This window comes from Brevibacterium sp. LS14 (assembly GCF_012027885.1).
In the GTDB taxonomy this organism is placed as follows: Bacteria; Actinomycetota; Actinomycetes; order Actinomycetales; family Brevibacteriaceae; genus Brevibacterium; species Brevibacterium casei.
Genome location: NZ_SJXG01000044.1, coordinates 55,908 through 113,578, shown reverse-complemented (window position 1 = coordinate 113,578; position 57,671 = coordinate 55,908). Strand labels below are relative to the sequence as shown.

Below are 57,671 nucleotides of genomic sequence, written 5' to 3'. Positions count from 1 at the left end.
GCTGGACGATCGCGCCGGTGATGCCGCGGTTGATGTACGCGTTGCCGACCTCGACGCGGTCGATCCACTCACGGACCTCCTCGGGGTCGAGGGAGTGGATGCCTCCGGTGAGACCGAAGTCGACGGCGTTCTGGAACTCGATCGCCTCGTCGAGGTCCTTCGCATGCATGAGGCCGAGCACGGGACCGAACACCTCGGTGAGGTGGAAGAACGATCCCGGCTTGACGCCCTCCTTGATGCCCGGGCTCCACAGGCGACCGGTGTCGTCGAGCTGCTTGGGCTCGAGCAGCCAGGACTCGCCGGGCTCGAGCGTCGTCAGCGCACGGCGCAGCTTGTCCGAGGGATCCTCGGTCAGCGGGCCCATCGTCGCCGAGAGGTTGACCGGCCAGTCGACGACCATCGAGGACGCGGCGTCGACGAGCTGCTTGCGGTAGCGCTCCGAGTCATACGTCGACCCGACCATGATTCCCAGAGAAGCGGCCGAGCACTTCTGTCCGGCATGGCCGAACGCCGAGTAGACGAGGTCGGCGACCGCGAGGTCGCGGTCGGCGGCCGGGGTGACGACCAGCGCGTTCTTGCCCGAGGTCTCCGCGTTGACGTGGAGTTCGGGACGGAACGACTTGAACAGCGACGCGGTCTCCGAGGCACCGGTGAGGATGACGCGGTCGACATCCGGGTGCGAGACGAGGTGCTGGCCGAGCTCCCGCTCGATCGGGGCGCACAGCTGGAGGACATCACGGGGGACACCGGCCTCCCACAGGCATTCGACGATGAGCGCCGAGCAGTACGGCGTCGGCTTCGACGGCTTGTGGATGACGGCCGAACCCGCGGCGAGCGCTGCGACGGTGCCGCCGGTCGGGATCGCGATGGGGAAGTTCCACGGCGGGGTGACGACGACCATCTCGTCCGGGTGGAACTGAGCTCCCTCGAGCTTCTCGAGTTCGAGTGCGTGGAGTGCGTAGTAGCGGATGAAGTCGATGGCCTCGGAGATCTCCGGATCCGACTGTGACGGCATCTTGCCGACCTCAGCGGCCTCGACGGCGATGAACTCGCCGCGGCGGGCGGCGAAGACCTCGGCGGCGCGGTGGAGGATCTCCCCGCGGGCTGCAGCGCCCATCTCACGCCAGTCCTTGGCGGCGGCGCGGCCCTTGGCGATCATCGCGTCGAGCTCATCGGTCGAGTCGATGCGCGGCGCCTGCGGGCGGGTCTCGAGGTAGCCGGGAGCGGTCGCCTCGGCGATGATCTCCTTGACCCACTTCTGGTTCGCCGGCAGGGAGGGATCGGTGTCGGGTTCGTTGGCGAAGACGACCTGGGCGGGACCGGGAACGTGCGGGGCCGAACGGTCCTGCGTGCGATTGGGCGCGGGAGCGGCCTCACCGTCGGCGGCGAGCTCGGCCTCGAGCTGGGCGACCGAGGCGCGGAAGCGGTCGGCTTCGCGGTCGAAGATCTCGTTGCCGTTGGCGAGTTCGAAGATGCCGGACATGAAGTTCTCCGTCGCGGAGTTCTCCTCGAGGCGGCGCACGAGGTAGGAGATCGCGACATCGAACTCCTTCGGGTGCACGGCCGGGACGTAGAGGAGGAGGTCGCCGACGTCCTCGGTCACCGCTGCGGCCTGTTCGGTCGCCATGCCCTGGAGCATCTCGAACTCGACGCGGGAGGTGACGTCGCGCTCGACGGAGAGGTGGTGGGCGAAGGCGATGTCGAAGAGGTTGTGCCCGGCCACGCCGATGCGCAGGCCCTCCATCCGCTCCGGGGTGAAGAGCCAGTGGAGGACGCGCTTGTAGTTGGCATCCGTCGACTGCTTCGAGTCGCACGTCGTCGTCGGCCAGCCGGCGACCTCGGCGTGGACGGTCTCCATCGCGAGGTTCGCGCCCTTGACGAGGCGGACCTTGATCCCCGCACCTCCGGCGGCCACCCGCTGGCTGGCGAACTCACTCAGGCGCTGGATCGCTCCGAGCGCGTCGGGCTGGTAGGCCTGGATGACGATGCCGGCCTCGAGGTCCTTGAACTCCGGTTCGGAGAGCAGGCGGGTGAACACGGCGAGCGTGAGCTCGAGGTCGCGGTACTCCTCCATGTCGAGGTTGACGAACTTCGCACCGGTCGGGGCCTTCGCGGCCTGCGCGTAGAGGGGGCGGAGGCGGTTGACGACGTACTCGACGGTGTCGTCGAAGGCCCACATCGACAGCTGCGAGGCGACCGAGGAGACCTTGACGGAGACGTAGTCGACGTCGTCGCGGGCGAGCAGACGGTGCGTCTCCTCGAGGTGGTGGTCGGCTTCCGCGTCGCCGAGGACCGCCTCGCCGAGGAGGTTGATGTTGAGTCGGTGGCCCTCGCCGGTGAGCTTGGCGACGGTCGAGCCGAACTGCTTGTCGCGGGCGTCGACGACCATGTGCCCGACCATCTGGCGCAGGCGGGTGCGGGCGGCGGGCACGACGACCTGCGGCATCACCTTCGCCAGCGCTGCACCGGCCTTGATCTGCGCACGGTCGAGAGCCGACATCGTCGCCGGCGCGAGCTTGCCGACCTCGTTCAGCGCGTCGGCGGCGGCGTGGACGTCATCGGTGCGCACGACGCGGTCGACGAAGCCGACGGTGAAGTCGAGCCCGTTGGGATCGGAGAGGACCGCCGAGAGGCGCTCCGCGGCGGGGTTCTTCGCCGCCGTCTTGTTCGTCGCGACCCGCAGCCATTTGCGGACCGTGTCGACCGAGCGGGTCGTCAGCGCTTCGAGATCGGTGTCAGTGTGCAGCACCTGCTATCCGTCCTTACTTCTAGTGGTTGTCCCCGGTGTTCGGGAGTCCACGTGGTCGTCGTCGACCGCCTGCCCCCGCCGTTGTCCCCTCAGTATGCGCCGGGCCCAACCGGGGGTGAATGGTCGGTGACCGCCCGCCGAAACCTTTGAGTCAGAAGTCGTGAGAGCGAGCGTAGAATGAGGGAATGTTCACCCCGGAGTTCCGTCGCAGTGTGGTCGTCCGTGCGGCTGCGACGTCGATCGCCGAGGCGGCCGCCGAGGCGGGGGTGTCCGAGTCGAGTCTGCGCCGCTGGGTCCGTCGCTCGGACCTGGCCGACCGTCCCCGCAGCGGCCGCCCGCAGATCCAGAGCACGGCGACCCAGGTCGTCGAAGCCCTCGTCGGGACCGCCGGGGCGCGGATCTCGGGCAAGGACTATTCGACCCGGGCGATCGCCGAGGCGACGGGTCTGAGTCAGAGCATCGTCTCCCGCGCGGTGCGGGAGATGACGGTGCCGCTGAGCGACCTCCACACGATCCGCGAGGACGGGGCCGGCGGCGACGAGGTCGTCGTCGCGGCGAGCGGCTTCCCGCTCATCGTCGTCGGATTCCGCCTCGGGGCCGGTGGCGCCGATCCCTCGCCGGTGCCGGCCCGGCGCATCCAGCGGCGCATCGCCGGGGTCGTCGCCGGCCTGCGCTCGGCCGGCGTCACCCGCTGGCCGCAGCGCTTCGGCAGCGAGCACCGGCAGACCGATGAGGCGGCGATGCGCATTCTCCTCGACGGGGTCGCGGGGATCGACCCGGTGCGGCTGCGCCTCGTCGTCTACGATCCCCTCGGCGAGGCCGCCGAACTCGTCGCCGACCCCGATGCGGGTCTTCCCGCCTTCGATGTCCTCTCCCTCCACCACGGGCCCGAGGACTTCATCGCCGCGCTCAAGGCTGGCCTTGCGCACTGCCAGGACATCCCCGGGTCGCTGCTCGACCTCGTCGCCGGTCGCGTCCGCCACGGTCTCGAGGGCGTGAGCTGGCAGGTGGGGCGGCAGGCGGACGTCCCGAAAACTTCCACGAATTCTGACTCAATGGAGATCTCGTCGTGGCTGCCGAGCTCGACCCGGTCGATCACCGAGCATCTCGCGATCGCCCTGCGCGAGGAGATCATCGACTCCGGTTACCAGCCCGGTGACCGGATCAATCCGCGCCTGCTGTCCCGCCGCATGGACGTCCCCCGATCGTCGGTCGATGCGGCGCTGCGCCGGATGGTCGACGACGGACTCCTCGACGGCACCCGGGGCGGGGCGAGGATCCCGCTCATCACGACCCTCGACGTCCTCGACCTCTACGCCGCGCGCATGGCCGTCGGCGAGGTGGTGCTGCGCTCGCTCGCCCTGCGCCCACAGCGATTCCTCGTCCCCGTCCAGCTCGCACTGCGCCAGGTGGAGGCCTCGGCGGCGACCCGCAGCGGCATCGACGTCGAGGACGCCGACCTCCACTACCAGCAGGAGCTCGCCCGCGCCTCGGGTCTGCGGCAGAGCGCGCGGGCCTTCGAATCGCTCACCCTTCGCCTGCGCCTCTTCATCTCCGTCCTCCGCCTCGACTATTCACCGGCGGCCGACCGCATCCTCGGCGACGACCGAGGGATGTACCGGGCGCTGTCCCGCGGGGATGCGGAGACGGCGATCGACGTATGGCGCGGCAAGGTCGACAACGCCGTCCGCCACATGTCCGGTCTGCTCGCCCGCCGCCGCTTCGATCAGGAGCTGTGGGACCAGCTCACCCGCAGCCTGCGGTGAAGTCTGCCCTCACAGCCCCATGATCGAGATCGCGATCGTGAAGTAGACGAGCAGACCGCTGGCATCGCAGAACGTCGAGATGAACGGGGTGGACACGACCGCGGGATCGACCCGGCACGCCTTCGCGACGATGGGGATCGACCCGCCGACGAAGGCGGCGACGGGGCAGTTGACGATGAGGGTGAGTGCGATGATGGCACCGATCTTGAGACCGTAGAGCGGCGAGGCGATCGCGAACGCGGGAATCGCGAGGAGGAGACCGAGGAGGAGTCCGGTGGAGAACTCCTTGCCGGCGACCCGGAACCAGTCGCGCAGCCCCACCTCGTCCATCGCCAGCGCCCGGGTCACCGTCGTCGCCGCCTGCGATCCCGTGTTCCCGCCGATCCCGGTGAGCAGGGGGATGAAGAGGGCGAGGGCGACCACCTCGGCGAGGGTCGACTCGAAGATCTCGAGGACATGGACGGTGAGGACGGCGGAGACCGCGAGGACGAGCAGCCAGACGATGCGGCTGCGGGCGAGGTGGGTGATCGGCGTCGGCAGGTACCGGCGGTAGAGCGGCTGGGTGCCCCCGGAGAGCGCGAAGTCGGCCTCGTCGGCCTCGGCGATGATGCGGGCGGCGTCGTCGATGGGCACGATCCCGACGAGGCGGTCCTCGCTGTCGCACACGGGCAGGACCGTGATGCCGCCGGTCAGGGCCGCGCGGGCCGCGGTCTCCTGGTCGTCGCTCGTGTGGGTGATCTCCTCGATCGGGTCCATCACCTCGGCGATCGGGGCGTCGGGCGGGCAGCGGAGCAGCTCGAGGGGATCGAGCGTGCCGAGCAGGGTCCGGTCGGGGGCGAGGACGGGGATGAGCCGGACGTCGGCGAGATCGACGTCGGTGTCGCGGATGCGGGCGGCCACCTCGGCGACGGTGTCCGTATCCCACGCGACGACCGCGGTGGGGGACATCCGACGGGCGATCGAGTTCCGGTCGTAGCCGGCGATGGCCATGACGGCGTCGAGGTCGGACCGGGAGACCGCGGAGAGCAGCTTCGTCGCGACCCCGGCGGGAAGTTCGTCGACGAGGCGGGACTGGTCCTCGGGGTCGAGGTCGGCGAAGATCGCGGTGAGCTCCTCGGTGCCGAGGGCCGCGATGAGATCGGAGCGGGTGCCGCGGTCGAGGCGGTCGAAGACGTCGACGGACTCGTGCTTGGGCAGGAGGCGGAAGACGACGGCCGCCTCGGTGGCGGGGAGCTCGGCGATGAGGTCGATCGTCGCGGACTCGCCGAGGTCGCGCACGGCGGCGGCCAGCCGCGTGAGGTCACGGTCGTCGGTCAGCGATCGGATGGTGGTGGCGTCCATGATGATTCTCCAGGCAGTCGTCGGGAGGACGCCTGGGCCGTTCGATGTCGGCAGGGCAGGGCGCGGCGGTGCCGGAGCGCAGGCGTCAGTGAATGGGGGAGGCGGTGCACAATCGAGAGTCGGAATCCATCGACGACCACCTCCTTCGACGAGCTGCGGGCATCGCGCACTGAGGTGCGGATGCGGTTTCCTCCACCCTATCCGAGGGCGGGGCGGAGCGGGGAATCGGGTAGATTTGGGGAGATCATTGTGGGCGTGCCCCCACAGCCGTCGGCGGCTGCGGGGGCACCCGTGAGCGAGTGGGAAAGTGCGAACGTGGAGATTCTGACTGTGGGCGTGGCCGGGGGGACCGGCAGCGGGAAGACGACGCTGACGCAGGCACTGCTGGCCAAATGCGCAGGCGTGTCCTCGGTGCTCTACCACGACAACTACTACAAGCGGCAGGACGAGCTCACCTTCGCGGAGCGGGAGAAGGTCAACTACGACGACCTCGACGCCTTCGACAACGACCTCTTCGTCGACCACCTCGAAGCCCTGCGCTCAGGCATCGCCGTCGAGAGCCCGATCTACGACTTCGCCGACCACAACCGCGCGGCGGAGACGACCGTCGTCGAACCCGCGCCGGTGATCATCGTCGAGGGCATCCTCATCTTCGCCGAGCCGCGCATCTGCAGCCTCCTCGACATCAAGCTCTTCGTCGACACCGACGCCGATGTGCGCCTGCTGCGCCGGATCAAACGCGATGTCGTCGATCGGGGGCGCACCCTCGAATCCGTCGAGGAGCAGTACCTCGGCACGGTCAAGCCGATGCACGAGCTCTACGTCGAGCCCTCGAAGCGCAACGCCGACCTCATCATCCCCGAGGGTGGGCACAATATCGTCGCGATGGACATGATCATGCGGAGGATCCAGGCCGGGGCGTAGGGGGGTCGGCTCTCGTGTCAGGGTCGGCGCGATTCTCGTGTCAGTGGCGAGGTCTACGGTGGTCTCATGGACGTCGATCCCGTCCGGGAGCCGATGGAGGTTCCCGATCTCCTCGCCGAGGTGGCCCGGCTGCGCGCAGTCCTGCGCGGTGCCGCGCCGGCTGGGACCGAGGATGAGGCGCTCGCGCGGATCACCGCGCTCGAGGAGCTGACCGGGACGATCGTCGCCGCCCAATCCGCCGAGGCCGTCGCCTTCGCAGAGCTACGCCGCGAGCGGGACAGGCTCAACGGCCTGCCCGTGCATGAGTGGGCGCTGCGTGCCGGCGACGAGGTGGGGCTGGCCAAACGCGTCTCACCCGGGTCGGGGCGGAAGTTCCTCTCCGGCGCCCGTGCGATCGTCACCGAGATGCCCGAGACGTTCAAGGCGCTGAGCTCGGGTGAGATCTCCGCGGAGAAGGCGAAGATCATGGTCGACGAGACGGCGACGCTCGCTTCGCCTGATCGCCGCCGTGTCGATACGCGGATGCGGGAGAGTCTGGGCCAGTCGGGTCCGCGGAGTCTGCGCGCCGAGGTGCGGGCGATGGCGATGCAGGTCGACGGTGAGGATGCCGATCGGAAGGCGCGGGAGGCCGCGAAGCATCGGAGGGTCACGTTGACGACGCTCGCCGACGGCATGGGACGGGTGAGCGTGATCCTTCCGCTGACCGAGGCCGTCGCAGTCTGGACGGGGCTCAAGGAGACCGCCGATTCGCTCATCGCCGCAGGTGACGCGGGCGGGCGTCGGCAGCCGCAGGTCATGGCCGACACGTTCGTCGAAAGGCTCACGGGCCAGGAGTCCGCGGCCGCGGTGCCGACCGAGGTCCATGTCGTCATCGACGCCGAGTCGCTGTTCTCCGATGGGATGGTGCCCGCGTGGATGCCCGGCTTCGGGCCGCTGCCGGCGGCGACCGTGCGCAGCTTTCTCGCCGCGAACGAGGCCGAGGTCTTCATCCGGCGCATGTTCACGACCGTGTCCGAGGGTCAGCTCGTCGGCACCGAGGCGAGGGGTCGGGCCTTCACCGGACGGCTGCGGGAGATGGTGATCTTCCGTGACGACCGGTGCCGGACCCCGTGGTGCGATGCGCCGATCAAGCACGCCGACCATGCTCGGCCCTTCGCCGAGGGAGGGGCGACCTCGTGGGAGAACGGGTCGGGACTGTGTGCGTCGTGCAACTTCGCGAAAGAGCATCCCGGGTGGTCGCATGAGGCGAGTGCCGAGGGACTGACCGTGACGACTCCGGCGGGCCGCTCGTACACCTCGATGACACCACCGTTCGTCAGGCGGATGAAGTACCCGCGCCCGCCTGTTCGGGCCGGCGATGAGGCGGTGCAGGCCGGCGATGAGGCGGCACCGCCGCCGGGACCGGATTGGCGCCGGCAGCTTTCCGGCCTGCTCGAGGTGAGCACCCTGCCCCCGCGGGGGAGTCCGCCGTCGGGTGCCTCGTCGCCCCCTCGCGATCCGATGCTCGGCGATGATCCGATGCTCGGCGATGATCCGGAGTCCGGCGATGAGGGACCGAGAGGGACCGTGGTGAACTCGCCAGGCGCGGAGGAGGCGGCACCGCCCCGGGCGGCGAACCGCCTGAGCACCGCAGTCGAGCGGAGCGACGCTGAGACCGTGCCCATCCCGCCGGGTCTCCGAGTGGTCATCGCCCCGACCGGTGGATTGATTCGTCCGGCACCCGCTCCCGCTGCCGTATCGTCCCCGATCCTGTCCGATGCCGAGGAGCTCCTGCGGACACGGATCCTCGCCGCCGGGTGAGGGCGCCTGACGCGAGCCGGTGACAGTTCTGCAACATCGCTGTCACCGGCCCGGCCGGGCAGCGCCGAAGAATGATGGTCATGAACACCGTGGACCGTCCCGACGCGATCGGCACGCAGCTGCTCCCCCAGGGCAGGCGCGCACGCTGGATCGCCCGGTGGTTGCCGCTGATCACGGTGGCCGCGTGGATCGCGATGATCTGGATCCCGGTGCTCGACAGCGGCAACGACAGAGGTCCACGCCTGCTCATCACCTCACTCGGTGAGCACCCGATCAGCCCCGAGAACTTCGACGTCGCCTTCGTCCTGCCCTGGGCGGCGATCCTCGTCTGCGCGGTCACCGCGTGGCTCTCCCGATCGCTCACTCTCTGGTCCCCGACCGCCGTCATCGTCGGCCTCGTCCTCCTCGTCGCCCTCGTGGCGATGATCATGGACCCGCCGTTCTTCATGTGGGACGGCCAGGACGAGCAGGGGCGCTGGATCGGCGGCATGGAGATCGGCTACCCGGCTCCCGGCGCCGCACTCTGGGCGCTCGGCAGTGCCGCCCTCATCGTCGGGGGCATCTTCGGGCTCGCCGGCAGCCGCCACTGCCGCCACCGCAGGCACGCGGAGCGCTTCTCCGGCTCGCGGTTCTGAGGCGGCGGCGGTCGAACGGCCGCGTCAGCCACCAGCGGCGACCCGCGCGACGTCAGCGATCGGAGACGGCTGCTGCGAGTTTGTTGAGCGACTCGTCGAGCTGCTCCTCGCTGACGACAGGGAAGAGCGGCACAAGCTTCGGGTCGTCGACCTTCGACCAGTCGTAGGTGAGCGTCACCTCGGTGGAGTCGGGTCCGGCCGCGTTGAGCTCGTACAGCCATTCCCAGCCGCCCGGCTCCTTCGGGTCGTCGGCCTGCGCCGGCTGCCAGCCGACCATCTTGTTCTCGTCGTACGCGGTGACATGGTTGTGCATCTGGTAGTCGCCGCCCATCGCCTCGGCGTACATGTTCATGACGAACACGTCGCCGACACCCTGGATGCGCTGGGACTTCTCCGCCGACTGCACCATGCCCGAACCGTCGAACTGCGTGTGGTTGTCGGGCAGGGTGAGGACGTCGAAGATCTCCTTCGTCGGGTGGTCGATGGTCCGTGTGACTGTGATGCTCTTCTCATTCGTAGCCATACGTTCACCCTGCCACAGACAAGCTGACTTTCCGATACCTCGGCGCAGGTCGTCAGTCAGCTCTCAGCTCGCCCGCACTCCACGGGAAGCGGGTGCAGCCGCTCCCAGGAAACCCGCGCCTCACTCCTCGGGGAGGAAGACCCCGGCGAAGAACTTCCCGATCTCCTCGCGCGCATCGAGCGGGAAGACACCGGAGACGTACTGGTCGGGGCGGACGATGACGACGGCGCCGTCCCGGCTGATGCCGCGGGTCTCGAAGATGTCGTCGTCGGGCAGTGCGGCGTAGATCTTCTCGAGGTACTCGAGACCGAACTTCCCGATGTAGGGGCGGAAGACCTGCGGCACGTCGGTGAAGTCGAACTCCGTGTGCGGCTGCTGGTAGATGACGTTGAGTTCGACGAGGGCGTCGATGTCCTCGCCCGTGCGGCGGTATGCGACGAGCGGCGACGCCGGATCGGATTCGAACCACTCCGCCAGTGCGGGCACACCCGTCACCGCCGCCTCGTCGACACCGGCCGCGGCTTCCACGGCCGGTGCAGGTGCCGCCCGATCAGCGAAGACGTAGACCCGCCAGCGTCCGTCGGCCTTGGCCTCATGCCCGAGGTGAAGGGGGTAGGCGTCGCAGACGCGGTTGACCATGGCCGACTTGAACCGCTTGCCCACGGGGAATCCGGTCGCGAGTTCCTGGTTCTCCGTCGTCGCCGTGATCATCGACTCCGTGTACTCGGTCATGAAGCCGGCGGGGAACTCCGCGGTCTTGACGTAGAACTCCTCGAGGTACGCCTTGTCCGGGAGCTCGTCCTGCGGGGTGGCCATGAGCGTCGACCACTCCTTGTCGAAGTCGATGAGGTTCTTCGCCGTCACCTGCCGCTCGGCCGAGTACGTCCGCAGCAGCTCCTCCGAGGAGCGTCCCGAAGCGACCTGCCCGAGCTTCCACGCGATGTTGAACCCGTCCTGCATCGAGACGTTCATGCCCTGTCCGGCCTTCGCTGAATGCGTGTGGCAGGCGTCGCCGGTGATGAACACGCGCGGGCAGGGGGAGCCGGGGGTGATGTCGTCGGTGTCGTCGAAGGCGTCGGTGAGCCGGTGGCCGACCTCGTAGACGCTGTGCCACGCGACGTTCTTCACGTCGAGCGAGTACGGGGTGAGGATCGCATTGGCCTTCGCGATGATCTCCTCGATGCTCGTCTGGCGCACCTTCCTGGCATCGTCGGCAGGCACCTCGCCGAGGTCGACGTACATGCGGAAGAGGTGACCGCCCTCGCGGGGGATGAGGAGGATGTTGCCGTGCTTCGACGAGATCGCGCACTTCGTCCGGATGTCGGGGAAGTCGGTGTTCGCGAGCACGTCCATGACGCCCCACGCATGGTTGGCCTGGTCGCCGGACATCGTCCGCCCGATCGCCGAGCGCACGCCCGAGCGGGCGCCGTCGCTGCCGATGACGAAGCCCGCGCGGATCGTCCGCTGCTGACCGGCGCGCTCGCCCGCGGTGTAGCGCACGATGACGGAGACCGGGTGCTTCGGGTCGGCCGCCGTCGCCGGGTCCTCGACGGTGAGGTCGACGAACTCGATGCCGTAGTCGGGTTCGATCCGTGCCGGGGACTGCCGGGCGAACTGGGCGAAGTAGTCGAGGACGCGGGCCTGGTTGACGATGAGGTGGGGGAATTCGCTCACCCCGGTCTCGTCGTCCTTGGGTCGGCCGGTGCGGATGATGTGCCCGGGATTGTCCGGGTCGGGGTTCCAGAACGCCATCTCGGTGATGTGGTAGCCCTCGCGCATGATCTCCTCGGCGAACCCGAAGGCCTGGAACGTCTCGACCGATCGGGCCTGGATGCCGTCGGCCTGACCGATGACGAGCCGGCCGTCGCGCTTCTCGATGATGCGGGTGTTGACGTCGGGGTACTGCGCGAGCTGGGCGGCGGCGACCATGCCGGCGGGACCGCTGCCGACGATGAGCACGTCGACGACGTCGGGCAGGGACTCAGGTCGATCGATGCCATAGCCCGCTGCGTCCTCGATCCGCGGGTCCGCGGACACGTACCCGTCCTGGTGGAAGTGCATTTCAGCCTCCGGTTCCTCACACGCCTTTGTGCGCCGTGGTGATCGTCTGTGATCCGGCGCGCACCTTGTGATCCAGATCGTATCAGTTCATATACGATCACGCCGAGGCGGGGGTGCGTTCCGACAAAATTCGGTCGAACCCTTGTCGACTGCTTCCGCATCGTATACGATCCAAGAAGTCAAGGACGAGAGAACGAGGTTTCGATGACGAACGCAGCAGTCCCCACCCGGCCCGGCAAGATCATCGCCGTCCACGTGGCCTACGAGTCCCGTGCCGCCCAGCGCGGCCGCCGACCCGCCGCTCCCTCGTACTTCCTCAAGGCGACGAGCTCGCTCGCGGCCAGCGGAGAGACGATCTCCCGTCCCGCCGGCACCGAACTGCTCGCCTTCGAAGGCGAAGTCGCCGTCGTCATCGGCACCCCCGCCCACCGCATCCCCGCCGAGGCCGCATGGGACCACGTCTCAGGCGTCACCGCGGCCAACGACTTCGGCCTCTATGACCTCAAGGCCCCCGACAAGGGCTCGAACGTGAGGTCGAAGAGCCGTGACGGCTACACCCCCCTCGGACCCGAACTCATCCCCGCCGCCGAGGTGGACCCCGAGGCCCTGCGCATCCGCACCTGGGTCAACGGCTCCCTCGTCCAAGACGACGGCACCGGTCCCGAGCAGCTGATCTTCCCGCTCACCCGGATCATCGCCGACCTCAGCCAGCACTTCACCCTCGAACCCGGTGACGTCATCCTCACCGGCACCCCGTCGGGCTCGAGCGTCGTCGTCCCCGGCGACGTCGTCGAGGTCGAGGTGAGCACCGCCTCGGCGAGGACGGGGGAGGAGCTGAGCTCCGGTCGCCTGCGCACCGAGGTCGTCGAGGGACCCGGCGACTTCGACGCCGACCTCGGCAGCACTCCTGCCGTCACCGACGACCTGCGCATCGACGCGTGGGGCTCGGCGGAGGCCGCCGGCCTGCCCGCCGAGGGCGGCACGGACAGCGCCGCCGGCACAGCCCTCCCCGCAGAGCTGCGCGCGAAGCTCGCCGAGGCCCCGACGGCGGGACTCTCGGCCCAGCTGCGGGCCCGTGGGCTCAACAACGTTGTCATCGAGGGCGTCGCCCCGCTGACCCCGGGCAGCCGGATCGTCGGCGTCGCGAAGACCCTGCGCTTCGTGCCCAATCGGGAGGACCTCTTCACATCCCACGGCGGCGGCTACAACGCGCAGAAGCGCGCCTTCGACAGCCTGGGGGAGGGCGAGGTCATCGTCATCGAGGCCCGCGGTGAGTCCGGATCGGGCACCCTCGGCGACGTCCTCGCGCTGCGGGCCAAGGCTCTCGGCGCCGCCGGGGTCGTCACCGACGGAGGGGTTCGCGACTCCGCCGAGGTGGCCGGCATCCTCCCGGTGTTCGCGACCTCCCGCAACCCTGCGGTGCTCGGCCGCAAGCATGTCCCGTGGGAGTCCGATGTGGCCGTGGCCTGCGGGAACGCGACCGTCCTTCCCGGCGATGTCATCGTCGGCGACGACGACGGCGTCATCGTCATCCCCCGGAACCTCGCCGAGGAGGTCGTCGACGCTGCCCTGGCCAAAGAGGTCGAGGACGGCTGGGTCGCCGAGCAGGTCGCCGCCGGCAACCCGATCGAAGAGCTCTTCCCGCCCAAGGGAGAATGGAAGGCGAAGTTCGAGGAATGGAAGTCCGCGCGATGAGTGCGCAGCCGGTGTCGCCGAGCCAGCCTCTGAGCAAGGCCGAGCACGCGTACCAGTGGATCCGTGAGCGCATCGGCGATCACACCTTCGACGCCGGCGACAAGCTTGTGCTCTCCCAGATCGCCGTTGAGCTCGACACCTCGGTCGTCCCCGTCAGGGAGGCGATCCGCCGGCTCGAGGCCGACGGACTCGTCACCTTCGAACGCAACGTCGGGGCCCGGGTGGCGATGGTCGACCACGGATCCTACGTCCAGTCGATGGAGGCCGTCGCCGTGCTCGAAGGCGCGGCGACCGCACAGGCCCTGACCCACATCACCGCGGCCGACCTCGCCGCGGCGGAGGACCTCAACGAGCAGATGCGGGCACTGCTCACCGACTTCGACGCCGTCGAATTCACCCGCCTCAACCACGAGTTCCACGCCGCGCTCTTCGCCCGCTGCCCCAACGACCGGTTGCGCACGCTCGTCGGCCTCGAATGGGATCGGCTCGCGCACCTGCGGAACTCGACGTTCGCGTTCGTGCCCGGACGGGCACGCGACTCCGTCGACGAGCACTCCCGGATCATCGCACTCATCCGGGCGGCCGCCTCGGCGGACGAGGTCGAACGGGTCGTCCGCGCCCACCGCACCGCCACACTGCACAGCTACCAGGAAGCCACCACCGCACCAGAGAGGGACAAGTCATGACCGAGTCCACCACTGCACCTGCGAACCTGCCGGAGAAGATCCGCCACTACATCGGCGGGGAGTTCGTCGACTCCCTCGACGGCGACGAGTTCGACGTCATCAACCCGGTGACCAACGAGCCCTACATCAAGGCCGCCTCCGGCAAGAAGGCCGACATCGACCGGGCCGTGGCGGCAGCGAAGAAGGCCTTCGAGGAGGGGCCGTGGCCGACGATGCTCCCGCGTGAGCGCGCTCGGGTGCTCAACAGGATCGCCGACATCGTCGAGGGCCGCGAGCACGAGCTCGCCGAGATGGAGTCGTACGATTCCGGTCTGCCGATCACCCAGGCCAAGGGCCAGGCGCGTCGGGCGGCGGAGAACTTCCGCTTCTTCGCCGACCTCATCGTCGCCCAGGTCGACGACGCCTACAAGGTTCCCGGCCGGCAGGCCAACTACGTCAACCGCAAGCCGATCGGCGTCGCCGGCCTCATCACCCCGTGGAACACCCCGTTCATGCTCGAGTCGTGGAAGCTCGCCCCGGCGATCGCGACCGGCAACACCGTCGTGCTCAAGCCCGCCGAGTTCACCCCGCTCTCGGCGTCGCTGTGGCCGGGCATCTTCGAAGAGGCGGGCCTGCCCACCGGCGTGTTCAACATGGTCAACGGCTTCGGGGAGGAGGGCTTCGCCGGGGACTCGCTCGTCAAGCACCCCGACGTCCCGCTCATCTCCTTCACCGGTGAGTCGAAGACGGGACAGACGATCTTCGCCAACGCCGCACCCTGGCTCAAGGGCCTCTCGATGGAGCTCGGCGGTAAGTCCCCGGCCGTCGTCTTCGCCGATGCCGACCTCGACGCAGCGATCAACGCGACGATCTTCGGTGTCTTCTCCCTCAACGGGGAGCGCTGCACCGCCGGTTCGCGCATCCTCGTCGAGGAGTCGATCTATGACGAGTTCGTCGAGCGCTACGCCGCGCAGGCCAAGCGCGTCAAGGTCGGCCTGCCCTCGGACCCCGCCACCGAGGTCGCAGCCCTCGTCCACCCCGAGCACTACGAGAAGGTCATGTCGTACGTCGAGATCGGCAAGGGCGAGGCGCGCCTCGTCGCCGGCGGCGGCCGACCCGAGGGATTCGAGACCGGCAACTTCGTCGAACCCACCGTCTTCGCCGACGTCATGCCCGACGCCCGGATCTTCCAGGAGGAGATCTTCGGACCCGTCGTCGCGATCACCCCCTTCTCCACCGACGAGGAGGCGCTCGCGCTGGCCAATGACACGAAGTACGGGCTCGCCGCCTACATCTGGACTTCAGATCTCAAGCGGGCGCACAACTTCTCGCAGGCCGTCGAGTCCGGAATGGTGTGGCTGAACTCGAACAACGTCCGAGACCTGCGCACCCCGTTCGGCGGCGTCAAGGCCTCGGGTCTCGGCCACGAGGGCGGATACCGCTCGATCGACTTCTACACGGACCAGCAGGCCGTGCACATCAACCTCGGCGAGGTCCACAACCCCGTCTTCGGGAAGCAGTGAGAGGAACACCATCATGACCGAATCGATCACCACCCCCACCGTCGCCGCGCCCGATGTCGTGCGCTGCGCGTACATGGAACTCGTCGTCACCGACCTGCAGAAGTCCCGGGACTTCTACGTCGACGTCCTCGACCTCCAGGTCACGTGGGAGGACGAGAACACCGTCTACCTCCGGTCGATGGAGGAGTTCATCCACCACAACCTCGTCCTCCGGAAGGGCCCGGAGGCCGCCGTGGCCGCGTTCTCGTTCCGGGTCCGCACCCCCGAGGACGTCGATGCCGCCGAGGCGTTCTACCGTGAGCTCGGATGTCCCGTTGAGCGGCGGTCCGAGGGCTTCGTCCGCGGCATCGGCGACTCCGTGCGCGTGCAGGATCCGCTCGGCTTCCCGTACGAGTTCTTCTACGACGTCGACCACGTCGAGCGCCTCGCCTGGCGCTACGACCTCTACTCCCCCGGTGCACTCGTCCGCCTCGACCACTTCAACCAGGTCACCCCGGACGTCCCGAAGGCCGTGGGCTACATGGAGGACCTCGGCTTCCGCGTCACCGAGGACATCCAGGACGACGAGGGCACCGTCTACGCGGCGTGGATGCGGCGCAAGCCCACCGTCCACGACACCGCGATGACCGGCGGCGACGGACCGCGCATGCACCACGTCGCATTCGCCACGCATGAGAAGCACAACATCTTGGCGATCTGCGACAAGCTCGGAGCGCTGCGCCTCTCCGACATGATCGAGCGCGGACCCGGCCGCCACGGTGTGTCCAACGCCTTCTACCTCTACCTGCGCGACCCCGATGGCCACCGCATCGAGATCTACACGCAGGACTACTACACCGGCGACCCGGACAATCCGCGGGTGACCTGGGACGTCCACGACAACCAGCGCCGTGACTGGTGGGGAAACCCGGTTGTGCCCTCGTGGTACACCGATGCCTCGACCGTCCTCGACCTCGAGGGCAACCCGGTGCCGCTGACGAAGCGCACCGACGACTCCGAGATGGAGGTGACCATCGGCGCCGACGGATTCTCCTACACCCGCCGCGAGGATGCCGAGAGCGACACCGCCGCCCACTCGGGCGCCGATGACGGGGAAGAGGAATTCAAGCTCGGCCACCAGCTCTGAGCCGACCGAGGGGAAGAGCCCAGAAGGAGGATCACCATGCTCGATGAGACGGTCATCGCCGGCATCGCCGACGATCTCGCCGCCGCCGAGAGGTCACGGGAGAAGATCGGGCTGCTCACCGCCGCCCACCCGGACATGACGGTCGAGGACTCGTACGCGGTGCAGGCGGAATGGCGGCGCCGCGGCGAGGCCGAGGGACGGCGCGTCGTCGGTCACAAGATCGGGCTGACGTCGAAGCCGATGCAGCAGGCGACCGGCATCACCGAACCCGACTACGGGACGATCTTCTCAGACCAGGTCTATGAGACCGGGGCGGTCATCGACCACTCGCAGTACTCCGGGGTGCGCGTCGAGGTCGAGCTCGCCTTCGTCCTCGGCGAGGACCTCGCGGGTCCCGGCGTCGGCCTCGTCGATGTGCTCAGGGCCACCGAGTACGTCGTGCCCGCCCTCGAGATCCTCTCCTCCCGGATCGAGATGGAGGGACGGACGATCGTCGACACGATCTCCGACAATGCAGCCCTGGGCGCGATGGTGCTCGGCGGTCGTCCCGTGACCGTCGACTCAGTCGACCTCCGCTGGGTCGCAGCCCTGCTCTACCGCAACGAGACGATCGAGGACTCCGGCGTCGCCGCCGCCGTCCTCGACCACCCCGGGCGGGGCATCGCGTGGCTGGCGAACAAGCTCGCCGACCACGGGGAGACCCTGCGGGCGGGCGAGACCGTGCTCGCCGGCTCGTTCACCCGCCCGATGTGGGTGCATCCGGGCGACACCGTCCACGCCGACTACGGAGACCTGGGAGTCATCACATGTCGTTTCGCCTAGACCTGCCCCCGACCTTCGCCGACCGCCTCGCCGAGCTCGACGACGGCGGTCATCTCGCGGGGATGTGGGTGAGCTCCGGCTCGCCGGTGTCCGCGGAGATCGCCGCCGGATCCGGTCTCGACTGGGTGCTCCTCGACGCCGAGCACTCGCCGTTGGGTCTGGAGACGACGACCCGTCTCCTCCAGGCGATGAACGGCTACCCGGCGACCCCCGTGGTCCGGGTGCCCGCGTGCGACCGCGTGCTCATCAAGCAGCACCTCGACCTCGGTGCGCAGAACATCCTCGTGCCCATGGTCGACACCGCAGCCGACGCCGAGGAGGCGGCCCGGTCCGTGCGCTACCCGCCGCACGGGGTGCGCGGGGTCGGCTCCGCCCTCGCCCGTGCGTCGAGGTGGAACACCGTGCCCGACTACCTGGGGAGGGCCGACGAGCTTGTCTCCCTCACCATCCAGATCGAGTCGGTGACGGCGGTGGAGAACGCCGAGGCGATCGCCTCCGTCGAGGGCATCGACGCGGTCTTCGTCGGTCCCTCCGATCTCGCCGCCTCGATGGGACTGCTCGGTCAGCAGACGCACGAGCGGGTGACTGCGGCGGTGCTCGAGACCTTCGACGCCGTCCGTGCCGCCGGCAAACCCGTCGGCGTCAACGCCTTCGACCCCGTCCAGGCGAGGAGGTACCTCGACGCGGGTGCCTCCTTCGTCCTCGTCGGCGCCGACGTTGGACTTCTTGCCAACGGCTCCCGGGCGTGGGCGAAGGAGTGGGCCTCGGGAGTCTGAGGTCGACTCAGCGCCGGTGCCACCGGCGTGCGGCATCGGCGTGTGCAACGGCGAGGAGGTCGAGCGCGAGCCCCATCGTGTTCGGTCCCGGTGCGACGATCGCGACCCACCCCTGCGTGCGGTAGAGAGGATGGGGGAGGAGCGTGTCCGCGGCGGCGAAGTCCCAGCCCGTCTCGGCGCCCGGCGCGGTGGGCTCCTCGCCGAGGAGGTCGGCGAAGCGATGCCGCCCGACATGGATGTTCACCCGCCACCGCCCTGTCTCGCTCAGTCGTGACAGGGTGTCGTCGGGGTAGTCCTTCGTGATGATCGTCGCGTAGGGCTGGACCCGCTGCGGGACCTCGCCGTCGGGGGCGAAGTAGAGGAAGTGATCGCCCCACGCGACCTCGGGATACTCACTGCCCGGAGTCGGAGCGAGCTCGAGGACTCCGTCGAAGCGGCGGACGGCGTCTAGGATGTCGTTCATGCTCATGCTTCAAGTGTGCACTTCAAGTGCTTATGTCGGATGGCGACGACGATGACGACGGCCGAGGCGGCCCGGGCGGCCGGCTGTTCGGTGCAGCAGGTGCGCAGGCTCGAGACCCTCGGAGCGATACCGGCCGCCGAGCGCCTGCCGAACGGCCATCGCCGGTTCACCGAGACCCATGTCCGCGCACTCATCGCCTATCGGCGCCTCGCCTCGGCGATCGGTCCCGTGGCCGCCCTCGATACCTTCATCTCGCGGTCGGAGCGCTCGCCTGCCGACACGGCAGCGGTCCTCGGCGGATTCGCCGCCGGTCTCGACGCGGAGCGGACCCGGGCTCTCGCGGTGCGGGAGATGCTGGTCGGCCTCGATGCGGAGACCGACGACGGCGCCGAGTCGATGACGATGAGTCAGCTCACGCACGCCCTCGGCGTCCCGGCCTCGACCCTGCGGTTCTGGGAGGACGAGGGCCTGGTCTCGCCCGACCGGGTGGCCCGCGGCGCAACGCGCGCACGGATCTACCGGCCGGCCGCGATCCGGGAGGCGAGGATCACCGCGGAGCTGAGGGCAGCCGGGTATCGGATCCCGGCCGTCCGCGAGTTCATCGATGCGCTGCGTGTCCACGGCGAGGTCGATCAGGCCCGCGCCGCCCTCGAGTCCCGCATCGAAGCTCTCACCGGCCGGCTCCTCGACCTCTTCCGCGCAGCGGCGACGATCGTCGAGGGCGGCTGATCCGTGAGCGGGCCGATCACTCATCGCGGGTCCGGCGTCCGGTGACGAAGAGGATCGCCCCTCCGAGGCCGATGAGGACGATGCCGACCCCGATGAGCATCGTGTGCCCCTGGGCTCCCGTCCGCGGCAGTTCGTCCGGGGCGCGCGGAGCCTCCGGCTCCTCTGCGACGGGTTCGACCGGTGGGGGAGTGCTCGGTTGCTCGGGTGCCGGCGGCGGACTTGGCTGCTCCGGTGCGGGCGGGGTCGACGGCTGCTCGGGTGACGGCGGGGTCGACGTCGGAGGCGCCGGAGGCGTGCTCGGCGTCTCGGCCGGCGGACGGCTGACGGTCTCCGACGGGATGCCCCAGTCGCTCGTCCACCCCTCATGGACGTCGTCGGCGTGGATCGTCGTCACGAACGTCACCCACCCGACGGGCATGTCGATCAGCTCCGTGCTCACCGTGGCCGTGCCCTCCTGGTCGGCGACGACGGTGATGTCCTGGGAGGCGAGCTCCGTGCCCGACGCCTCCGTCGACTGCTGGGGTTCGGAGTCGGGGCGGTACGCGGTGACGGTGAGCTTCGCCTCGGCGCCGGGACGCAGGCCGGTGACGGCGACCTCGTCGGTGACCTGGGATCCCTCGATTTCGGCACGGGTGTCAGCCGTCGGCGTCCATGGGACGAATCCCGTCTCCTTCGGCTGGCCGTGGATGCCCTTCCACTCCGACGTCTTCTCGTCGGCGGCGATCGTCTCCGTGAAGTAGACCCAGCCGCGCACATCCTCAGGGATCCGGATGCCCGCCGAGGTGTGTGTGCCGTTGCCGATGTCCTTGGAGGTCACGGTGCCGATGACTTCGGCATCGTCATTGCGGGTGCCGATCGCGGGCTTCGACGAGGTGGTCCACAGCTCGTGGACGACATCGACCCTGTGATCGCCGATGAGACCGGAGACCGTGAACGCATCGGTGACGGTGTCTCCCGGCTGCGGGCGCTCCTCGGAGATCTCTGTGGTCACGCGCGGCTGCGAGTCGACGTCGAGTGAGACCTCGTCGGTGACGGTCACGGGTTCGTCGGCGGTGATGACGCGTTGGACGCGGGTGCCGGAGGTCGGCTCGTAGAGGCGCACGGTCTCCGGGGCCACGGTCGCCGTGGCGGTGACGCTCACTGTCCCCGGCTCGGTGGCCCTGAGCATTTCGGTGATCTCTGCCGTCCCGCTCGTCACTCTCGTCGGACCTTCGGCTCCCTTGATGGTGAGTTCGATGGGGACGTCGGGGACGAACGCTCCGGAGGCGCTGGTCAGGGAGACGGTGAGGGTGACCGCGCCCGAGGTCGGCGGGACGTCGGCCGTCGACGGCGCGGCATCCTCCTCGGTGCTGCCGTAGGGTTCGAGGACGGGCATGTCGAGGGACCGCTCGAGGGAGACGTCGAGCGTGTACGGGCCGGCGAGCCTCTTCGCCTCCTTCGTGATCGCCGCATACTGCTGTGCGGCCCCGGCGAAGTCCGCGCCGAGTTCGCCCGGCTCCTGCGGCGGCACCGCATGGTCGTGGTCGATCCGTTCGTCGAGTCGCGCCATCGTGCTCAGTGCCGCCTGGACGTCGGCGGAATCCGAGGTCCCGTACGTGTGCAGCGCCCACGCGGTCTGCGCCGAGGTGACCGTGCGCGGTTGCGCACCGTCGAAGTTCGCCGGCTGCGGGGACTGCCGTCCGGCGTCGATGCAGTAGGCGTACCTGTCGTCGAACGTGCGGTAGGCGCCGTACCAGGTCCTGCCCTCGGCGGCCTCATGCCAGAGACCGGGACCGTAGAGTTCGGAGGCCGCTGAGAGCGGGACCTCCCCGAGGTTTGACTTCGCCGATGCGGGGGACGATCCCAAGGAGAGGAGGAGAGCGAGGACGACGAGGAGGACGGATGGACATGTGAGAGGTCTGTGAGTGCTCATGGCACGATTGCACGCCCGACGGGCCGCGGTGACCAGAGGCGATTCTGCGCCTGTGGACAGCGGATCGAGCCTCCACAGGCGAACGAGCACGAGTGGCAGCGGCTGGGGAGACGAGTGGGGGACGGCACACCACCGGGGTCGGCGCGGGACGGACCGACCGCCTCGGCGAGGACGAAGGGATTCGGCAGGGCGACGAGACGCGAACGCGGGAAGGGGATCCACACCCGCTGGGACACGAGTGGGTGGGAGACGGACGGCCAGGCGGGTTGTTGCCGAACAGACACGAACCGCACGGCCCGGTGTCAGCGATCAACCGTAGACTGGACGAGCAGTCAACGCCCTGCATCCGATCGAGAAGGACGGTGTATGTCGGAACATGCAGGCCCTCCGCACGGCCCGGGCCCGAATCACGGTGGTCAGCATCCTGGCCCCGTCGTCGATCCCCGCCGCAGCGATGACCGCTTCCGCCCGCGGCCGCAGAACCCCCAGCGCACCGCGACCCCGCCGCCGATGCGGCGGCAGGCCCCCGGCCCGGGTCCCAATCTCGGCCTGCGCATCCCGCCGCCGGGGCAGATGACCCGTCCCGGCCACCAGTCCCATCCCGGCCAGCCGATGCAGGCCCGCGTCTACGAGCAGCCGCGGTTCGCGCCGACGGTGACGCAGGAGATGCGGGTGCGCGCACAGATGCAGCCCCCGCAGCACCGGGTCGCCGAGACTCCGTGGACAGGGGCCGTGCGGCGCACGCCGGAACCGGCCGAGCCGGGATCGCCGGGCAACGTCGTCCGCCTCGTCCTCGCGATCCTCGCCGTCTGCGCCCTCGTCTTCGGTCTCCTCGTCATGGCGATCTTCGGCGGCTTCAGCTTCGGTGCCCGCCTCTTCGGGCTCATCGGACTCTCGGCCATCCCGCTCATCGGGATCATCGCCTACGTGCTGTGGCTCGATCGGTGGAAGCCCCAGCCGAAGCTCCTCCTCGGCCTCTGCCTCCTCTGGGGAGCGGTCGCCTCCGTCGTCCTCACCCTCTTCGTCTCCCTCGTCGGGGAGGTCGCCCTCTACTTCGCCGGCGTCGGCGCGGTGCCCGACGTGTTCAAGACCGTCGTCGAAGCCCCCGTCGTCGAGGAGACGACGAAGACCGCCCTCCTCGTCGTCATCGTCCTCCTCGCCCGGCGTCATTTCGAGGGGCCCCTCGACGGCCTCGTCTACGGCGCGCTCATCGGGGCGGGCTTCGCGTTCACGGAGAACGTCCTCTACCTCGGCGCCGCGTGGGAGGAGAGCACCTCGGGTCTGTGGGTGACCTTCGTGCTCCGCTGCCTCTGCTCGCCCCTGCTCCACACGGCTTTCTCGTCCTGGGCCGGGGTGACGATCGGCTTCGCCGCCCGCAAATGGCCGTGGTGGGCGGTCATCCTCATGTGGCTGCCCGGGCTCTTCGTCGGCATGTGCCTCCACGCGATCTGGAACGGGTCGATGACCGGTCTCCAGCTCATCAGCCCCATCGCGCAGATCATCGGCCTCATCGTCCTCAGCTTCATCCTCACCACCTGCTGGGTCGTCGCAGGCCTCATCCTCCGCCGCAGCGAGCGTTTGCACACCCGCAACATGCTCGGCGACTACGCGAACTCCGGGTGGCTCTCCCACGCCGAGGTCGACATGCTCGGAACGTGGAAGGGCCGCAAGCAGGGCAAACGCTGGGCGAAGACCTTCCCCGGGGGCAAGCAGGAGATGCGGACGATGATCCGCCTCGCCGGTCAGCTCGCGACGACGCGGATGCGTCTGCTCGCCGGCCTCGGCGGACCCAAGGAGCGCACCATCGAGAACTACGAACTGCGTGAGTTCGCCGGAGCCCGTGACCGTCTGCTCTCAGCCTCCCGAGGTGAGGCGAGGCCGGCGTGATCGTCGACGTCATCATCGTCCTCCTCGGCATCGCTGCGCTCTTCCTCGGCTTCCGGCAGGGCTTCATCATCGGCCTGTGCACGGTCGTCGGCTTCGTCGTCGGCTGGATCGCCGGGCGGCTGACCTCCCCGCTGGTCGAGAACATCTCCGCGGGCACCCAGGCGATGGAGAACCCCGGGGTCATCGCCCTGCTCGCGGCGATGCCGCTCGTCCTCAGCGTGCTCTTCGCCTTCGCGGGCAACGGCATCGGCATCGCGATCCGGCGGGCCATGGACTCTGAGCTCGGGCAGGGCATCGACTCGATCGGCGGGACGGTGACCGCGGGCATCGTCTACGTCCTCGTCCTCTGGCTCGCCGCCGGATTCGTCCGTGCCTCCCCGCTCGTCGAACCCAACCGGTGGGTCGCCGACTCCGCGGTCATCGCCGCGATCGACCGGACGATCCCGTACTCCTCGCAGGTCGCCCTCGGCGACCTCGCCTCGACACTGCGCGCCACGGGCTTCCCACAGGTCTTCTCCGGCCAGACCGAGGAGATCCGCGGAGTCGGCGAACCCGACTCCGGCATGGTCGAGGTCGGCCGCAGCGTCGAGGAGTCCGTCGTCAAGGTGACGACGACGACCACCCGATGCGCCGCCGGATCCGAGGGCACCGGGTTCGTCTACAGCGACGGCCTCGTCGCCACCAACGCCCACGTCGTCGCCGGGTCGACGAGCCTCGCCGTCCAGGTCGGAGGGACGGGGCGCCCCTACTCCGCCGAGGTGGTCGAATTCGATCCCGAAGCCGATGTCGCCGTCCTCAGGGTCCCCGAACTCGATGCTCCCGCGCTCGAGTTCGGCTCACCGGCCGGTCCCGGTGACGACTCGGTCGTCGTCGGCTTTCCCGCCAACGGTCCGTACACGATCTCTCCGTCGCGAGTGCGCGAGAAGATCAACGCCCGCGGGCTCGACATCTACGACGAGTCGAGCGTCGTCCGCGAGGTCTACTCGGTGCGCGGAATCGTCCGGGAGGGCAATTCGGGCGGACCCCTCCTCGACTCCGACGGCAACGTCATCGGCATGGTCTTCGCCCGCTCCGCCACCGATGAGGAGACCGGCTATGCGCTCACCCGGGCCGAGATCCGCGACGAGCTGCAGGCGGGAGCGAGCAGCAGCACCCCGCAGCCGACGGGCCAGTGCACGAAGTGAGTGTGCTCCTCAGCTGAGGTCGAGTCCGGCGATGACGGCGCGGTGGTCGCTCGTGCCCCGTCCGAGCACGCGGTCCGAGGTCGCATCGAAACCGCGGTAGAGGATGTGGTCGAGACGGGTCACCGGGAACACCGACGGCCACGTGAAGCCGAAGCCGCCGTGAGCCTCGACTCGGGAGTCCTCGAGCGGGGGCACGAGTTCGGAGAAGTTGCGGTCCGTCGTCGCGGTGTTGAAGTCGCCGGCGACGATGACCCGCTCGGCCTCGTCGGCGGAGACGATTGTCGCGAGGCGACGCAGGGCGGCATTGCGCATCGCCTCATGCCCGGGCCGGACCGAGGGCATGTGCACGGCGTAGAAGCGGACATCGCCGTGGTCGGTCGACACCGTCGTTGCGAAGGCCCGCTCCCACGGCAGACCGAGGTCGACCGCCTCAGGGGCGGACATCGGCCACTTCGACCACACCCCGACAGTGCCGACGACCTGTGAGTTCTCGAACGCCGAGTCGAGCTCCTTGCGGATGATCTGGCCTGAGAGCGACTCGAGTTCCTGGATCGTGAGGATGTCGGGCTCTGCGTCGATGAGGTTCTTCGCCGTGGCGGTGGGCTGCGGCAGGCGGGCTCCGACGTTCTGGGTGGCGACCGTGAGGTCGGCCGTGCCCGCGTCCTTGCCCGGCAGGAGTGCTGTGCCGAACATCGTCAGCCACACGATGGAGGGCACGAGCACGCCGATGACCGAGAGCACGGAGAAGCGGAAGAGCGCCATGAGGGCGACGAGGCCGACGATCACTCCCGTCCACGGCAGGATGCTCTCGACGAGCAGGGCGATGCCTGCTCGGGAGGGGAGGAGGTGGTGGAGGAGAAGGAACGCGGCATAGAGGATGCCGAAGACGAGTGCGGTGACTCCCTTCGCGGACCTCCGCGCGGAACGGGTTCGGGGATATGCCTGATTCATCGATCAACGAGCATAACCGCGAAGTCTGTCCCCCTCCTGGGTGGGTGGTGCGACCCGGATCACCGGTGCGCGGTCGCCGACCACACGGTGACGTCGGGGTGCGTGTCGTACCGGTAGCCGGCACCCCTCATCGTGCGGATGACCGACGAGTGCTCGCCGAGGCGGCGCCGGAGCCGGCGGATGTGGACGTCGACGGTGCGCTCGTCCGGTTCCTCCGAGCCCGACCACACGGCGGCGATGAGGGCGTCGCGCGGCAGGGTCTCATCCGGGTGCGAGACGAGGGTGGCGAGCAGGTCGAACTCCTTCGTCGTGACGTCGACGAGGTCGCCGTCGATGCGCACCTCCCGGCGGGGGATGTCGATGCGCAGACGCTCGGCCGCCTTCTCTCCGAAGGCTTCGCCCGGGTGGGCGCCGTAGCCGCCTGCAGCGGCGTCGTCGCGCAGCGCAGGCGGGTGGATGCGGTTGGGAATGCGGGAGCGCACGGGACCGTGGGTGCCTGCGGGGGTGCCGCTGGCGGCCGGGGAGCCGTTGGCGACGGCGCGGACGGCATCGATGTCGCTGCCGCGGCCCTCCGGGGCCAGGGCGATGACGGCCTGCGTCTCGGCCTGCGAGGCGAGCTCCTTCGCGTAGGCCTGAAGTTCACCGGCGATCGCGGAGAGGTTCGTGCCGTCTGCGGCGGCCTTCGATTCGTCGAGGCCGATGTAGACGATGATCCCGCGGGCGGCCTTCGGGGAGGGGACGACGCCGCTGGGTCCGTACGTGTGCGGAGGGTTCTGCGGATCGACGGCGCTCAACCTGGCTCCTGCCCTCCGGACGGCGACGGCACTGCGGGGGTGGACGTAGTTCGGCTCTGGATTCGGCATGGCTGTCCTCTGAGTGAGTCGTGGGGGTCCGCTGCGTGGCTGACGTGCACTCGTTCGCGGTCGGACAGCGGAAGGACGATCACCGACGACGAACGCAGGGCATACACATGGCTGCCGCGCACATTCGTGGCTGATACGTCACAGAGGTCATGTCTTCATTATTCGTCACAGTCTGACGCGCCTGCAAAGGATTCGCCGTTTTTGAGACGAGTGTGACGAACTATGACGCCGAGTCTCTCAGTCGACGATGCCGTACATCCGGTCCCCGGCGTCGCCGAGCCCGGGGACGATGTACCCCTGCTCGTTGAGGCGTTCGTCGAGGGCCGCGGTGTAGATCTCGACGTGCGCCGACTCCCCGTACGACTGTTCGATGCGCTTGACGCCCTCGGGGGCGGAGACGAGGCAGACGGCGGTGACGTCGCGGGCACCGCGGGCCAGGAGGAAATCGATGGCCATGGCCAGGGTGCCGCCGGTGGCGAGCATCGGATCGACGACGAAGATCTGACGACCGCTGAGGTCATCGGGCAGCCGGTCGGCGTAGGCGGTGGGTTCGAACGTCGTCTCGTCGCGGACCATGCCGAGGAATCCCACCTCGGCGGTGGGGAGGATGCGCAGCATTCCGTCGAGCATGCCGAGGCCCGCGCGGAGGATGGGGACGACGACGGGACGGGGTTCGGCCAGGCGGGTGCCGGTGAACGTCGAGACCGGGGTGGACACCTCGCGGTCCTCGACGGCGACCGAGCGCGTGGCCTCGTAGGCGAGAAGCATGACGAGCTCCTCGGTGAGCTGCCGGAACCGCGCGGAATCGGTGCTCTCGTCACGGAGGACGCTGAGCTTGTGGGCGATGAGCGGGTGATCGGCTACGTGTAGGCGCATACAGGAAATGGTACGTCGAAACACAGGCGGAGAAAGAGCGGATCCTGTGGTGAAAGGACTGAGAAGAGTCCACAATGGAGACATGTCCTACTTCAGTGAGATCCTTGCCGAGTCCAGCGACGGTTTCCGCGCCCTCGACGTCGACGTCCGTGACGCCGAGGACCTCGACGGGCTGGTCGACATGATGCGCACCGCCGGCTCCGACGACGGCGAGGCGATCGCCGTCATCGAGCACGAGGACGAGTGGTTCGGCCTCGTGCGGCTGTGCCGGGACAACGAGGTCAAGGTCTTCCTCTCCGATCTCCGGGCCGTCGAGCTCAGTCCCTTCGCTGCGATCTTCGCCGACTACCTCGACTCCCGCCCCGATGCGTACGAGGCCGAGCCGGAAGAGGAGTTCGGCCTCGACGAGGAGACGCAGACCTCCGAAGACGAGGACGAGGACGACAACGACGACGAGATCGAGATGCTCGACTTCGACGGCGACGCCGAATGGGGCGGGGACGCCGACATCTACGCCGACCGGGGGCTCCCGGCGGCCGACCTCATCGAGCAGGTCGAGCAGCACCGGTCCGACCCGGCCCGCGTCGTCGCCCACGTCGGCGAGACCGTCGGCTTCGCCGATCAGCTCGAGGCCGCACGCTGAACCGCTTCCCCGAGTGGATGGATCTCGCCCTCGCCGAGGCGGCCCGGGCGACCGCACATGACGACGTCCCCGTCGGCGCCGTCGTCGTCGATGAGGACGGCCGGGTCATCGGCAGCGGCCACAACCGGCGCGAGGTCGACGAGGATCCGCTCGGCCATGCCGAGCTCATCGCCCTGCGCGCCGCCGCCGAGGCGACCGGACGCTGGCGCCTCGACGGCTGCACCCTCGTCGTCACCCTCGAACCGTGCGTGATGTGCGCGGGCGCACTCGTCGGCTCCCGCATCGCCCGCCTCGTCTACGGTGCCTTCGATGAGAAGGCCGGCGGCGTGGGATCGGTGTGGGACATCCCGCGCGACCGTGCGGCTCTCCACCACCCTGAGGTCTACGCGGGCGTGCGCGCGGAGGAGAGTGCGGCGCTGCTGCGCGAGTTCTTCACCGCCCGCCGAGGGTGAGGTGCCGACAGAGGTGACCGCTCTCACGGTGCGATGATTTGGCCCTCCTGTGGCACCGACTGTATTGTTGTCGGCGGTGGCGTGTCCGAGCGGCCGAAGGTGCAACACTCGAAATGTTGTGTACGGTAACCCCGTACCGTGGGTTCAAATCCCACCGCCACCGCCACATGAACCCCCTGGTCAGCCAGGGGGTTCTCTGCTGTCCGGAGTCGTCACGGCGACCCGGAGACTACACTGGTGTCAGTTGTGTCTCGATTCCCCTCACGGCCCTGTGACGATTGACACACCCCTGGGTGTGCCGCGAGACTGTCCAAATGAAATAGAAATAGTTTTCCGCATCGTGGAAGCCCTGGTGGGGCCTCCCGTGCGCTGACTGTCTCGTTTCAATGCGCACGTTCAAGGCGCAGGGCCGCGACGACGATGTCGCGGCCGACCAAATCGAACAGTTTGAGGTGGTCCATGAAAATGGCTGACAACGATTCAGGGCGGGACACGGCACCCGTCGAGCACGGCAGTCCCAGTGCACTGGACAGATTCTTCGAGATAACCCAGCGCGGATCCTCGGTGCGCCAGGAGATCCGCGGCGGCATCGTCGCCTTCGTGGCGATGGCCTACATCGTCGTGCTCAACCCGCTCATCCTCGGCGGCTCCGCCGACGTCACCGGCGGCACGCTCGACTTCGCGCAGCTCACGGCCGTCACCGGCCTCGTCGCGGGTCTCATCACGATCCTCTTCGGCGTCGTCGCCCGGCTCCCGTTCGCGCTTGCCGCCGGCCTGGGGATGAACAGCTTCCTCGCCGTCTCCGTCGTCCAGGAGGTCACCTGGGCCGAGGCGATGGGGCTCGTCATCATCAACGGCGTCATCATCGTCGTCCTCGGCGCCACGGGCATCCGCACGGCGATCTTCAACGCCGTTCCCGACGCCCTCAAGGTCGCGATCACCGTGGGCATCGGCCTCTTCATCGCGTTCATCGGCTTCGTCAACTCCGGCTTCGTCACCCGCACGCCCGCCGGTCCGCCCGTCCAGCTCGGGCAGGACGGATCGATCGCCTCCCTGCCGACCGTGGTCTTCATCGGCGCGCTCATCCTCATCGGCGTGCTCGTGGCCCGGAAGATCCCCGGCGGCATCCTCATCGGGATGATCGTCGCGACGATCGCCGCGATCATCATCCAGGCGTTCGCGAAGCTCGGCACCGTCGGCGACCCGGTCAACCCGGACCCGCAGGGCTGGAACCTCAGCGCTCCGCAGCTGCCGAGCCAGATCGTCGCTCTGCCCGACTTCTCCCTCATCGGCGCCTTCGACCTCTTCGGCTCGTTCGAGCGCATCGGAGTCCTCGCCGCGACGATGCTCGTCTTCACCCTCGTGTTCACGAACTTCTTCGATGCGATGGGCACGATGACGGGTCTCGCCCGCAGCGCCGGCCTGCAGACGAAGGACGGCATGTTCCCCCGCATCCGCGGCGCCTTCATCATCGAGGGTCTCGGCGCGGTCGCCGGCGGCGGCGCCTCGGCGTCGTCGAACACGGTCTTCGTCGATTCCGCCGCAGGCATCGCCGAGGGTGCACGCACCGGTCTCGCCGCGTGCGTGACCGGCGTCCTCTTCCTCCTCTCGATGTTCTTCGCTCCGCTCATCGGGGTCATCCCGATGGAGGCCGGCGCGGCAGCCCTCGTCGTCGTCGGCGCGATGATGGTCTCCCAGATCCGGGAGATCGACTTGAGCGACTTCCGCACCTCGCTGCCGGTCTTCCTCACCATGGTGACGATGCCCCTGACCTACTCGATCGCCAACGGCATCGGCGTCGGATTCATCTCCTGGGCGCTCATCCACGCGTTCAGCCGTCGCGGACAGCACGTCCACTGGCTGCTCTGGGTCGTCTCCGTCGGATTCGTCCTCTACTTCGTTCGCGGTCCCATTTCGGCTATCTTGGGAGGGTGAGCATTGTGACGGAGCAGACAGCTTGGACGAAGGGGCAGATCGCCCACGGCGACTGACGCACGCCGGTCCGTCGGTGGCCTGTGCCCCGACGCCCTCACTGCTCTCCGCTGCTGTTCGCATGGATAACCAGAAGTCCGGGAGAGCGAAGGCATCTGTTCCAACCATGCACTGTGCGCCTCACCGACGAGGCGCAGGAGGTGAGTGCGATGTCCGCGTCGACCACGGAACGCTCGAGCTGTCGGATCTCGGTCAACGGCACCGATCACGACTTCGACGGCCCCACACATACCAACGCCCTTGACTTCCTCCGCGGTCAGGGGCTCACGGCAGCCAAGGAAGGCTGCGCGGAAGGCGAATGCGGAGCCTGTGCCATCCTCATCGCCCGACCCGATGGCGAGAACGGCACCCGCTGGACCTCGGTGAATGCGTGTCTGCTGCCGGCAGCGGCCCTCGACGGCCAGGAGGTCATCACCGCCGAAGGCCTCGGCTCGCTCGACGACGTCCACCCCGTCCAGGAGGAGATGGCCGTGCGCGGCGGCTCCCAGTGCGGCTACTGCACCCCGGGCTTCATCTGTTCGATGGCCGCGGAGTACTACCGCCCCGAGCGCCCCACCGACTCCGACCACGGTCCCAACGGATTCGACATCCACGCCCTCTCCGGCAATCTCTGCCGCTGCACCGGCTACCGCCCGATCAGGGACGCAGCCTACGCCCTCGGCGACCCCACCGACGATGATGCCCTGGCCGCGCGCCGCAGCGACCCGGCGCCGGCCTCGGCGGCCACGGACCTCCACCGACCCGACACCCCCACCGGTGAGCTGGGACGGTACCGTCGTCCCACCCGCCTCGCCGAGGCGGTCGAGATCCTCAGCCTCGAACCCGACGTCCTCGTCGTCGCCGGCGCCACCGACTGGGGTGTCGAGGTCAACATCAAGGGCGCCCGGGCGAAGTCGCTGCTCGCGATCGACCGGCTGCCCGAGCTCCGCGGCGTCCGCTGGACGGAGACCCATGTCGAGATCGGGGCGGCGAACACCCTGAGCGAGATCGAACGCGAACTCGCCGGATCCGTCCCGCTGCTCGGCAAGCTCTTCCCGCAGTTCGCCTCGCGCCTCATCCGCAACGGTGCGACGATCGGCGGCAACCTCGGCACCGGCTCGCCGATCGGCGACACCCCGCCGGCCCTCCTCGCCCTCGAGGCCGAGCTCGTGCTCACCTCGGCGGGCGGGGAGCGGGTCGTGCCGCTGGCCGACTACTTCACCGGCTACCGGCAGACCGTGCGCGAGCCCGGCGAGCTCATCACTGCGATCCGGATCCCGCTGCCGCTCTCCCCGCTCACCTCGTTCCAGAAGATCACCAAGCGCCGCTTCGACGACATCTCTTCGGTCGCCATCGGCTACGCCGTCGACGTCTCCGACGGCATCGTGGACAAAGCCCGCATCGGCCTCGGCGGCGTCGCGGCGACCCCGCTGCGCGCCCTCGCCACGGAAGCGGCGATCGAAGGCAGGCCGTGGACGCTCGAGACCGTCCACGACGCGGCCGAGACCCTCGCCGCCGAAGGCACCCCGATGGACGACCACCGGGCGAGCTCCCGGTACCGCACTGCGATGCTGCGCTCCTCACTCGAGCGCTTCTTCGCCGAACAGCTGGGCGCGAGCGGGCCCGGCATGATCCGAACGGAGGCAGGACGATGAGCCATCTCTCCCAGCGCCCCGCCGACCCTGTCGTCGGCGAATCCCACCACCACGAGAGCGCCTTCGGTCACGTCACCGGCGCCGCGCTCTACACCGACGACCTCGTCGGGCGACTCACCGGCGTCCTCCACGCCTACCCCGTCCAGTCCGAGCACGCCCACGCGAGCCTCGACCGCGTCGACGCGGCGCCTGCGTACGCGGTGCCCGGAGTCGTGCGCGTCATCACCGCCGCCGACGTGCCCGGGGTCAACGACCAGGGCGTCAAGCACGACGAACCGATGCTGCCCACCGACGAGGTGATGTTCTTCGGCCAGCCGGTCGCCTGGGTCCTCGGCGAGGACCTCGAGGCGGCGAAGGCCGGCGCCGCCGCGGTCGTCGTCGACGCCACCCCGCTGCCCTCGCTCATCACCGTGCGCGATGCGATCGCCGCTGGCAGCTACCACGGGGTCCAGCCGGTCATCGACAAGGGCGACGTCGACGGCGCCTTCGCCGACGCCGCGCACGTCTTCTCCGGCGAGTTCGAATTCGCCGGGCAGGAGCACTTCTACCTCGAGACCCAGGCCTCGCTCGCCCACGTCGACGAGTCCGGCCAGGTCTTCATCCAGTGCTCGACCCAGCACCCCACGGAGACCCAGGACATCGTCTCCCACGTCCTCGGGATCCCCGCCAACGAGGTCACCGTCCAGTGCCTGCGGATGGGCGGAGGCTTCGGCGGCAAGGAGATGCAGCCCCACGGGTACGCAGCGCTCGCCGCCCTCGGCGCGAAGCTCACCGGTCGGCCCGTCCGGCTGCGGCTGAGCCGCACGCAGGACATGACGATGACCGGAAAGCGCCACGGCTTCCATTCGACGTGGCGGATCGGCCTGACCGAGGACGGGCGGATCCTCGCCCTCGACGCCACGCTCACCGCCGACGGCGGGTGGAGCCTCGACCTCTCCGAACCCGTGCTCACCCGCGCGATGTGCCACATCGACAACGCGTACTGGGTGCCCAACATCCGCGTCCACGGCCGCGTCGCGAAGTGCCACAAGACCTCGCAGACGGCGTTCCGCGGCTTCGGCGGCCCGCAGGGGATGCTCGTCATGGAGGACATCCTCGGCCGCATTGCCCCGCAGCTGGGGCTGAGCGCCCGTGAGCTGCGCCGCCGCAACTTCTACCAGGCCGGACAGGACACCCCCTACTACCAGCCCGTGCGCCATCCCGACCGGATGGAGGCCTGCTGGGATGAGGTCGTCACCTCCGCCGAGGTGGCCGAGCGGGAAGCGGAGATCGCCCGGTTCAACGCCACCCACGACCACGTCAAACGGGGGATTGCGATCACCCCGGTGAAGTTCGGGATCTCGTTCAACCTCACCGCCTTCAACCAGGGCGGCGCGCTCGTCCTCGTCTACAAGGACGGCTCGGTCCTCGTCACCCACGGCGGCACCGAGATGGGTCAGGGCCTGCACATGAAGATGCTCCAGGTCGCGGCGACCACGCTCGGGGTTCCCCTCTCAACCGTGCGGCTCGCCCCCACGCGCACGGACAAGGTCCCCAACACTTCGGCGACGGCGGCGAGCTCCGGCTCCGACCTCAACGGCGGGGCCGTCAAGGACGCCTGCGAGCAGATCCTCGGCCGTCTCCGGCAGGTCGCGGCAGGACTCCTCGGGGCCCCGGCGCACGAGGTCGAGATCAGCCGCGGGATCGTCAGCGCGCTGTCCTCGCCGAAGACGATCACGTGGGAAGAGCTCATCAACACCGCGTACTTCCAGCGGATCCAGCTCTCGGCCTCCGGCTTCTACCGCACGGAGGGACTCCACTGGGACCTCTCGACGATGCGGGGTGAGCCGTTCAAGTACTTCGCCTATGGTGCGGCCGCCTCCGAGGTCGAGGTCAACCGCTTCGACGGGTCGTATGTGCTCCGCCGGGTCGACATCGTCCACGACGTCGGCGACTCGCTCTCCCCGCTCATCGACATCGGCCAGATCGAGGGCGGCTTCGTCCAGGGCGCCGGATGGCTCACGCTTGAGGACCTGCGCTGGGACACGAGCGACAAGCCCAGTCGCGGTCGGCTCGCCACTCAGGCGGCGAGCACGTACAAGCTCCCGAGCTTCTCCGAAATGCCCGAGGTCTTCAACATCGCCCTCCTCGACAAGGCCCACGAGGAGGGGGCGGTCTACGGCTCGAAGGCCGTCGGCGAACCCCCGCTCATGCTCGCCTTCTCCGTCCGCGAGGCTCTGCGGGAGGCGATCGCCGGCTTCGGACCGGCAGGCACCTCGGTCGAACTCGCCTCCCCGGCGACCCCGGAGGCCGTGTTCTGGGCGCTCGAAGCCGTCCGTGATGCGACCCCCGATCGGCAGCCTGTGCCGTCATGACCTGGATGGACGCAGCAGCCGAGCTCCGCAGCGCTCGGGTGCCGGCGGTCCTCATCACCCTCGCCTCCGTCCGCGGGCACGCACCGCGGGAGGCGGGAGCGAAGATGATCGTCACCGCCGATGACCTCTATGGGACCATCGGCGGGGGCAATCTCGAGATGACCGCCGTCACCCGCGCCCGCGAGATGCTCACCGGGGACTCCGGCGATGCGGGCGACCGCCTCGGCGAACCGGAGATGCTCACCCTGCGGCTCAACGACAAGGCACCGGCGAAGTACGGTCGGCAGTGCTGCGGAGGCGAGGTCGCCCTCCTCCTCGAGCCGCTGCCCGTGCCCGCCACGGTCGCGATCTTCGGGGCCGGCAACATCGGCCTCGAGCTCACGCGGATCCTCGCCCGCCACGAGATCGACCTCCACGTGACCGACTCGCGGCCCGAGCACTTGGGCGAGCTCGACCGGCTCGAGCCCCCGGTGGCCGAGCTCAGCCGCCACTTCGCCGTCGTCGGCGAAGAGGTGCTCACGTCCCTGCCGCCGGGCTCGCACGTGTTCATCATGACCCACGATCACGCTGAGGACCTCCACCTCTGCCAGGCTGCGCTGAGCCGCGGCGACCTCGGCACGATCGGGCTCATCGGCTCGAGCGCGAAATGGCAGCGCTTCCGCAAGGCCCTCATCGCCGACGGCCATGCCCCCGAGGTCGTCGACACGATCTCGTGCCCCATCGGTCTGCCCGCCCTGACCGGGAAGCATCCTGCGACGATCGCGCTCAGCGTCGCCGCGGACCTCCTCAGCCGGCTGCGCTGACCCCTTTTCCCACCCTTCTGAGAGGAGCACCACCATGCAGATCTTCCGTGCCCGCGTCTTCGACACCCCCGCCGATCCCTTCGCCGGGGGCACCCTGCGATCGGAGTCCGACACCGCGCTCGTCGTCGACTCCGGACGCATCGTCGCCCGCACCGACTTCTCCACCGCCAGGGAGCGCCATCCCTATGCCGAGGTCGTCGACCTCCGCACCGGCGTCCTCCTGCCCGGATTCGTCGACACCCACGTCCACTTCCCGCAGATCCGGGCGATCGGACACCTCGGCCGGCCGCTGCTCGACTGGCTCGACCAGTGCGCCCTGCCCGAGGAGGCGAAGCTCGGCGACGACGCCTACGCCCGGGCGCTGGCCGGGGAGTTCCTCACCGGACTGACGAGTGCCGGGACCACCTCGGCGATGGTCTTCGGATCCCATTTCGGCTCCGCGGTCGACATCCTCTTCGCCCAGGCCGCCGAGGTGGGGCTGCGGATCACGACGGGACTGGTCACCAGCGACCGGAACCTCCCCGACATCCTCCTCACCGACGTCGACCGCTCCGTACGCGAGAGCCAGGAGCTCATCGACCGCTGGCACGGGAAGGGGCGGCTGCGCTTCGCGGTGACCCCGCGGTTCTCGTTCTCCGCCGGACCCGAACTCCTCGCCGCGGGCGGGCAGCTCGTCGCGGACAACCCGGGGATCTGGGTGACCTCGCACCTCAACGAGAACCGCGACGAGGTCGCCGGGGTCGCAGAGATCCACCCGGAGGCGAGCGACTACCTCGACACGTACGACCGCGCGGGACTGCTCGGGAGGCAGACGATCCTCGCCCACAACGTCCACCCCACCGACCGGGAGCTGGGGCGCATGGGGGAGGCGGGGGCGGCGGCAGCGCACTGCCCGACGTCGAACTCGGCCCTCGCGAGCGGCTTCTTCCCGCTGCGGCGCCACCTCGACGCAGGCGTCCGGGTGGCGCTCGGCTCCGACGTCGGGGCCGGCACCGGGTTCTCCCTGCTCAAGGAGGGCGTGCAGGCGTACTTCATGCAGCAGCTCGACCCCGCAGGCGGAGTGCCGCTGACCTCGACCCACCTCCTCCACCTCGCGACCTCGGCCGGAGCCGGGGCGCTCGGCCTCGACGAGACGGTCGGCGACCTGTCCGTGGGCAAGCGCTTCGACGCCGTCTTCGTCGATCCCGCGGCCGGGCAGCCGCTCGACGTCGGCCTCGCCCACGCCGAATCCGATGAGGATGCGCTCGCGAAGATCTTCGCCCTCGGCACCCCCGCCGACCTCACGCGGGTGTGGGTCGACGGAGACCTCGTCAAAGGCTGAGGCTTCGTCAGAGCCTGAGGTCAGCCTGCCAGCAGCCCTCCGGGCGCTCGGCCACCCCCAGCAGGGTGGTCAGCTCCGGAGGGCTGCGGGGCTTGACTCCCCACTCCGCCGATGCGTATGCTGTTTTCATCCAACGGAAATGAACTTCCACAATACGGAAACTTCCGCAAATCGCAGAGTCGCGAAGGAGACCCGATGTCGACGTTCGACTTCACTCAGGCAGACAGCTACATCCTCAACTGTTCCACCCTGCTCACCGAACTCCCCGTTCTCGAACGCGCGCAGGCCGCGAAGGACGCAGGCTTTGCCAAGGTCGAGTTCTGGTGGCCCTTCGACGGCGACCCGACGCCGAGCCCCGCCGAGGTCGACGCGTTCATCGCCTCCCTCGAATCCGCCGGCGTCGAGCTCAAGGGCCTGAACTTCTGGGCCGGGAACATGGCCGCAGGTGACCGCGGTATGGTCTCGATCCCCGGCTCGCAGGCCGACTTCACAAAGAACGCGGAGATCGTCGCCGGCATCGGCGAACGCACCGGGTGCCGCGCCTTCAACGCCCTCTACGGGCTGCGCGTCGACGACTCGACCCCGGAGGAGCAGGACGCCGTGGCGCTGGAGAACCTCGCCGTCGCCGCCCGTGCCGTGGCCGGCATCGGCGGCACCGTCCTCGTCGAACCCGTCTCCGGGGCGGACGCCTACCCGCTCAAGACCGCCGCCGATGCGGCCGCAGTCGTCGAGGCGGTCCGTGCCGGCGGGGCGGAGAACATCGCCGTCCTCGCCGACTTCTTCCACATGGCCGTCAACGGCGACGACGTCGCCGCCGCGATCGAATCCGGGGCCGCGGACTTCGGCCACATCCAGATCGCCGACGCCGAGGGCCGCGGAGCCCCGGGAACCGGGCAGCTGCCGCTGAGGGAGTGGATCGACCGCTCCTTCGCCCTCGGCTACTCCGGGCAGATCGCGCTCGAGTACAAGCAGGACCGCGAGACCGCCTTCGCGTGGCTCGCCCACTGACCGACCGCCTCGGCGGCTGACCACCCCGACCCATTGCAAAGGACAGAGAACATGACCACCATCGCCTTCATCGGACTCGGCATCATGGGACTTCCCATGGCGAAGAACCTCGTCGACGCCGGCTTCACCGTCCGCGGCTTCAACCGCACCGCTGCCAAGGCCGAGGAGCTCGCCGCCGCCGGCGGGCAGGCCGCCTCCACGATCGCCGAGGCGGTCGACGGGGCCGACGTCATCGCCACCATGGTCCCCGACTCGCCCGACGTCGAAGCCGTGCTGGACGGCATCCTCGCCGCTGCGAAGCCGGGAGCCACGTGGATCGACTTCTCGACGATCCGCCCCGACGTCGCCAAGGACCTCGCCGCGCAGGCGAAGGAGGCCGGACTCAAGCCCCTCGACGCCCCTGTCTCCGGCGGCGAACCCGGCGCAATCGACGGCGTCCTGTCGATCATGGTCGGCGGTGACGAGGCCGACTTCGCGGCCGCCTCCGAGGTCTTCGAGGCGGTCGGGAAGACGATCGTCCACGTCGGCCCCTCGGGCGCCGGCCAGACCGTCAAGGCCGCGAATCAGCTCATCGTCGCCGGCAACATCGGACTCCTCGCCGAGGCGGTCGTCTTCCTCGAGGCCTACGGCGTCGACACCGCCTCGGCGCTCGAAGTCCTCGGCGGCGGACTCGCGGGCTCCAAGGTGCTCGAGCAGAAGGGGCAGAAGATGCTCGACCGCGAATTCGCCCCCGGATTCCGGCTCGCGCTCCACCACAAGGACATGGGCATCGTCACCGCCGCCGCCCGCGAGGCCGGGGTGACGATCCCGCTCGGTGCCGCCGTCGCCCAGCTCGTCGCCGCCACCGTCGCCCAGGGCAACGGCGGACTCGACCACTCCGGCCTCCTCACCGTCGTCGAGCAGCTCTCGGGAACGTCCGCCTCGGCGGAGGACGAGGACGCGGACGCACAGGAAGGAGCGGCGTGATGACGAGAATGCGCGCAGTCGACGCCATCGTCCTCATCCTCGAGAAGGAAGGCGCGACCGAGACCTTCGGCCTGCCGGGAGCCGCGATCAACCCGCTCTACTCGGCGATGCGGGCCCACGGCGGGATCCGCCACACGCTCGCCCGCCATGTCGAGGGCGCCTCGCACATGGCCGACGGATTCACGCGGGCGGCACCGGGGAACATCGGGGTCTGCCTCGGCACCTCGGGACCGGCGGGCACGGACATGATCACCGGTCTCTATGCGGCTGCCGCGGACTCGCAGCCGATCCTCTGCATCACCGGGCAGGCGCCGGTCGCCGTCCTCGACAAGGAGGACTTCCAGGCCGTCGACATCGCGGCGATCGCCGCCCCCGTGACGAAGATGGCGAAGACCGTCCTCGAAGCGGGGCAGGTGCCCGGTGTCTTCCAGAAGGCGTTCCAGCTCATGCGCTCGGCGCGTCCGGGGCCCGTCCTCATCGACCTGCCCATCGACGTCCAGCAGACGGAGATCGACTTCGACATCGACACCTACGAGCCGCTGCCCGTCGACCGGCCGCAGGCCACCCCGGCGCAGGCGGAGCGGATCCTCGACCTCATCGCCGAGGCGAAGCATCCGCTCATCATCGCCGGCGGTGGGATCATCAACGCCGACGCCAGTGAGCGGCTCGTCGAGTTCGCCGAGCTCACCTCGATCCCCGTCTCGCCGACGCTCATGGGGTGGGGCACGATCCCCGACAGCCACCCGCTGGCCGCCGGCATGGTCGGGATCCAGACACACGTGCGCTACGGCAACGCGTCGTTCCTCGAGTCCGACCTCGTCATCGGCATCGGCAACCGCTGGGCCAACCGTCACACCGGTGACCTCTCCGTCTACCGGAAGGGGCGGAGGTTCGTCCACATCGACATCGAGCCGACCCAGATCGGGCGCGTCTTCGCCCCCGACTACGGCGTCGTCTCCGACGCCGGGGCCGCCCTCGACGCGCTGCTCGACGCCGCCCGCGGCCGGGCCGCCGGTCGTGGCCTGCCCGACTTCACGGAGTGGGCGCGCTCGTGCACGCAGCGGAAGTCGACCGAGCATCGGAAGACGAACTACACGGAGAAGCCGATCAAGCCGCAGCGGGTCTACCAGGAGATGAACACCGCCTTCGGCGAAGACGTCACGTACGTCTCGACGATCGGGCTGAGCCAGATCGCCGGCGCGCAGATGCTCCACGTCTACCGGCCCCGGCACTGGATCAACGCCGGTCAGGCCGGTCCGCTCGGATGGACGGGGCCGGCGGCGCTGGGAGTCGCGAAGGGCAAGCCCGGGCAGACGGTCGTCGCGCTCTCGGGCGACTACGACTTCCAGTTCATGATCGAGGAGCTCGCCGTCGGTGCGCAGCACCGGATTTCCTACGTCCACGTCGTCGTCAACAACTCCTACCTCGGCCTCATCCGGCAGTCCCAGCGCGGCTTCGAGATGGACTATCAGGTCTCGCTCGCCTTCGACAACATCAACTCCACGGGCGAGACCGCCGGCTACGGCGTCGACCACGTCGCCGTCGCCCAGGGGTTCGGCTGCAAGGCGCTGCGCGTCGAGGATCCCGAGCTCATCGGGGAAGGGCTGCGCGTGGCCAAGGAGCTCATGGACGAACACCAGGTGCCCGTCGTCGTCGAGATCATCCTCGAGAGGATCACGAACATCTCGATGGGGCTCGCCCTCGATGCCATCAACGAGTTCGACGTCCTCGCCCAGACCCCGGCCGACGCCCCCACCGCGCTCACCCCGCTGAGCGAACTCGCAGCGGCGAAGTGACCGACCGCCGGTATACCATGGCCCCGTGAGCGGGGCCGACCCTAGGCTCAGGAATTCGAGGAGGAAGCATGAATGTCGATCTCATCATCCGCGCGAAGTGCGCGGTCCTGCCCGACGGCATCGCCGCCGCCGAGGTGGCCGTGCGCGACGGACGGATCGTCGAGATCGCGACGGGGGAGGACCGGGTGAGCACCACCTCGGCGCAGGTCCTCGACGTCGACGACACGCAGGTGCTCCTGCCCGGCCTCGTCGACACCCACGTCCACGTCAACGATCCCGGACGCAGCGAATGGGAGGGCTTCGCCTCGGCGACGAAGGCGGCGGCGGCCGGGGGCGTGACGACGATCCTCGACATGCCGCTCAACTCCCTGCCCCCGACGGTCGATGTCGACGCCCTGGAGACGAAGCGGGCCGTCGCCGCACCCAAGGCCTTCGTCGACGTCGGCTTTTGGGGCGGGGCGATCCCCGGCAACACCGGGGAGCTGCGCCCCCTCCACGAGGCCGGGGTCTTCGGCTTCAAGTGCTTCCTCGAGGACTCCGGCGTCGACGAGTTCCCGCCGCTCACCCCGGCGGAGATGGAGACCGACCTCGCGGAGATCGCGGGCTTCGACGGCCTCCTCATCGTCCACGCCGAGGACCACGCGGTCATGGCCGAGGCCCCGACCGCCTCGGGGCGGAGGTTCGCCGACTTCCTCGCCTCCCGCCCCCGCGAAGCCGAGAACGTCGCGATCGGACGCGTCATCGACGCCGCACGCGCCACCGGCGGGCGCGCGCACATCCTCCACCTCTCCTCCGCCGATGCGCTGCCCCAGATCGCCGAGGCGAAGGCCGAGGGGGTCCGGCTCACCGTCGAGACCTGCCCCCACTACCTCGTCTTCTCCGCCGAGGAGATCCCCGACGGGGCCACGACGCACAAGTGCTGCCCGCCGATCCGCGAGGAGGCCAACCGGGAGGCCCTGTGGCAGGGGCTCATCGACGGCACGATCGACTGCATCGTCTCCGACCACTCGCCCTCGACCGCGGAGCTCAAACTCCTCGAGTCCGGTGACTTCGGAGCGGCATGGGGCGGGATCTCCTCCCTCCAGCTCGGCCTCCCGCTCGTCTGGACGGAGGCGCAGCGGCGGGGCATCGGGCTCGCCGAGGTGGTCCGCTGGATGTCGGCCGCCCCCGCGGCGATCGCCCGCGTCGAGGGCAAAGGGTCGATCGCGGTGGGCAACTCCGCGGACTTCGCGCTCTTCGCCCCCGAGGAGGAGTGGACGGTGTCTGCGACCGAGCTCCACCACCGCAACCAGATCACCGCCTACGACCAGCGCACCGTGCGCGGGGCCGTGAGGCAGACCCTGCTCGCCGGCACCCCCGTCGACTTCGACGCCCCGCACGGCCGCCTGCTCACGGCCTGATCGCGCCCCGACGACGACGCGGCACCGCAGAGATCCTGCGGTGCCGCGTCGTCGTGTGCCCTCAGGCTCAGGCGTCGAGCCTCAGACGTCGAGGGTCTCTCGGAGGCGACGGACATGGCCGTCGGGGGAGACGTTGTACTCGGCGAGCTGGAGCGTGCCCGACTCGTCGACGACGAAGGTCGAACGCAGCGTGCCCTCGACGGTGCGGTCGCCGATCGTCTTCTCCCCGAAGCTGCCGTAGGCCTTCGCGACGGCGCTGTCTGGGTCGGAGAGCAGCGGGAAGGTCAGCGACTCGTCCGCGGCGAACGACTGGAGCTCCTCGGGGCTGTCGGGGGAGACCCCGAGCACGGCGAAGCCCCCGGCGGTCAGGGAGGCGAGGTTGTCGCGGAAGTCGCACGCCTCGGTCGTGCAGCCCGGAGTCGCGGCCTTCGGGTAGAAGTAGAGGATGAACCGCTGTCCTGCGAGACCCTCCTTCGAATAGGTCCGGCCGTCGGCGTCCTGGAGGGAGAAGTCCGGTGCCTGCTGCCCGACGGTGAGTGTGTTCGCCATGATCAGTGCCCTTTCGGTTGGTGTCCTGCCTGCTGGTGCCCGGCCGCCACGAGCGCGCATGCATGTGCGGCGGTCGATTCGATGAGGTCCTCTGCCTGCGCCGAGAGTTCGGAGAGGTCCGCCGGCCCCGGGGCGATCGAGAGCGCCGCGGTGATGCCGGCCTCCCGGCACTCGGCGGGAGTGAGTGCGACCCGTCCGGCGACGACGATGATGCTCGCCGAGGCGGGGGCATGATCGCGGACGGCCGCGACGACCTTGCCCCCGAGCGACTGCGAGTCGAACGACCCCTCCCCGGTGAGGACGAGATCGGCGTCGGCGAGGGACTGAGACAGCCCGACCGCCTCGGCGACCATCGTCGACCCGGGCACGACCTCGGCGCCGAGGAGGGCGGTGAGCGCGAGCGGGATCCCGCCGGCGGCTCCGAATCCGGGGGTCGCGGCCATCGACTCGGCCTCGGCTGCGGACCCGGCGAGCACCTCGGCGACGTGGGTGAGACCGGCATCGAGACGCTCGACGGCGGGCGCATCGGCGCCCTTCTGCGGACCGAACACGGCAGCGGCGCCGCGGGGACCGGTGAGCGGGTTGTCGACGTCGACGGCGATGCGCCAGCGCACGGCGCGGGCACGCGGGTCGAGGCCGGAGTCGTCGATGGCGGACAGCGACGCCAGACCACCGCCGCCGGGCGGGATGGGTTCGCCCGCCGCATCGGTGAACCTGGCCCCGAGCGCGGTGACGATTCCGGTGCCGCCGTCGGTGCTCGCCGAGCCGCCGATGCAGAGGAGGATCTCGTCGACCCCCTCCTCGAGGACGCGGGAGGCGATGAGGCCGACGCCGTAGGTTCCCGCCCGCTCGGGTTCGAGAGGCACGTCGGAGACTTGGGGCAGGCCGTTGGCCTGGGCCGCCTCGATGACCGCGGTCCTCCCGTCGGCGGAGAGCCCGTAGCGGGCGGTGGTCGGGCGCCCGAGCGCGTCGACGACGTCGACGGTCCGCGCCGGGGTGCCCCAGACGGTCAGCAGCGCTTCGAGCGTGCCCTCACCGCCGTCGGCGAAGGGCAGCTGCGTGATCCGCGCGCTGGGGAAGGCCTGGGCCGCTCCACGGGCGAGTGCCGCGGCCGCGGCGGGGGCACCGGCTGAGCCCTTGAAGGAATCGGGCGCGCAGACGATGACGGGGGCTTCTTCGCTCATGAGCACATTCAACCTCACGGTTCCACTCGACACCACTGGCGCACTTGCGTTCATCATACGGAAAAATACTTCCGAAAGCGATGACTTTCCCGGTGCTACCGCGGGTCTCATCGTCACGGTGGGTGGATTTGACATCGCTGTGAGACCCGGGCCACACTCGAGGCAACGAATGGAAGAGTGCTTCCGAGATGCGAAACGAGGTCGATGTGGACCTGATCGAATTCGATCGGCTGCCGGAGGGTGAGGCCCGCGAGGTCGTGCGCCCGTGCCTCGACGTCGAGCGCTGGATCTCCGGCGTCGTCGCCGGTCGCCCCTACGCCGATGTCGAGGCGGCGCTCGAGCGTGCCCGCACCGTCGCCTCGCCGCTTCGGCCCGAGGAGATCTCCGCCGCGCTCGCCCATCATCCCCGGATCGGGGAGAAGGCTGCAGGCGATTCCGCCGAGGCGGCCCACTCCTCCCGCGAACAGGCCGGACTCGGCGCCCTCGACGGATCCGTCGAGGAGCGTCTGCGCGCCGGCAACGCCGCCTACGAGGAGCGCTTCGACCGGGTCTTCCTCATCCGCGCCGCCGGCCGCACGCCGGAGGAGATCCTGGCCGAACTCGACCGCCGCATGACCAACACGCCCGAGGACGAACTCGCCGAGGTGGGCAACCAGCTCATCGAGATCGCCGTCCTCCGACTCTCAGGGATCCTCGCATGAGCTTCATCACCGCCCACGCCCTCGACTCGACCGCAGGCACTCCGGCCGCGGACCTCGCCGTCACCCTCTTCGACGGGGACACCGAGATCGTCAGCGCCCGCACCGACGCGGGCGGCCGGGTCAGCGACTTCGGACCCGAGCGCCTCGAGCCGGGAACCTACCGGATCGTCTTCGGCACCGGAGAGTACTTCGAAGCCCAGGGCATGGACCACTTCCACCCGCAGGTGACGATCGACTTCACCGTCAAGGAGGGCGAAGCCCACTACCACATCCCGCTGCTGCTCAGCCCGTTCGCGTACAGCACGTACCGGGGTAGCTGAGGCACCACAGCACTGCGCGACCACAGACACCAGGGGAAGCAGGCCCCCTGCAGGATCTCCATCCTCAACAAACCGCCGAAGCTCGCCGGAGACCCGGCAGCCTCGTTTTCGATATCCGGGCCGATCACGGCACAACGAGGAGTACGGCAATGAGCACAGTGAAACTCACGACGAACCAGTACGGCAAGGCGGAGAACCGCCTCATGCGGGTCTACCGCGACACCGACCGCCACGAGATCCGTGATCTCAACGTCACCTCCCAGCTGTGGGGCGACTTCGAGACCGCGCACACCGAGGGCGACAACGAGCACGTCGTCGCCACGGACACCCAGAAGAACACGATCTTCGCGAAGGCGAAGGAGCTCGGAGTGACCTCCCCGGAGCAGTTCCTCCTCGGGCTCGCCGACCACTTCACCTCAAGCTTCGACTGGGTGAGCGGCGGACGTTGGGAGGCCGAGGAGTTCGGCTGGGACCGGATCAACGACCACGACCACTCGTTCTACCGAGCCGCCCCCGAGGTGCGTACGGCACTGCTCACCCGTGACGGCGACAAGGACACCCTCATCTCCGGCTTCCGCGACCTCACGGTGCTCAAGACCACCGGCTCCGGATTCGTCGGCTACCCGCGGGACAAGTACACGACGCTGCCGGAGACCGAGGACCGGATACTGGCGACCGACATCGCCACCCGCTGGGTCTACAACACGACCGACCTCGACTTCGAGGCGACGTACGAGAAGGTCAAGGCGATCATCCTCGACGCCTTCACCGACCACTACTCGAAGGCCCTGCAGCAGACCCTGTACAAGATGGGCGAGAAGGTCATCGACCAGGTGGACGAGATCGACGAGATCCGCTTCTCGTGCCCGAACAAGCACCATTTCCTCTACGACATCGAGCGCTTCGAGCTCGAGAACCCGAACGAGGTCTTCATCGTCGCCGACCGTCCCTACGGTCTCATCGAGGCGACCTTCACCCGCGACGGCGTCGAGGAGTCGAAGGACGCCTGGACGAACGTCCGGGGCTTCTGCTGACCCGCTAGAGCGGACTCGGACCCGCGGGAGACCCTCCCGCGGGTCCGTTCGTCGACCCCCGCACCGCGTTGACCCCGACTTTTCGTCGACCCCACTTTTCGTCGACCCCTGACAGAGAGGCAAACCCCGATGACTGCACTGTCCTCCCGCCCCGACCACACCACCGCAACCAACACCACCGCAACCACCGCCGACGAGGAGGTCGACGAGTGGCTCGAGTCCTGGGAGGGGCTCGTGAGCACCCAGGGCACCCTGCGCGCCGGTGAGATCATGGAGGCCCTGCGCCGGAGGGCGGCGACGAACTCCGTCGCCCAGCCCAAGGTGACGACGACGGACTACGTCAACACCATCCCGGCCGACCAGGAACCCGCCTATCCGGGGGATGAGCGCCTCGAGCGCCGCTACCGGAAGTGGCTGCGCTGGAACGCCGCGATGCTCGTCCACCGGGCCCAGCGGCCGGAGATCTCCGTCGGCGGGCACATCTCGACCTATGCCGGGGCGGCGACGCTCTACGAGATCGGGTTGAACAACTTCTTCCGCGGCCAGGACCATCCCGGCGGCGGCGACCAGGTGTTCTTCCAGGGCCATGCCTCCCCGGGCATGTACTCCCGCGCCTACCTCGAGGGCAGGCTCACCGAGGCGCAGCTCGACGGCTTCCGCCAGGAGGCCTCCCGGGCGCCGAACGGACTGAGCTCCTACCCGCACCCGCGGCTCATGCCCGGCTTCTGGCAGTTCCCGACCGTGTCGATGGGGCTCGGGCCGATCAACGCGATCTACCAGGCGCAGATGAACCGCTACCTCCACCACCGCGGGATCGCCGACACCTCCGAGCAGCGGGTGTGGGCGTTCCTCGGCGACGGGGAGATGGACGAACCCGAATCGCGCGGCGCACTCCAGCTCGCGGCGAACGAGGGACTCGACAACCTCACGTTCGTCGTCAACTGCAACCTCCAGCGCCTCGACGGGCCCGTGCGCGGCAACGGCAAGATCGTCCAGGAGCTCGAGGCGGTCTTCACCGGCGCCGGCTGGAACGTCATCAAGGTCCTCTGGGGCCGCGAATGGGACTCCCTGCTCGCCGCCGACCGCACCGGTGAGCTCGTGCGGATCATGAACGAGACCCTCGACGGGGACTACCAGACGTTCAAGGCCGAGTCCGGTGGGTTCATCCGCGACAACTTCTTCGGCCGCTCCCCGGTGACGAAGGGCCTCGTCGAGCACCTCAGCGACGACGACATCTGGAACCTCAAGCGCGGCGGCCACGACTACCAGAAGGTATTCGCCGCCTACGACCGGGCGGTCCGGGAGCCCGATCGGCCCACCGTCGTCCTCGTCCAGACCGTCAAGGGCTACGGCTTGGGGACGAGCTTCGAGTCGCGCAATGCGACCCATCAGATGAAGAAGTTCTCCGCCGATGACATCAAGGCCTTCCGCGACCGGATGGACATCCCCATCACCGATGCCGTCATCGACGCCGACCCGTACCAGGTGCCCTACTACCATCCGGGACCCGACGACGAGGCCATCGAATACCTCATCGAGCGGCGCCGCCGCCTCGGCGGGTTCGTCCCCGAACGGAGGACCGAGCGCAGTGCGATCACCTTGCCCGCGGTGAGCGAGAAGGCCTTCGCCCAGACCAAGAAGGGATCAGGGCAGCAGAAGGCGGCGACGACGATGGCCTTCGTCCGCCTGCTCAAGGACCTCATGCGCGAGAAGGGCGTGGGGGAGCGGATCGTGCCGATCATCCCCGACGAGGCGAGGACCTTCGGCATCGACGCATTCTTCCCGACGGCGAAGATCTACAACCCCAACGGGCAGAACTACCTCGCCGTCGACCGGGAGCTCTTCCTCTCCTACAAGGAGGCGAGCTCCGGTCAGCTCCTCCACGTCGGGATCAACGAGGCAGGGGCGGCCGCCGGGTTCACCGCCGCCGGCACCGCGTACTCGACACATGGGCAGCCGATGATCCCCATCTACGTCTTCTACTCGATGTTCGGCTTCCAGCGCACCGGCGACGCGTTCTGGGCGGCAGCCGACCAGATGACCCGCGGGTTCATCATCGGTGCGACCGCGGGGCGGACGACCCTGACCGGGGAGGGGCTCCAGCACGCGGACGGGCACTCGCCCGTGCTCGCGGCGACGAACCCGGCCGTGCGGATCTACGATCCCGCCTTCGGCTACGAGATCGGCCACATCATGCGCGACGGCCTCCACCGGATGTACGGCGAGCACGACCTCGGTGACGAGGCGCGCAACGTCATGTACTACCTCACCGTCTACAACGAGCCGATGGTCCAGCCGGCCGAACCGGAGGACGTCGACGTCGAGGGGATCCTCAGGGGCATCCACCGGATCGCCGAGGCGGGGGCAGGGTCGCGTCCGCGCGTGCAGCTCCTCGCCTCAGGGGTCGCGGTGCCGTGGGCGCTCGAGGCCCGCGGTCTGCTCGCCCAGGACTGGGACGTCGATGCCGCCGTGTGGTCGGTGACCTCATGGGCGGAGCTGCGCCGGGACGGTCTCGAGTGCGAGGCCGCGCGTCTGACCGACGTCGAGGCTGCACCGCGGGTGCCCTACGTCCGTCGCCGCCTCGGCGGGGAACCCGGTCCGATCGTCGCCACCAGCGACTTCGACTCGACGCAGCCGGATCTCATCCGGCCCTTCCTCTCCCAGGACTTCGCGACGCTCGGCGCCGACGGGTTCGGCTTCTCCGACACGCGGGCAGCAGCCCGGCGTCACTTCCGCATCGACGCCCATTCGATGGTCGTCCGGGCCCTGCAGCTCCTCGCCGACCGGGGCGAGGTGCCGACTGCAGCCCCCGCCGAGGCGGCCCGGAGGTACCGACTCGACGACGTCAACGCGGGCAGCTCGGGCACGGCGGGCGGGGATGCCTGAGGGGGCTCAGGAACCGCGGCGCATGTCGCGGGAGATCTGCTCGGCCGCCGAGCGGAGCAGGGGGATCGCGCGGTCGGCGAAGTCCTCGTCGACGCGGCTGATCGGCCCGGAGACGGAGATCGCGAGCGGGGACGGGGCATCGGGGACGGACATCGCGAAGCAGCGCACCCCGAGCTCCTGCTCCTGTTCGTCGATCGAGTACCCGCGCTGACGGATCCGCTCGAGTTCGGCTTCGAGCTCCTCGATCGTGCCGATGCTGTGCTCGGTCGGGGTGGGCATGCCCGCGGTGGTGACGATGTGGCGGACCTGCTCGGGGTCGAGCTCGGCGAGGATCGCCTTGCCCACACCGGTGTCGTGCATATGGGTGCGGCGTCCCACCTCGGTGAACATCCGCATCTGCCGCTCGGAGGCGACCTGATCGACGTAGACGACCATGTCCCCGTCGAGGGTCGCGACGTTCGCGGACTCGCCGAGCTCCTCGACCAGCGTGCGCAGGTAGGGTCGGGCGATCGCCCCGAGCTGCGCACCGGCGAGATTGCCCAGGCGCACGAGTCCCGGCCCGAGTGCGTAGCCGCGGCCCGGCAGCTGACGGACGACGCCGAGGCCGAGCAGGGTCGAGAGCAGCCGGTGGATCGTCGGCAGGGGGAGGTTGACGTCGGCGGCGATGTGGCTGAGCGTGGCCGAGCCGGAGGAGTTCGCGATGCACTCGAGGAGGCCGAACGCGCGCTCGACGGACTGCACCCCGCCCTTGGTCTGGCGGATCGCGGGGGTGGCTGAGTCGTTCGTGGTCATCCGTAGTCCTCTTCCTCGAAGTGGGCGACACCTCCGCTCAGTCTACTGCGGAATGGAAGAAAGTTTCCGTTGACCGCCCGCTCCCGCTAGATTTTCCATGATGCAGAAGCTAACATCCGTAATACGGAAATGATTCCATCAGAGAGGATGACATCATGGCTGTTCCCAGCCCCGGATACTCCATCACCCTGCGTGTGGCCACGGCCGTCGGGCAGTCGTCCACCTCGGACCTCGTGGCCGCGGCCGCGGCGACCGGGGCCGGCATCACCGCGCTCGACGTCGTCGAATCCACCCCGGACACCGTCGTCATCGACGTCAGTGCCGACACCCGCGACGTCGCCCACGCCGAGGAGGTCTCGACCGAGCTGAGCGCCCTGCCCGGCGTCGACGTCCGGAAGGTCTCCGATCGGACCTTCCTCCTCCACCTCGGCGGGAAGCTCGAATCGACGCCGAAGGTGCCGCTGCGCAACCGCGACGACCTCTCCCGTGCCTACACCCCCGGCGTGGCTCGGGTGTGCAAGGCGATCGCTGCGAACAAGGACGACGCGAGGCGCCTGACGATCAAGCGCAACACCGTCGCCGTCGTCACGGACGGGACCGCGGTCCTCGGCCTCGGCGACATCGGGCCCGAAGCGGCGATGCCGGTGATGGAGGGCAAGGCCGTCCTCTTCAAGCAGTTCGCGGGGGTCGATGCGTGGCCGGTGGCCCTCGACACGAAGGACACCGAGGAGATCATCGCGATCTGCAAGGCCATCGCCCCGGCCTACGGGGGGATCAACCTCGAGGACATCTCGGCCCCACGCTGCTTCGAGATCGAACGCCGCCTGCGCGCCGAACTCGACATCCCCGTCTTCCACGACGACCAGCACGGCACGGGCATCGTCACGCTCGCGGCGCTGAAGAACGCCCTCAAGGTCGTCGGCAAGGACATCGCCGAGGTGCGCATCGTCGTCTCCGGGGTCGGCGCTGCCGGGCATGCGATCATCCGTCTCCTCCAGGTCGCCGGGGCGCAGACGATCATCGCGTGCGGTCGGGACGGGGCGATCGGACCGAACTCGACCGTCGACACCGAGCACAAGGTGTGGCTGAAGGAGAACACGAACCCCGAGGGCTTCGAGGGCAGCCTCAAGGAGGCGGTCCGCGGTGCCGACGTCTTCATCGGTGTCTCGGCTCCGAACGTGCTGAACGGTGACGACATCGCCGCGATGAATGACGGGGCGCTCGTCTTCGCGATGGCCAACCCCGATCCCGAGGTCGACCCCGCCGAGGCGCTCAAGCACGCCGCCGTCGTCGCCACCGGGCGCAGCGACTACCCGAACCAGATCAACAACGTCCTCGCGTTCCCCGGGATCTTCCGCGGTCTCCTCGACGCCGAGGCCACCGACGTCGACGAGTCGATCATGGTCGCCGCCGCCGACGCGATCGCCTCGTGCATCCCGGAGGAGGACCTCCATCCCGGCTACGTCGTGCCCTCGGTCTTCGACCCCGAGGTCGCGAAGAAGGTCGCCGAGGCCGTCGCCGCCGTCTCACGGTGAGGGGAGACATGTATGTGAGCGACAATGGTGGGGAGCCGGCACGCTCACTCACACGGCAACGGAAGAGGATGAAGTGAAGCAATCAACGCTCGATGACATCGATGCTCTGCTCGCGGACACGGACGAGCTGCTGAGCACGCGTTATCCGGGCGATCGGGACGTGCGCCAACCCATCCACACGGTCTACGTCCCAGGTCACCAGGCCGATCCGACCGTCCCCCGGCAGTGGGGTGAGCAGGCGCTCGCCGCCGCCGAGGACAACGGTGGCATGGTCCAGCTCGCCGAACGCGTCATCGTCGCCGCCCGCAGGGAGGCCGACGAGACCCTGGGGCTCACCCCGCCGAGCCTCCACCAGGTCGCCCGGGAGGCGGAGCTGCTCGCCGAGGCGGTGACGCGGAAGCTGACGACGGAGCCGATCGAGGATCTCCGCTACGACTTCGAGGACGGCTTCGGCGACCAGGGCGACGAGGCCGAGGACGCCGCGGTGCGCGAGGCGGCCCGTGCGGTCGTGGCCGGGATGGCCGAGGACACCGCGCCGGCGTTCGTCGGGATCCGGTTCAAGTGCCTCGAGGCTGCGACCCGGGCACGGGGTCTGCGCACCCTCGACCTCTTCGTCTCAGGCGTCATCGCCGCCCACGGCTCCCTGCCCGAGGGGCTCGTCCTCACCCTGCCGAAGGTGAGCACCGCCGACCAGGTCACGGCCATGGTCGCGGCGCTGCGCGACCTCGAGGAGGAGCACGGCCTCGACGACGGGGCACTGACCTTCGAAGTCCAGGTCGAGACCCCGCAGCTCATCCTCGGCGCCGACGGCACCGTGCCCGTGGCCCGGGTCCTCGACGCCGGAGCGGGACGCATCACCTCGCTCCACTACGGCACGTACGACTACTCGGCGTCGATGGGCGTGGCCGCCGCCTACCAGTCGATGGAGCATCCCGTCGCGGACTTCGCGAAGAATCAGATGATGGTCGCCGTCGCCGGCACCGGCGTCCACCTCTCCGACGGGTCGACGAACATCCTCCCGGTGGGGGAGCCGGCGGCGATCGAGCAGGCATGGAGCCTCCACGCCCGCCTCGTGCGCAGACATCTGCGCCGCGGCATCTACCAGGGCTGGGACATGCACCCGCACCAGCTGCCGACCCGGTTCCTCTCGACCTTCCGGTTCTACCGGGAGGGGCTCGAGCTCGCAGCGCAGCGGCTGCGCAGCTACGTCGGGCAGGAGGACTCGGCCGTCCTCGACGAACCGGCGACGGCGAAGGCGCTCGCCCGCTACCTCAGCCGGGGCCTGTCCTGCGGGGCGCACACGCCCGAGGACATCGCCGAACGCACCGACATGTCCGCCGAGGTGCTCGAGCAGATCGCCCGCACCGGCGGCATCGCCACAGAGAAGGAGACCCGCGCATGAGCATCACCACCGACCCGTACACCTATTGGGCTCCGACCGGTGGGCACCCGCCGCAGTCGGATCTGCTCACCGACAGGGCGATCGTCACCGAGGCCTACACGGTCATCCCGCGTGGGGTGCTGCGCGACATCGTCACCTCGGCGCTGCCCGAATGGTCGGACACGCGCTCGTGGGTGCTGAGCAAGCCGGTGGCAGGGGGAGCGGTGACGTTTTCGCAGACGATCCTCGAGGTCCAGCCCGGCGGCGGCTCGCAGGCCCCCGAACCGCAGCCCGAGGTCGAGGGATTCCTCTTCGTCATGGCCGGTGAGCTCACCGTCACCCATGAGGGCACCGACCATGTGCTCACCCCGGGCGGGTTCGCGTACCTGCCGGCCGGATCGACGTGGTCTGCGCAGTCGACCGGCGCCGAGGCGGCCCGCTTCCACTGGGTGCGCAAGCGCTTCCAGCCGGCGGCCGGGCTCATCCCCGAGGCGGCCTTCGGCAACGAGGCCGATGTCGAACCGTCCCCGATGCCGGGAACCGACAACCGGTGGCGGACGACGAGGCCGTTGGATCCTGGGAACCTCGCCTACGACATGCACGTCAACATCGTCACCTTCGAACCCGGCGCGGTCATCCCGTTCGCGGAGACGCACGAGATGGAGCACGGCCTCTACGTCCTCGAGGGCAAGGCCGTCTATCGTCTCAACGGCGACTGGGTCGAGGTGCAGGAGGGCGACTTCATCTCGATGCGCGCCTTCTGCCCGCAGGCCTGCTACGCGGGCGGACCCGGCCGCTTCCGCTACCTCCTCTACAAAGACGTCAACCGCCAGGTCGAGCTCTGAGAGCGGGACCTGACGGCTGAGGTGTGGAGCTGGAGCGCCTCAGATGAGCTGAAGGGTCTCAGATGAGCTGCAGCGTCCTGGCGGTGTACTCGGAGAGCTCGGTGAGCAGAGTCTCGTCGTCGGCGAGGCTGCGCCCGAGCGAGGGGACCATGTCCTTGAGCGCGGGCTCCCATCCGTCGTACTGACGGGGGAAGCAGGTCTTGAGCAGGCCGAGCATGATCGCCACCGCGGTCGACGCACCCGGTGAGGCGCCGAGGAGGGCGGCGATCGAACCGTCGGCCGAGGACACGAGTTCGGTGCCGAACCCGAGGACGCCGCCGCGCTTGGCATCGTGCTTCATCACCTGGACGCGCTGACCGGCCTGGATGAACTCCCAGTCGGCAGGGTCGACCTCGGGGATGAATTCGTTCATCGCCGCGAATCGGGCCTTCTTCGAGGCTGCGAGTTCGGAGAGCAGGTAGGTGACGAGGTCCGTGTTGTCCTTGGCGACGCCGAGCATCGTCGGCAGGTTGTTCCCGCGGACGGAGAACGGCAGGTCGGTGAAGCGACCGCGCTTGAGGAACTTCGGCGAGAACCCGGCGTAGGGGCCGAACATGAGGTAGTCGTTGCCGTCGACGACGCGGGTGTCGAGGTGGGGCACGGACATCGCGGGTGCGCCGAAGGAGGCCTGGCCGTAGACCTTCGCCTGGTGGCGGGAGACGAGCTCGGGGTTCGCGGTGCGCAGGAAGATGCCGGAGACGGGGAAGCCGCCGTAGCCGCGTCCTTCGGGGATCCCGGACTTCTGGAGCAGCGGCAGGGCGCCGCCGCCGGCGCCGATGAAGACGAACTTCGCACTCACCTTGTGCGTCTCGCGGGAGAGCAGGTCACGGACCGTGACGGTCCAGCCGTCGGAGGAGCGGTCGAGGTCGGTGACCTGGTGGCTCGTGCGGATCGTCGCACCCTTGTCGGCCATGTAGCGCAGGAGCTGGCGGGAGAGCGAACCGAAGTCGACGTCGGTGCCGATCTGGGTCCGGGAGATGCCGTTGACCTGGCCCGGTCCGCGGCCCTCGAACATCAGCGGCAGCCATTCGGCCTGCGTGGCCGGATCGTCGGTGTACTCCATCTCGGCGAAGAGCGGGTTGCGGACCATCTGCTCACGACGGTTCCTGATGTAGTCCCGACCCTTCTCGCCGCGGCCGTAGCTGATGTGCGGGACCTGGTTGATGAAGTTCTTCGGCTCCGGAAGGACGCCGGTGTCGACGAGGTGCGACCAGTACTGGCGCGAGTGGTGGAACTGCTCGTTGATCTGCGAGGCCTTCTTCAGGTCGATGTGGCCGTTCGCATCCTCGGGGGTGTAGTTGAGCTCGCACAGAGCTGCGTGACCGGTGCCGGCGTTGTTCCACGGGTCGGAGCTCTCCTTGGCGACATAGTCGAGCTTCTCGTAGACCCGGATATCCCATTCGGGCTGGAGTTCGGTCAGCATCGCGCCGAGGGTGGCGCTCATGATGCCGCTGCCGATGAGGACAACGTCGACCTTTTCCTGCGTTGAGGGCATTTCCGCTCGCAATCTTCGTCAGAGGTGTGAAGTATCGACCTTCACATTACTCCCCGCCGGGGTCCGGGCCGAAGTCGGGGCCGTTGGCGCCCGCACGGACCCCGATCAATGGCAGTGCCAACCCCAGCCGACATCGTGGCAGTTGTCACCGGGCTCCGTCGGCGTCGGAGACGGAGTGGGAGGGCTCGTCGGAGGAGGTTCTGTCGGCGGCGGGCTCGTCGGTGGAGGTTCCGTCGGAGGAGGCTCCGTCGGTGGCGGGCTCGTCGGCGGAGGGCTCGTCGGTGGAGGTTCTGTCGGCGGAGGGCTCGTCGGTGGAGGTTCTGTCGGTGGCGGACTTGTCGGCGGTGGTTCCGATGGCGGAGGATCGGTCGGCGGCGGAGGCGCGGGCCGTCCCGGGCCGGGATCCCCCGGTCCGGGATCCCCCGGACCAGGATTGTTCGGGCCGGGATCGCGAGGTGCCGGCGGCGCCGCGTTCGGACCGCCGGGCTCGCCGGGAGCCGGAGGAGCAGGGGCCGGGTTCCGTGGTCCCTCGTTCGCCGGGACCGCGGGCACAGCGGCATCGGGAGAGCCGGCCGCCGGAGGGGCGACCGGAGAGCGCAGGTCCTCGCCGGGGTCGTCGTCGGCCAGGCCGGTCTCCGGCTGCACGGGCGAGGAGGTGGGACCCTCGACCTCCGGAGCGTTCGGGCTCGGGTCGAGTGCCCACACGGTCGCGGCGATCGCCGCCGTCGCGATGAGGGCGGCCGCGGCGATCTTGAGGCCGAGGGCAAGACCCGAAGGCGAGCCTGCCGCGCCGCTGCCGGACTGGGAACTGAAGAAGACGGTCTCGGAGTTCTGCGCGCCGGCCGGCTCTGCTCCGGCCGACTCTGCTCCGGCCGGCTCTGCGCCGGCGTTCGCGGCGGCGACGGGCGGGACAGCCGGGAACTGCTCGGATTCGATGAGCGCGGCGGCGAGGACGGCGGGGGTCAGCCACGCCCCGAGCTTCGTGTTGATGCGCCCGAGCAGCAGCGTCTGCCGGCGGCAGTACTGGCAGTGCCGCAGATGCGTCTCGATCGATGCTCCCCGTCGGCGGCCGAGCTGCTTGCGGACGTAGCGGGCGAGTTCGGAGGAGTACGCCGCGCATGCGGGCCTGGCCGGTTCGACGAGCTCCTGGAGGTAGGCGGTGCGCAGTCCTTCCCGAGCCCGGCGGAGCAGGGAGTTGAAGGAGTTCGGGGAGAGGCCGAGGGCCCCTGCCGCCTCGGCGGTGGGGGTGCCGTCGATGTCGATGAGCGTGATCGCGGTCTGCCAGGTCTCCGGCAGTGAGGAGAACGCACGGGCGAGGTGCTCGCGTTCGGCGATCTCGTTCGCGTGATCCCGCGAGCTGCTGCCGGCGAGGACGTCGAGGACCTCGGGAAGGACGGCGGTCGTCGCGCTCGTCGTCGCGGTGCAGCGGTAGGACTCTGAGCGCACGGCGGTCATGAGGTAGGACTTGAATGCGTCTTCGGGGCCCGCGCCATTGCCCCACGCGCGCCAGATCTTCGCGAACGCCTCGGCGACGGCGTCCTCGGCGCGCGGGCGGTCGCCGGTGAGGCGGATCGCGTAGTGGAGGGCGGGATCGTGGTGGCGGGCGTAGAGCTCTGCGAAGGCCTGCCGTCCGCTGGCCGAATCCGGGGTGTGCTCCCGGATGAGAGCGACGAGCTCGGCATCGGTCGCCGTCCCGCCGTCGTCCACGGGACTCTCGTCGTCAGGGGTGGGACTGGGGGATTCGGTCATGGACTCGTCATCGTCGGAAGCGGGGAATTCGACCGTCGAACCCGCGCGAGGGGAGGGTGCCGCGCTCGTTCGCCGGTGGGGTGCGCAGGGGAAGCACTGACCTCCCATTCTAGATACACCCGTCGTGCTCTCACAATGCGGAATCTCCTGATGTGGTCGGCAATCTGTGCCAACCCGCTGACCTGGGAGTTTGCCGAATCGAGAAAAATCTTCCCGGAGTCGCGAACGAACAGGCGCAGTTTCCGGTCTAGATGAGTGAAGGGGTCGCCACCCACGTCCCCTTCCGCGTTCGGCACGACACGCGTCCCCTCGAGTCCCGGACTCATCATCCCCGGTGGCCCTGATCGATCCCGCGATCTCAGGGCCACCTCCCATGTGCGGGCACGGGCACCCCTCTCGAATGCCGGCCGCTGTGCCGAGCATTCGTTGCCTGTGTCACGATATGTCCATGTCGAAACGATTCCTCCTTCGCGATGCCCTGACCCAGTTCCCGCCCTATAAGCCCGGCAAACCGCCGTCGGATGCCCCGGGGCTGGCCCCGTACAAACTGTCGTCGAACGAGAACCACTTCGCCCCGCTGCCGGGCATCACCGAAGCCGTGGCCGCCGCGACGCAGGTGCCCGCCGCCTATCCTGATCCGAAGTCGGCGAAGCTCGTCGCCGAGATCGCCGCCTACCTCGACGTCGACCCGAGCGAGGTCGTGCCCGGGGCGGGCGCCTCGGAGATCCTCTCGGCCCTGACGAACATCACCCTCGAGGCTGGGACCTCCGTCGTCTACCCGTGGCCGTCGTTCGAGATGTACCCGATCCTCGCGTCGGCCCGCGGTGCGGAGAAGCGCGCGGTGCCCCTGCTGCCCGACGGCCGGCACGACTTCGCGGGGATGCTCGCCGAGATCGACGACACGACCCGCCTCGTCCTCCTCTGCTCACCGAACAACCCTACGGGTCCGTCCGTGCGCACGTCCGAGCTCGACGGATTCATGGCCGAAGTGCCCGCCGGGGTCATCGTCGCCCTCGACGAGGCGTACTGGGAGTTCGCCACCGACGCCGAGGCGGTCGACGGTCTCGCCGCGTTCCGGAAGTACGACAACCTCGTCCTTGCCCGCACGTTCTCGAAGGCGCACGGACTCGCGGGACTGCGCGTCGGCTACGGCGTCGCCGATGCCGAGATCGCCACCGCTCTGCGTCAGGTCGTCGCCCCGTTCAGTGTGACGACCGGCGCTCAGGCCGCCGCCTCGGAGTCGCTCGCGCGGGTCGGCGAGGTGCTCGTCCGGGCGAAGGAGGTCGCAGCGACCCGTGACCGCTTCGCCGCTGACCTGCGCGACCTCGGCTTCGACGTCCCTGATGCGCAGGGCAACTATGTGTGGATCGCCCTCGACGACGAGGCCGCAGCCGCGTTCGAAGACGCGTGCGCAGCCCAGGCCGTGGCGATCCGCCGACTCTCCGGCGGCGTGCGGGTGAGCATCGGCGCCGATGAGGCCCTTGACCGCGTGCGCGCGGTGGCCAGAGAGTTCGCCGCCCG

Annotated in this window: 46 protein-coding genes and 1 tRNA gene (2 of these 47 cut by a window edge); 33 read left to right on the top strand and 14 right to left on the bottom strand. The window is 69.2% G+C overall.

Annotated elements, in window-relative coordinates; translation table 11 throughout:
• Positions 1-2,749: the 5' portion of a bifunctional proline dehydrogenase/L-glutamate gamma-semialdehyde dehydrogenase gene (locus EZE58_RS07190; RefSeq protein ID WP_009377936.1), read on the bottom strand. Its footprint begins 683 nt before the window's first position; 2,749 of the gene's 3,432 nt are visible here — the first part of the coding sequence; it begins with the start codon at positions 2,747-2,749; its stop codon lies off the left edge, out of view.
• A 185-nt stretch (positions 2,750-2,934) separates the two neighbouring features.
• Between EZE58_RS07190 and EZE58_RS07185 the strand changes: the two genes are divergently transcribed.
• Positions 2,935-4,515: an FCD domain-containing protein gene (locus EZE58_RS07185; protein ID WP_009377939.1), complete on the top strand. Its 1,581-nt coding sequence runs from the start codon at positions 2,935-2,937 to the stop codon at positions 4,513-4,515.
• 9 nt (positions 4,516-4,524) lie between these two features.
• Here EZE58_RS07185 and mgtE read toward each other — a convergent pair whose 3' ends face one another.
• Positions 4,525-5,856, bottom strand: a complete 1,332-nt coding sequence (mgtE, locus tag EZE58_RS07180; protein ID WP_009377941.1) for a magnesium transporter — start codon at positions 5,854-5,856, stop codon at positions 4,525-4,527.
• Between the two features lie 315 nt (positions 5,857-6,171).
• Between mgtE and udk the strand changes: the two genes are divergently transcribed.
• From udk to EZE58_RS07165, 3 genes are all read left to right on the top strand, one after another.
• Positions 6,172-6,780, top strand: coding sequence for a uridine kinase (gene udk / locus EZE58_RS07175; RefSeq protein ID WP_040341667.1), 609 nt, complete (start codon positions 6,172-6,174; stop codon positions 6,778-6,780).
• Positions 6,781-6,846: 66 nt separating this feature from the next.
• Complete coding sequence (locus EZE58_RS07170) at positions 6,847-8,580, top strand: HNH endonuclease signature motif containing protein (protein WP_167560154.1); 1,734 nt, start codon at positions 6,847-6,849, stop codon at positions 8,578-8,580.
• 80 nt (positions 8,581-8,660) lie between these two features.
• Positions 8,661-9,215 carry a hypothetical protein gene (locus EZE58_RS07165; protein WP_009377948.1) on the top strand — a complete coding sequence of 185 codons (555 nt, stop codon included), beginning with the start codon at positions 8,661-8,663 and terminating at the stop codon, positions 9,213-9,215.
• A 52-nt stretch (positions 9,216-9,267) separates the two neighbouring features.
• On the opposite strand, the gene EZE58_RS07160 is transcribed toward EZE58_RS07165, so the two are convergent.
• On the bottom strand, positions 9,268-9,738 hold the full coding sequence (locus tag EZE58_RS07160) for an SRPBCC family protein (RefSeq protein ID WP_009377950.1): 471 nt from the start codon (positions 9,736-9,738) through the stop codon (positions 9,268-9,270).
• Between the two features lie 120 nt (positions 9,739-9,858).
• Positions 9,859-11,799, bottom strand: a complete 1,941-nt coding sequence (locus EZE58_RS07155) for an FAD-binding monooxygenase (protein WP_167560152.1) — start codon at positions 11,797-11,799, stop codon at positions 9,859-9,861.
• Between the two features lie 204 nt (positions 11,800-12,003).
• On the opposite strand from EZE58_RS07155, the gene EZE58_RS07150 reads away from it, so the two are divergent.
• Genes EZE58_RS07150 through EZE58_RS07125 form a run of 6 tightly spaced genes read left to right on the top strand, consistent with a single transcriptional unit; the run spans position 12,004 to position 18,406 of the window.
• Entirely contained in the window at positions 12,004-13,494 is a 1,491-nt protein-coding gene (locus EZE58_RS07150) for a fumarylacetoacetate hydrolase family protein (RefSeq protein WP_009377954.1), read from the top strand.
• The gene (locus tag EZE58_RS07145; protein ID WP_040341697.1) at positions 13,491-14,180 is read left to right on the top strand and encodes a GntR family transcriptional regulator; all 690 of its coding nucleotides are present in this window, start codon (positions 13,491-13,493) and stop codon (positions 14,178-14,180) included. Before EZE58_RS07150 ends, EZE58_RS07145 begins: the two co-directional genes overlap by 4 nt.
• Positions 14,177-15,682 carry a 5-carboxymethyl-2-hydroxymuconate semialdehyde dehydrogenase gene (hpaE, locus tag EZE58_RS07140; protein WP_009377958.1) on the top strand — a complete coding sequence of 502 codons (1,506 nt, stop codon included), beginning with the start codon at positions 14,177-14,179 and terminating at the stop codon, positions 15,680-15,682. The genes EZE58_RS07145 and hpaE overlap by 4 nt, the downstream gene beginning before the upstream one ends.
• A gap of 13 nt (positions 15,683-15,695) precedes the next feature.
• Positions 15,696-16,808 carry a 3,4-dihydroxyphenylacetate 2,3-dioxygenase gene (hpaD, locus tag EZE58_RS07135; RefSeq protein ID WP_009377961.1) on the top strand — a complete coding sequence of 371 codons (1,113 nt, stop codon included), beginning with the start codon at positions 15,696-15,698 and terminating at the stop codon, positions 16,806-16,808.
• 36 nt (positions 16,809-16,844) lie between these two features.
• Positions 16,845-17,630 carry a fumarylacetoacetate hydrolase family protein gene (locus tag EZE58_RS07130; RefSeq protein ID WP_009377963.1) on the top strand — a complete coding sequence of 262 codons (786 nt, stop codon included), beginning with the start codon at positions 16,845-16,847 and terminating at the stop codon, positions 17,628-17,630.
• Positions 17,615-18,406, top strand: coding sequence for an HpcH/HpaI aldolase/citrate lyase family protein (locus EZE58_RS07125; protein ID WP_009377966.1), 792 nt, complete (start codon positions 17,615-17,617; stop codon positions 18,404-18,406). The genes EZE58_RS07130 and EZE58_RS07125 overlap by 16 nt, the downstream gene beginning before the upstream one ends.
• Positions 18,407-18,413: 7 nt before the next feature.
• Here the strand turns inward: EZE58_RS07125 and EZE58_RS07120 are convergent, their stop codons facing one another.
• Positions 18,414-18,875, bottom strand: coding sequence for a DUF6194 family protein (locus EZE58_RS07120; RefSeq protein ID WP_040341668.1), 462 nt, complete (start codon positions 18,873-18,875; stop codon positions 18,414-18,416).
• A 33-nt stretch (positions 18,876-18,908) separates the two neighbouring features.
• On the opposite strand from EZE58_RS07120, the gene EZE58_RS07115 reads away from it, so the two are divergent.
• Positions 18,909-19,598, top strand: coding sequence for a MerR family transcriptional regulator (locus EZE58_RS07115; protein WP_009377970.1), 690 nt, complete (start codon positions 18,909-18,911; stop codon positions 19,596-19,598).
• A 16-nt stretch (positions 19,599-19,614) separates the two neighbouring features.
• On the opposite strand, the gene EZE58_RS07110 is transcribed toward EZE58_RS07115, so the two are convergent.
• Positions 19,615-21,510 carry an LPXTG cell wall anchor domain-containing protein gene (locus EZE58_RS07110; protein WP_167560150.1) on the bottom strand — a complete coding sequence of 632 codons (1,896 nt, stop codon included), beginning with the start codon at positions 21,508-21,510 and terminating at the stop codon, positions 19,615-19,617.
• A 366-nt stretch (positions 21,511-21,876) separates the two neighbouring features.
• On the opposite strand from EZE58_RS07110, the gene EZE58_RS07105 reads away from it, so the two are divergent.
• Positions 21,877-23,397, top strand: a complete 1,521-nt coding sequence (locus tag EZE58_RS07105) for a PrsW family intramembrane metalloprotease (protein ID WP_009377974.1) — start codon at positions 21,877-21,879, stop codon at positions 23,395-23,397.
• Positions 23,394-24,581: a MarP family serine protease gene (locus tag EZE58_RS07100; protein ID WP_009377975.1), complete on the top strand. Its 1,188-nt coding sequence runs from the start codon at positions 23,394-23,396 to the stop codon at positions 24,579-24,581. Before EZE58_RS07105 ends, EZE58_RS07100 begins: the two co-directional genes overlap by 4 nt.
• Before the next feature lie 9 nt (positions 24,582-24,590).
• Here EZE58_RS07100 and EZE58_RS07095 read toward each other — a convergent pair whose 3' ends face one another.
• From EZE58_RS07095 to upp, 3 genes are all read right to left on the bottom strand, one after another.
• Positions 24,591-25,532 (bottom strand): endonuclease/exonuclease/phosphatase family protein, encoded by a 942-nt coding sequence (locus EZE58_RS07095; RefSeq protein WP_009377976.1) that lies wholly within the window; start codon positions 25,530-25,532, stop codon positions 24,591-24,593.
• A gap of 59 nt (positions 25,533-25,591) precedes the next feature.
• Positions 25,592-26,395 carry a winged helix-turn-helix transcriptional regulator gene (locus EZE58_RS07090; RefSeq protein WP_009377977.1) on the bottom strand — a complete coding sequence of 268 codons (804 nt, stop codon included), beginning with the start codon at positions 26,393-26,395 and terminating at the stop codon, positions 25,592-25,594.
• A gap of 237 nt (positions 26,396-26,632) precedes the next feature.
• Complete coding sequence (gene upp, locus EZE58_RS07085) at positions 26,633-27,271, bottom strand: uracil phosphoribosyltransferase (RefSeq protein ID WP_009377978.1); 639 nt, start codon at positions 27,269-27,271, stop codon at positions 26,633-26,635.
• Between the two features lie 82 nt (positions 27,272-27,353).
• Here upp and EZE58_RS07080 point away from each other — a divergent pair, with 82 nt between their 5' ends.
• The 12 genes from EZE58_RS07080 (at position 27,354) to allB (ending at position 41,640) form a co-directional block, all read left to right on the top strand.
• On the top strand, positions 27,354-27,914 hold the full coding sequence (locus tag EZE58_RS07080) for a tRNA adenosine deaminase-associated protein (protein WP_009377979.1): 561 nt from the start codon (positions 27,354-27,356) through the stop codon (positions 27,912-27,914).
• A 17-nt stretch (positions 27,915-27,931) separates the two neighbouring features.
• A complete protein-coding gene (locus tag EZE58_RS07075; protein ID WP_009377981.1) occupies positions 27,932-28,366 on the top strand; it encodes a nucleoside deaminase in 435 nt (144 codons plus the stop codon).
• 75 nt (positions 28,367-28,441) lie between these two features.
• A tRNA-Ser gene (locus tag EZE58_RS07070) sits at positions 28,442-28,532 on the top strand.
• Between the two features lie 299 nt (positions 28,533-28,831).
• A complete protein-coding gene (locus EZE58_RS07065; RefSeq protein WP_009377984.1) occupies positions 28,832-30,301 on the top strand; it encodes an NCS2 family permease in 1,470 nt (489 codons plus the stop codon).
• A 206-nt stretch (positions 30,302-30,507) separates the two neighbouring features.
• Positions 30,508-31,992 carry an FAD binding domain-containing protein gene (locus EZE58_RS07060; RefSeq protein ID WP_051995541.1) on the top strand — a complete coding sequence of 495 codons (1,485 nt, stop codon included), beginning with the start codon at positions 30,508-30,510 and terminating at the stop codon, positions 31,990-31,992.
• Positions 31,989-34,346 (top strand): xanthine dehydrogenase molybdopterin binding subunit, encoded by a 2,358-nt coding sequence (gene xdhB / locus EZE58_RS07055; RefSeq protein WP_009377988.1) that lies wholly within the window; start codon positions 31,989-31,991, stop codon positions 34,344-34,346. Before EZE58_RS07060 ends, xdhB begins: the two co-directional genes overlap by 4 nt.
• A gap of 5 nt (positions 34,347-34,351) precedes the next feature.
• Positions 34,352-35,149, top strand: a complete 798-nt coding sequence (gene xdhC / locus EZE58_RS07050) for a xanthine dehydrogenase accessory protein XdhC (protein ID WP_009377991.1) — start codon at positions 34,352-34,354, stop codon at positions 35,147-35,149.
• A gap of 34 nt (positions 35,150-35,183) precedes the next feature.
• The gene (gene guaD, locus EZE58_RS07045; RefSeq protein WP_009377992.1) at positions 35,184-36,470 is read left to right on the top strand and encodes a guanine deaminase; all 1,287 of its coding nucleotides are present in this window, start codon (positions 35,184-35,186) and stop codon (positions 36,468-36,470) included.
• 195 nt (positions 36,471-36,665) lie between these two features.
• Positions 36,666-37,478, top strand: coding sequence for a TIM barrel protein (locus tag EZE58_RS07040; protein ID WP_009377994.1), 813 nt, complete (start codon positions 36,666-36,668; stop codon positions 37,476-37,478).
• A gap of 51 nt (positions 37,479-37,529) precedes the next feature.
• Positions 37,530-38,444, top strand: coding sequence for a 2-hydroxy-3-oxopropionate reductase (locus EZE58_RS07035; RefSeq protein ID WP_009377997.1), 915 nt, complete (start codon positions 37,530-37,532; stop codon positions 38,442-38,444).
• Positions 38,444-40,240 carry a glyoxylate carboligase gene (gene gcl, locus EZE58_RS07030; protein WP_009377999.1) on the top strand — a complete coding sequence of 599 codons (1,797 nt, stop codon included), beginning with the start codon at positions 38,444-38,446 and terminating at the stop codon, positions 40,238-40,240. The genes EZE58_RS07035 and gcl overlap by 1 nt, the downstream gene beginning before the upstream one ends.
• A gap of 68 nt (positions 40,241-40,308) precedes the next feature.
• Positions 40,309-41,640, top strand: coding sequence for an allantoinase AllB (allB, locus tag EZE58_RS07025; protein ID WP_009378000.1), 1,332 nt, complete (start codon positions 40,309-40,311; stop codon positions 41,638-41,640).
• Between the two features lie 81 nt (positions 41,641-41,721).
• Here the strand turns inward: allB and EZE58_RS07020 are convergent, their stop codons facing one another.
• On the bottom strand, positions 41,722-42,189 hold the full coding sequence (locus EZE58_RS07020) for a peroxiredoxin (RefSeq protein ID WP_009378001.1): 468 nt from the start codon (positions 42,187-42,189) through the stop codon (positions 41,722-41,724).
• 2 nt (positions 42,190-42,191) lie between these two features.
• The gene (locus EZE58_RS07015; RefSeq protein WP_040341673.1) at positions 42,192-43,373 is read right to left on the bottom strand and encodes a glycerate kinase; all 1,182 of its coding nucleotides are present in this window, start codon (positions 43,371-43,373) and stop codon (positions 42,192-42,194) included.
• Positions 43,374-43,579: 206 nt separating this feature from the next.
• On the opposite strand from EZE58_RS07015, the gene uraD reads away from it, so the two are divergent.
• The 4 genes from uraD to aceE all read left to right on the top strand — a co-directional run bounded on the left by uraD (position 43,580) and on the right by aceE (position 48,314).
• Complete coding sequence (uraD, locus tag EZE58_RS07010) at positions 43,580-44,074, top strand: 2-oxo-4-hydroxy-4-carboxy-5-ureidoimidazoline decarboxylase (protein WP_040341701.1); 495 nt, start codon at positions 43,580-43,582, stop codon at positions 44,072-44,074.
• Entirely contained in the window at positions 44,071-44,394 is a 324-nt protein-coding gene (gene uraH, locus EZE58_RS07005; protein ID WP_009378005.1) for a hydroxyisourate hydrolase, read from the top strand. The genes uraD and uraH overlap by 4 nt, the downstream gene beginning before the upstream one ends.
• 149 nt (positions 44,395-44,543) lie before the next feature.
• Complete coding sequence (gene pucL, locus EZE58_RS07000; RefSeq protein ID WP_009378007.1) at positions 44,544-45,428, top strand: factor-independent urate hydroxylase; 885 nt, start codon at positions 44,544-44,546, stop codon at positions 45,426-45,428.
• A gap of 129 nt (positions 45,429-45,557) precedes the next feature.
• On the top strand, positions 45,558-48,314 hold the full coding sequence (aceE, locus tag EZE58_RS06995) for a pyruvate dehydrogenase (acetyl-transferring), homodimeric type (RefSeq protein ID WP_144588372.1): 2,757 nt from the start codon (positions 45,558-45,560) through the stop codon (positions 48,312-48,314).
• Between the two features lie 6 nt (positions 48,315-48,320).
• Here the strand turns inward: aceE and EZE58_RS06990 are convergent, their stop codons facing one another.
• The gene (locus EZE58_RS06990; protein WP_009378011.1) at positions 48,321-49,106 is read right to left on the bottom strand and encodes an IclR family transcriptional regulator; all 786 of its coding nucleotides are present in this window, start codon (positions 49,104-49,106) and stop codon (positions 48,321-48,323) included.
• 155 nt (positions 49,107-49,261) lie between these two features.
• On the opposite strand from EZE58_RS06990, the gene EZE58_RS06985 reads away from it, so the two are divergent.
• The 3 genes from EZE58_RS06985 to EZE58_RS06975 all read left to right on the top strand — a co-directional run bounded on the left by EZE58_RS06985 (position 49,262) and on the right by EZE58_RS06975 (position 52,867).
• Positions 49,262-50,641, top strand: a complete 1,380-nt coding sequence (locus tag EZE58_RS06985; RefSeq protein WP_009378013.1) for an NAD-dependent malic enzyme — start codon at positions 49,262-49,264, stop codon at positions 50,639-50,641.
• 73 nt (positions 50,642-50,714) lie between these two features.
• Positions 50,715-52,043: an aldolase/citrate lyase family protein gene (locus EZE58_RS06980; RefSeq protein ID WP_119296509.1), complete on the top strand. Its 1,329-nt coding sequence runs from the start codon at positions 50,715-50,717 to the stop codon at positions 52,041-52,043.
• Positions 52,040-52,867 (top strand): bifunctional allantoicase/(S)-ureidoglycine aminohydrolase, encoded by an 828-nt coding sequence (locus tag EZE58_RS06975; RefSeq protein WP_119296510.1) that lies wholly within the window; start codon positions 52,040-52,042, stop codon positions 52,865-52,867. Before EZE58_RS06980 ends, EZE58_RS06975 begins: the two co-directional genes overlap by 4 nt.
• Before the next feature lie 58 nt (positions 52,868-52,925).
• Here EZE58_RS06975 and mqo read toward each other — a convergent pair whose 3' ends face one another.
• Positions 52,926-54,401, bottom strand: a complete 1,476-nt coding sequence (gene mqo / locus EZE58_RS06970) for a malate dehydrogenase (quinone) (RefSeq protein WP_009378021.1) — start codon at positions 54,399-54,401, stop codon at positions 52,926-52,928.
• Between the two features lie 105 nt (positions 54,402-54,506).
• Complete coding sequence (locus tag EZE58_RS06965) at positions 54,507-56,150, bottom strand: sigma-70 family RNA polymerase sigma factor (RefSeq protein WP_162909055.1); 1,644 nt, start codon at positions 56,148-56,150, stop codon at positions 54,507-54,509.
• Positions 56,151-56,598: 448 nt separating this feature from the next.
• Here EZE58_RS06965 and EZE58_RS06960 point away from each other — a divergent pair, with 448 nt between their 5' ends.
• Positions 56,599-57,671 carry the 5' portion of a histidinol-phosphate transaminase gene (locus EZE58_RS06960; protein WP_009378025.1) on the top strand. Its footprint extends 4 nt past the window's final position, so only the first 1,073 of its 1,077 coding nucleotides appear in the window; its start codon is at positions 56,599-56,601; its stop codon lies off the right edge, out of view.

Excerpts from the sequence above, each read along its gene's own strand:
- EZE58_RS07185 (WP_009377939.1), top strand. The coding sequence starts at position 2,935 with ATGTTCACCCCGGAGTTCCGTCGCAGTGTGGTCGTCCGTGCGGCTGCG.
- mgtE (WP_009377941.1), bottom strand. The coding sequence starts at position 5,856 with ATGGACGCCACCACCATCCGATCGCTGACCGACGACCGTGACCTCACG.
- EZE58_RS07170 (WP_167560154.1), top strand. The coding sequence starts at position 6,847 with ATGGACGTCGATCCCGTCCGGGAGCCGATGGAGGTTCCCGATCTCCTC.
- EZE58_RS07165 (WP_009377948.1), top strand. The coding sequence starts at position 8,661 with ATGAACACCGTGGACCGTCCCGACGCGATCGGCACGCAGCTGCTCCCC.
- EZE58_RS07160 (WP_009377950.1), bottom strand. The coding sequence starts at position 9,738 with ATGGCTACGAATGAGAAGAGCATCACAGTCACACGGACCATCGACCAC.
- EZE58_RS07155 (WP_167560152.1), bottom strand. The coding sequence starts at position 11,799 with ATGCACTTCCACCAGGACGGGTACGTGTCCGCGGACCCGCGGATCGAG.
- EZE58_RS07150 (WP_009377954.1), top strand. The coding sequence starts at position 12,004 with ATGACGAACGCAGCAGTCCCCACCCGGCCCGGCAAGATCATCGCCGTC.
- EZE58_RS07145 (WP_040341697.1), top strand. The coding sequence starts at position 13,491 with ATGAGTGCGCAGCCGGTGTCGCCGAGCCAGCCTCTGAGCAAGGCCGAG.
- hpaE (WP_009377958.1), top strand. The coding sequence starts at position 14,177 with ATGACCGAGTCCACCACTGCACCTGCGAACCTGCCGGAGAAGATCCGC.
- hpaD (WP_009377961.1), top strand. The coding sequence starts at position 15,696 with ATGACCGAATCGATCACCACCCCCACCGTCGCCGCGCCCGATGTCGTG.
- EZE58_RS07130 (WP_009377963.1), top strand. The coding sequence starts at position 16,845 with ATGCTCGATGAGACGGTCATCGCCGGCATCGCCGACGATCTCGCCGCC.
- EZE58_RS07125 (WP_009377966.1), top strand. The coding sequence starts at position 17,615 with ATGTCGTTTCGCCTAGACCTGCCCCCGACCTTCGCCGACCGCCTCGCC.
- EZE58_RS07120 (WP_040341668.1), bottom strand. The coding sequence starts at position 18,875 with ATGAGCATGAACGACATCCTAGACGCCGTCCGCCGCTTCGACGGAGTC.
- EZE58_RS07115 (WP_009377970.1), top strand. The coding sequence starts at position 18,909 with ATGGCGACGACGATGACGACGGCCGAGGCGGCCCGGGCGGCCGGCTGT.
- EZE58_RS07110 (WP_167560150.1), bottom strand. The coding sequence starts at position 21,510 with ATGAGCACTCACAGACCTCTCACATGTCCATCCGTCCTCCTCGTCGTC.
- EZE58_RS07105 (WP_009377974.1), top strand. The coding sequence starts at position 21,877 with ATGTCGGAACATGCAGGCCCTCCGCACGGCCCGGGCCCGAATCACGGT.
- EZE58_RS07095 (WP_009377976.1), bottom strand. The coding sequence starts at position 25,532 with ATGAATCAGGCATATCCCCGAACCCGTTCCGCGCGGAGGTCCGCGAAG.
- EZE58_RS07090 (WP_009377977.1), bottom strand. The coding sequence starts at position 26,395 with ATGCCGAATCCAGAGCCGAACTACGTCCACCCCCGCAGTGCCGTCGCC.
- upp (WP_009377978.1), bottom strand. The coding sequence starts at position 27,271 with ATGCGCCTACACGTAGCCGATCACCCGCTCATCGCCCACAAGCTCAGC.
- EZE58_RS07080 (WP_009377979.1), top strand. The coding sequence starts at position 27,354 with ATGTCCTACTTCAGTGAGATCCTTGCCGAGTCCAGCGACGGTTTCCGC.
- EZE58_RS07075 (WP_009377981.1), top strand. The coding sequence starts at position 27,932 with ATGGATCTCGCCCTCGCCGAGGCGGCCCGGGCGACCGCACATGACGAC.
- EZE58_RS07065 (WP_009377984.1), top strand. The coding sequence starts at position 28,832 with ATGGCTGACAACGATTCAGGGCGGGACACGGCACCCGTCGAGCACGGC.
- EZE58_RS07060 (WP_051995541.1), top strand. The coding sequence starts at position 30,508 with ATGTCCGCGTCGACCACGGAACGCTCGAGCTGTCGGATCTCGGTCAAC.
- xdhB (WP_009377988.1), top strand. The coding sequence starts at position 31,989 with ATGAGCCATCTCTCCCAGCGCCCCGCCGACCCTGTCGTCGGCGAATCC.
- xdhC (WP_009377991.1), top strand. The coding sequence starts at position 34,352 with ATGGACGCAGCAGCCGAGCTCCGCAGCGCTCGGGTGCCGGCGGTCCTC.
- guaD (WP_009377992.1), top strand. The coding sequence starts at position 35,184 with ATGCAGATCTTCCGTGCCCGCGTCTTCGACACCCCCGCCGATCCCTTC.
- EZE58_RS07040 (WP_009377994.1), top strand. The coding sequence starts at position 36,666 with ATGTCGACGTTCGACTTCACTCAGGCAGACAGCTACATCCTCAACTGT.
- EZE58_RS07035 (WP_009377997.1), top strand. The coding sequence starts at position 37,530 with ATGACCACCATCGCCTTCATCGGACTCGGCATCATGGGACTTCCCATG.
- gcl (WP_009377999.1), top strand. The coding sequence starts at position 38,444 with ATGACGAGAATGCGCGCAGTCGACGCCATCGTCCTCATCCTCGAGAAG.
- allB (WP_009378000.1), top strand. The coding sequence starts at position 40,309 with ATGAATGTCGATCTCATCATCCGCGCGAAGTGCGCGGTCCTGCCCGAC.
- EZE58_RS07020 (WP_009378001.1), bottom strand. The coding sequence starts at position 42,189 with ATGGCGAACACACTCACCGTCGGGCAGCAGGCACCGGACTTCTCCCTC.
- EZE58_RS07015 (WP_040341673.1), bottom strand. The coding sequence starts at position 43,373 with ATGAGCGAAGAAGCCCCCGTCATCGTCTGCGCGCCCGATTCCTTCAAG.
- uraH (WP_009378005.1), top strand. The coding sequence starts at position 44,071 with ATGAGCTTCATCACCGCCCACGCCCTCGACTCGACCGCAGGCACTCCG.
- pucL (WP_009378007.1), top strand. The coding sequence starts at position 44,544 with ATGAGCACAGTGAAACTCACGACGAACCAGTACGGCAAGGCGGAGAAC.
- aceE (WP_144588372.1), top strand. The coding sequence starts at position 45,558 with ATGACTGCACTGTCCTCCCGCCCCGACCACACCACCGCAACCAACACC.
- EZE58_RS06990 (WP_009378011.1), bottom strand. The coding sequence starts at position 49,106 with ATGACCACGAACGACTCAGCCACCCCCGCGATCCGCCAGACCAAGGGC.
- EZE58_RS06985 (WP_009378013.1), top strand. The coding sequence starts at position 49,262 with ATGGCTGTTCCCAGCCCCGGATACTCCATCACCCTGCGTGTGGCCACG.
- EZE58_RS06975 (WP_119296510.1), top strand. The coding sequence starts at position 52,040 with ATGAGCATCACCACCGACCCGTACACCTATTGGGCTCCGACCGGTGGG.
- mqo (WP_009378021.1), bottom strand. The coding sequence starts at position 54,401 with ATGCCCTCAACGCAGGAAAAGGTCGACGTTGTCCTCATCGGCAGCGGC.
- EZE58_RS06965 (WP_162909055.1), bottom strand. The coding sequence starts at position 56,150 with ATGACCGAATCCCCCAGTCCCACCCCTGACGACGAGAGTCCCGTGGAC.